This window comes from Tateyamaria pelophila, from assembly GCF_019966495.1.
GTDB classification, from domain to species: Bacteria; Pseudomonadota; Alphaproteobacteria; order Rhodobacterales; family Rhodobacteraceae; genus Tateyamaria; species Tateyamaria pelophila.
Map to the genome: position 1 here is coordinate 1 of NZ_JAIMIA010000013.1, position 56,107 is coordinate 56,107.

Consider the following 56,107-nt stretch of genomic DNA (forward strand, 5'->3'; position numbering starts at 1 on the left):
GCCGCCGAACAAGCAAAGGGGCCTGGGCGCCCAGCTCAAAGAGCGACACCGGCTAACATCCAAGCTGATTGACGCGCCGCGACAATCAAAAACACAAAACCCTTGATCGCGATAGAAAACGACGGCATCGTCTCAAGTGTCGCGACCAAGGATTCTCATCCTGATTGACGCGCTCCTCGCATCCAGATTGTCGCGCTACACGCATCGAACCCTGCAAGACTTTGTAGCGGTATTTTGTTGCCCACACGACGTGGTACCTGTGGTAAAATCGCGTGTGCGCGGATTTGGAATAACGCATGATCTTCTCTCCTGAATTTTGAAACCATACCGCCACAGCGGGTTTCAAAATTCAGGAGAGAAGATCAGAGAAAGATTCGCTGAAGCGGACCGGCTAGAAGCCGGTGGCTTCGATCCATTAGGTGGAAAGTAAATTGACGTGACGTGCACAATAGTCAAGTTTTTGTATACAAAAACTTTGTCTGTGTATTACATCGTGGCCCACAGCAGTGATTGGTCCCAAGCTTGGAGTTGCAAGAGACATGGCCAAGAAGCAAACAGACTCCATCGCCGACGACCTCGAAGCAATGATCCTCGAAGGGGTTTTTGACGACAACCAACGCCTCGACGAAGTTCAACTGGCCAAACGTTTCTCCGTGTCGCGCACACCTGTCCGCGAGGCTTTGCAACGGTTGACCCAGGCGGGCCTGGTGGAACAAAGACCGCGCCGTGGGGTGTTTGTGCGCCAGCCGGGTGCCATTGAACTCCTGGAGATGTTTGAAGTGATGTCGGAGCTTGAGGCCGCATGCGCGCGCTATGCGGCGTCACGCATTTCCGATGAGGCGCTGGAGGAGCTGCGCGAAGCCAACGAGAAATGTGAGCAGGCGGTCCGTGAACAGGACCCTGATCGCTATTACCTTGAAAATGAACGCTTTCACCACATCATCTACGCGCAATCGGGCAACGGTTTTCTGGAAGCCGAGGCGTCCCGTTTGTATCGTCGCCTAAAACCGTTTCGCCGTTTGCAGCTCAGATTGCGCGGGCGCCTGCGACAATCCATGGCTGAACACGAGAGCATTTTGCGCGCACTTACCGACGGAGACGCGGACCGTGCAGCGGGTGTCATGCGTCAGCATATCGCTGTCCAGGGCGATAAATTTCACCATTTGCTTTCGACGCTGAAAACGGCGGCGGAATAGGGTTGGTTTCGGGACTCATAGACTGGTTTTCCATGGGCAGACCCACGTTTCGGCCAAGTTGTCGCGGGATATCGCACGGCCGTCATCCGTTCCTTTGAACTGGTATTGTGCAACATAAATGAAACATAACGGCATGACTAAAACGGACCCCGGCATGCGTGCAGACGCGATAAGCATTGAAAGTCTGCCCAGCGAAAGGTGTGGCATCGGGGATGGACACCCACCATGAGGGACATGACTGACGTAGATGGAAGCGGCGCAGGAGGGATCGGCGCGGCTGGCCCTCAGTGCACAGCCTCACCAGACCAGTCGTGCTTTCAACGTGAAGTATGGCACGGGGTTATGACCGGGTCGCGGACAGCTTGTACATCCCTCGCAAGCGCACCCATGGAGTCTTTCGCTAACGCATCACATGTCTCGGGCGGTTCAAAACGATTCAGGAATCGCAGCTTGTTGGTACCGCTGCATGAATGGGCTTGTCCGATGCGCTCAGCTTCGCGCCGTTGATGGACATCGGCTGAAACGGCGGATCCGTTTGCATGTCCGGAGCGGTCAGATGGATTGTATAGCAACCTGCATAAACCTTTGTGGTGCCATCCGACATGGACGCAGAGATCGCCACCGGTAACGCCCAATAGATCTGTCCGGCGCCCGGGTCCGGCTGCGTTGCACCGAACTGAATTGATATGGCTTCGGTTCCCGCATAGCCCTGCATCCAACTCTCATAGTTGTTGGGTGCGAAACCTTCCGAGAAATATTCAAATGCACGCGCGTATTGCTTTTGGTTGATCGCGTTATAGTAACTCTGAACCAGCTTTTCCGGTGTAGAACGATCATCCATATATTGAAGTTCCGCCACCGCCGCGCCTGTTATCGCGATCAGGCCAATCGAGCATCCGACCATGGTTTTTGACAGCAGTTTCATCATTTCACTCTCCAAAATTCCATGACGTGTTCACACTGTTTGCTCCGCCGCGTTAAGCGGGTGCCTGGGTCACTGTCTTGCACCTCACTTGAAGCCGTATCTGGAATTAGCTCTATTCCTCTTATGGTTGTCAACATTCAGTTGCGTCGACTTTGCGAAAGCTTCAAAACCGGGCGTTGATCGCAAGCGCGGTATCAGTTTGCACGGCACACCGCAGAGCAACGACATGTTGCACGCGACTGGGCGGGTTGGAGAGAATGCGAGCCAAAATGCGAAATACCTGCGGACATCACGGTTATCTGAGTGGTCTGACGGTCTTGGCGACATAATTCAGGGTGAAGCCTAAAGGACAAAATATGCCGAATATGAAACGTCGCTCCTTTCTCGCGGTGACCGCCGCATTTGTCGCCCACCCCGGAGCGGCCCAGACGCAGGGGTGGCAGGGCGTGGCCGCGCAGGCGCGCAGTTCGGAGCAATGCCACGCGATCGTGATCCAGCAGCGCGGCGTTCCTGTCCTGTCCGAGCGGTTTCGCGGCCCTGCCCTTGATCGTGTCGTGCCCATCAAATCTGTGTCCAAGACGATTGTTGCGGCGTTGACCGGGGCGGCTCTTGATCGGGGCGAAATCCCGTCTTTGGATGCCACTCTGGGCGAGGTCGCGCCGGGCCTTATCCCGCCGGGTGCGGACACCGGGGTGGCCGCGATCACGGTTGGTAATCTCGTCACGATGCAAGCCGGGCTCGAGCGGACGTCGGGCGCAAACTATGGCGGCTGGGTCAGCAGCAGCAATTGGGTGGCAAACGCATTGTCGCGGCCAATGGTGGCGGAGCCCGGCGCGCAAATGCTGTACTCCACCGGGACGACCCATGTTTTGGGAGCGGTCTTGTCTCAGGTTTCGGGTGAGAGCTTGCTGTCGCTTGCGCGCGCGCGCCTTGGCCGCCCATTGGGCATCGACATCCCCGCTTGGACGCGCGATCCGCAAGGGCGTTATCTGGGCGGCAATGAGATGGCCCTGTCGCTGTCCGCGATGATCCGCTTTGGCGAGATGTACCGTAATGCAGGGCGTGCAGGCGATACACAGGTCCTGAGCCAAGCCTGGGTGCGCGCGTCGTTTCAACCCGCCACCCGGTCGGTCTTTTCCGGGCTGGAATATGGCTATGGGTGGTTCCTGGGTCGGGCTGGTCGCGTCGAATACGCCTTGGCGCGGGGGTATGGTGGTCAGATCATCTGCGTCATCCCGGACCTGGCACTGACTGTCGCGATCACTTCTGACCCGACGCAACCCGCCCGAAGTGGTGGCTATTTTGGCGCGTTGATCCGCTTGATCGATCAATCGATCATCCCCACGGCGCAAAGGGACGTGACTTAGGTTGTGCCAAAAGGGCGCGCCGCAGGCGTCGCATTCACGACAACCCCGGCCTTGACGACGCCTGAGCGGAGACCTCGAACGGCGCATCGCCCCTTGATGACAGGCTCTGGCGCGCCAATCGAAGTGGTCCACAGTGCGCTTTCAGCATAGATTCTGTCATCGCTGAGGTGAAGCAGGCTCTGGATATTATCATCGGCGCTTTCCCTGTGCGAGTAGAGACCTTTTCTGCCAGAACGTCCGCATCCCCGTCCGCGATCAGGCGATGATCTTGAATGGGCCTCGTTTCCGGATGGAAACAGCAAGCCAGAACAGGCCCAGAGGATCTGACCGATACGAGGTATTGCGCATTGCATTGCCAGACAACCCGTGGACGAATGGGCAGCGTCGGCCGCGCAAACCGGCTAATTCTCCGCGCCTCCGGCATCATCCGCAAGGATCCCCAACGTCTTGCCAAGATCCCAGTAATACACAGATTTCCCCGGACGGCGGAGCCCCTTGTCAATCTCTTCCTGCGCCGCTGATATCTCCCCAGATAAGATCAGAAGTTCCAGCAAGACCTTGCGCGCCGCATGGTTGTCAGGATCTCTCGACAAGATCACCGAAAGAGCCTTGCGAGCGTCCGGTGCGCCCTTTTCCGTTCCTCTGACGATGAAGCCGGAATAAAGCCGACATCCTTCTTCATCGGCCCCGATGCAGGATCCTTCGGCGATCAGCATCGCGATTTCGGTGCCGGAGGGATCAGCCGCATCGGACGACATAATCGTCGTCGCCAAACGGCTACAGCCCTCTGCGGCTCCATTGGCACAGGCATAGATGATCAAGGCCCGTCCGCGTGCCTGATCCTGTTCGACCCCGCGACCGCTCAGATACCATAGCCCCAACTCGCCGCACCCCCCGATGAACCCGAGGTCGCAGGCTTGCTGCATCCGGGCCACCACGACTTCGGGCTGGGTTCCGTCCACCCTGGCCAACCGTAGGCTCAAGTCGAAACATGCTGCCCCAACCCCATCCTCGCAAACCATCTCGAACCGGGAGAGTGTTTGCGCCGTCTCTTCGTCCTTCCCGATCTGCTCGGACATCTGAGGTCGACCTGCCGCATAGCAGGCAGACGATAGGCCCAGACTGCATGCCCGTTCGTGCAAGGCGAACGCCCAATCCGTGTCGCCTGTTGCGAATGCCATTTGCCCCGCGACAACACAGCCGTCCGGCTCTTCCAAATCACAGGCAAGCGACATCAGGCTTAGACTTTCCTCGCTTTGCCCATCAATGATGCTTTCTGCGTCCTCAAGGCATTGCAAACTGAGCGTTCCATCACAGGCCCGGCGGAGCATGGTCAACTTCGACATCTCGTCAGGTGAAAGCCGTGCCGCGTACAGGCACAGCCGCTCGCCGAAGACATCGCAGAGCGCTGCGTCCATACGGGCGACCCCGGTCGCGCCGGGGCTGACGGCAAAAAAGGCGATGAACAGGACGGAAAAGGAAATGCCGATCTGCGACAGGCCGAGGATTCGAAAGGGCGCGTCGCGGCGGGAGATCTTTGGAGTGACGAACCGGCGCGTCATTACGGTCAACCAGCGAGCCAAATAGCTCAGAACCAAGCGGCGCGAAACGATCAGGAGGAAGAAGATCAGCGCCGCGAGGGACGTCACGAAGGTCGAATAGAAATACGCCGAGTAAGGCGAGAAGAGCACCGCCATCTCGAGAACCGACATACCGGGCTCGCCCCGTATGAAACGCACGACCGCGATGCTCGACCAGATGATGAAGGTGGATGACGCAAGATCCGCGACCACGATCGTGGCATGCGCCCAGAACGAGCGGGTCCGCGTCATCTGCCCGACCAGGAAACGCGTCAGACGGAGGGAGAAATAATCCGGGATGACATTGATCGCCGCCCCAATCGCCACGAAACGGATCATGTCAGGGTCAGGATTGGCCCAGAATGTCCGCTCAGGAAGGTATTTCCACAGGACGAACGCGACAACCGAAACGGACGCGAGCGAAATCACGGAGGACAGAAGGAACCCCCGCAGGCTGAAGAAGCCCGTGCCGAACATACTGTCAAAGACGGCCACGAAGCGGGCCTGCCACGAGAGGTCCTCGGTCCGTTCGAAATACGCACTCAGAGGCTGGCGCAGCCCCCGCACGTTATCGAGGAGCGCTATCGCAGTTCCGATTGCGATGGCATAGAGCAGCGCCCGCGAAGCGGGATCGAAAATGATTTCGTCAAACTCCGAGAACGTCACCGCGCGTTGTCCGCGATCAACAAGGCGACCTCTGCCAGACGTTCGGCCGCGACCTCCTCCGCGCCCGGATCGGAGGACATGCGCGTCGACACGCGCACCCATCCCGCAGCGCGGCTGCCGTCGCTACGGTGCGGACAAATCTCGCCGACCCGCGACCCTGCCAGTGAGGCCATTGGCCCGCACGCCCCGTCGAACCAGTAAAACACCAGCTGACGGGCAAACCCGCGAACTACCGTAAGCTCGGCGACCCGCAACGGCTGCGCGGTCTCCGGCCCGGCCGGGATCACCCTGTACCGCAGGCGCTCAACTTCCCAGTCCGGCAAATCCGATAAAAAGGCGCGCGGCAGGGACGGAGCGAAAAATTCGTCCTTCCGCGCCATCCGCGCATAGCTGATGACGCCGTAGGGGGCTTCCCTAACCAGAATAACCGAGAACCCGCTGCTTTGCGCACTGGTTTCGATCGGCAAATGCCGCGAGGTGTCGCGGACCACGAACCACTCGCCGTATCGCACGGCGGTCTGATCTCCTACCCTCGGCGACAAAGGAGCCAGCAAAGGCCCGGCCAGCGAAATGCCGACGGCCACGACCAAGGGGAGAACCGCCCAGCGCGCCAGTCCCGCGGTTTGGATCTCGGACAATCGCCGCGCTCCGGCCCGAACCGGCGCGAAATCCAGATCAAACTGGTCTGCGAGAGGATCCCGGTTTCCGGCGAGGCGGTTCAAAACCTTGACCAGAACAAACAGAAGCACGATTGATGTCAGGAAAATAAGCCACCCTTCGAGGAAATGCGCAAAGCCCGTGACATGGGACGCATCGCCCCGGATCTCCACAATAACGGTAAGGATCGCCACACGGACCGCATTCATCACGATTGCAACTGGCGCTGCAAGGATCACGATTGCCACCCAGACCCAGATCGGCCCCTGCACAAGCGCCGCGACAACGGCGGCAAAACTGAGGATCGGCAAGATGTACCGGAACCCCGAACAGGCCTGCGCCACGCTGAGGTAAATCCCGTCCACATCTATGACGTTGTGTACAAGCTGCGCATTTGTGCCCGCAATCTGCGTCAGGCCGACGGCCCAGATAGCGGTGATGCGCTGCAATCCGTTCTGAACCTGCCAGAACAGGCTTTCCGGGAGCGGCAAAGCGACGAGCAGGACAAGAAGCGCAGGAATGAATCGTACAAACTTGCGCGGCTCCAGCAGGCAGTAGAAGACGGCACAGATAACGAGGAAACCAGTGAAGGCAGACAGCGCGCCGAGCGAGAACAGCGTTGAGAGACCTGCAAGGATCAGGCTCATAACCAGAAAGGCCGTCGATACCCAGTCCGGTCTGGTGCGGAAAACGTCCTCTGGGTCAATTCCCAACTGCCTCAGGACGAGGGCACCAAAAATGATGACACTCAGTGGCCCGTGGGAGTATTCGGGCCGCAGCCAAGCGGACGCTGCATAGGACGCACCCGGCCAGAGCAAGACCGAATAGAGCATGAGGATGGCGGCGGGAACGATGAGGGAAGAGGGTCTGACATTCGTCGGGATCCAATTCACAAACGACATCGGGACGGGCTTTTCCTGTCATCATACAATTTATCAGGCTAGTTTACCCCAAATTCGGCAATTCCGATACCTGTTAAGATCTCCCTCTGCGCACGCAAATTTCTAAAACACGTCACGTCCCGTCCAAACTGCACACCAAGAACCGGGTAAGAAAATGTCTGAAACAAATGACTTGAAGAAAATCCAAACTCAAGGCGTCCATCACATCACGATAATCGGCGCCGACCGCCAGACGTCGATCGATTTCTGGGAGGGCATTCTGGGTATGCCGTTTATCTTCGATCAACCCAATCTCGATGACCCGAACGAGGGCCATCTCTATTTCGACCCCGGCGATGGACGTTTGATCACGATATTCACCAACGAAGATCGCAAGCGCGACGCGACACCCGTACCGGAGGCGACAGGGTCGCTGCATCACCTCGCATTCAACGTGAGCCAGGCCACGTTTGGGCAAGTGGCCGCACGTCTGGATGCGCGAGGTGTCTCGCATTCGGGGCCGGTGGACCGGGGTTTCATGGATTCAATCTATTTCCGTGATCCGCTCGGTCTGCGGATCGAGATTGCCAGTTACAGATTCGAGCCGCCCGAGGGGTGCCGCCATGCGGACGTGATGATCGAAGCCCACAAGATCCGCGTGGCGCAGGGCGATCACCATATCGACCGCGAACATCTGGCGGATGCCATCGCATTGCTGGTGCAACGTCGGCAAAACTCTCTCTCTGAAGACAGATCACCCCGCAAAGCCTATTGAACACGCGGCGTCTGCCTGAACGCGCAAGAGGCTCGCCAGTTTGTTTTTGATTGAGAGGCCGGACGCGATCACCAACAGGCTGCTTCGCACCTTTGATGTCTTGATTGGGCCGGATCTTGTGGTCAAACCCTGCCACAGTGCCCCGGTCAAGCGGCGTTGCCGCGGGTCCGATCACCGGGCTGGTTACCATTCCAAGCGGCTTGCTCGCTGCCGCAATGGGTATTGCGGTCTTTTGCTGTGCGGACGATACCCGCTTCAGACGGCTACCAGTTATCCTGACATTGGTGATGGGCATCGGCTTGTCCGCACACGAACTGGCCTGACGGAACAGGCTTTCGCGCGGGGCAAAGCGACCGGGCAGAGCTTTGCGCGCCAAACAACGCTAGGACACTCTTCCGTTGCCCTTTATTGCTTCGGAGAGACTTTGGGCTAAATTTGATCTGGACGGGCGTGGGCCCGCCTGTTTGGGAGGACAGTATGAAGCATTTAATCAAAACAACTGCACTCGGAATTCTGCTTGCAGGAACCGTTATGGCAGAAGGACATCGCGTTGCCGCGCCAGAGGGCGCACGGGCCTATATCGTTTCGCCGGCAGATGGCGCGACGGTTTCAAATCCGGTGACAATCGTTTTTGGGCTGGAAGGCATGGGCATTGCGCCCGCAGGTACCGAAGTTGAAAACACCGGGCACCATCACCTCTTGATCAACACCGACCCTAGCACCCTGGACCTTGAGTACAGCTTGCCCGCCACCGACCAGATCGTCCACTTCGGCGGCGGCCAAACGCAAGTCACCAAAGAACTGCCTGCCGGGACGCATACGCTTCAACTGCTGTTGGGCGATTGGAGCCACGTGCCGCATGATCCACCTGTCATGAGCGACACCATAACGATCACCGTGAATTAAAGACTGCCAGTGATATCCGGTTTGCCTCGCAGCAGGGGCAACCTGCACCGCACAGCAAACCGGACGATCGCGAACGAAGCGCTTTGTGGCATGCACTTGCGACATCGGCAAATCCGGTGTCGCGGCCGAGGACAGGCCGTGGTTTGGATGATTTAGAGTGTGCGGGTGTGCTTGTTGCAATTGTGATTTCGGGCGTCCGGTTGCGACCCGCATACACCTGCGCAAAGTTCCGCGCGTTTTTTTATTCGAACAGGCATTCACCTTTCGTGTCCGGCGTGCCGAGGGACAAAACCCTATTTTGCGTTTGATACGCCTGTGTCGGCCAAAATGTCCCAATTGCTTGGCGGCCACCCGGTTTGCCAGAAAATCAAGCCCGCCGACAACCTGACCTAGCGCGTCAGATCTGTTATCACAGCCGTGCCGGGGGATGTTGGACCGTGCATCGCGCGCAGCTCGGCGCTGGCGCCGGACAGCGGAATTTCCCGCGCGACCATCGGGCTGATATCGACCGCACCCCGCGCAATCATGTCCAACAGCGACGGGTATTTCCACGCAGGCATCCCACGGGTGCCAAAAAACGCCAGTTGTTTGCTGTATATCGCACGCATGTTGATCTGCATCTGGCCACTGCCTGCGGGCATGCCGACATGCACGTGACGGCCCAATGTCGCGAGGCATTCAACCGATGCATTGGTCGTGGCTTCGATCCCCAGCGCCTCGACGGAGACCTGCGCACCGCCGCCTGTAATCTCTCGGATGGCGGCCGCCGCGTCGGTCTTGGCTGCATTTACCACCGCATCCGCGCCATGATGCTGCGCATGAGCCAGTTTCTCCTCGACAATATCGACAACGACAACCTGTGCCCCGAGCATCTTGGCCAGCAGCAAAGTCGCCAGCCCGACCCCGCCCGTGCCATGCACCGCGACCCACTCTCCGGCCCGGACGTTGGCGCGGTCGGTCAATGCATGCCATGCCGTCGTCACCCGGCATCCCAGTCCAGCCGCCAGCGCGGGCGACATCGTATCCGGCAGGTATACAAGGTTATGATCAAACGGAACCGCCACATATTCGGCATAGGCGCCCGGCGCCCCAAAGCCTGGCACAATCGCATTCTCGCAGGTGTTTGAGACGCCTTTGTGGCAGGCCGGACAGGTGCCGCAGGCCAGAATGAACGGCGCGATCAGGCGATCCCCAATCTTGTACTGGGCCTTTGCGCCCGCCTCCACCACCGTGCCGCAGTACTCGTGCCCAAGAATCGAGCCACTTTCCACGCGCGGATGCTCGCCGGTCCATCCGTGGTAATCGGACCGACAGACTCCGCAGGCCGCAACCTTCAGAACCACCCCGGTGTCCGGGCAGGCCGGATCATCAACGGTCTCGATGGAAAGATCCTTGTTGAAGTCACGGACGACAGCAGCGCGCATCGCATCACCTTTCATTATTGAGCCGCCGGGGCGGCCAGTGTTTCATCGCGCGTTGAAGCGGGCGCATCAAGCAACGTCACCAAAAATCATGGCGCGACGATCGCTTCGGCTTCGATCTCGACCCGGTAGCCACCGATCAGCCCCGCGACGACAACCAATGTGTTGGCGGGCTTGACGTCTCCGAACACTCGCCCGTGCGCCAATGAGATTGCTTCGACGTCGGCTTCGTCCGTGATGTAGATCCGCGTGCGGACCACGTCTTCGGCACGCGCTCCAAAGGCGGCAAGGGCCGCGAGGATCTTGTCGATCACATAAGTGGTCTGAGCGCCTGCATCATCCAAGGCCACAATACGGTCGGCGCCCGCAGTCGCCGTCGTTCCCGACACGAGGATACGATCCCCGATTTTCTGAGCGCGCGCGTATCCCGCGATATCTTCCCATTTCGATCCGCTCAAGACCCGCTGACCGCCCTCTCGCATCGGATTTGCCTCTGCTTCGTGCTGCAACGGCATGGTCTCCAGATGATGGCTCAGGTCTCCAGACGCGGTGAGAAATGGCGGGCGGCGGTATTCGTCGCCGCAATCCCCCGGAACGTCGCGCGTATTCGCAAAGGCTTCGGACAGGCCTGCGTGATCTTCCGGGTCCAGCGTAAAGGAAAAAAGCTGGCGATTGTCGTCGACATGCACCCGTTCACCAAGGCGCGCGCCAACGATGACCCCGGCCACCGCCGGGTGATCCAGAACCCAGCGTGTGGCGACATTGGGAATGGAAACGCTGTATTTTTGAGCAATCGTGTTTGCCGCCGCAAGGACGCCCTGAAACGCATCCCAGCCGCCTGTCGTGTCGATAAAGCGTTTGTACTTCATCTTGGACCAGTCGGGGATATCCTGTGGTTCAGGCTTGCCCAGCCACCGTTCCGACAGGAAACCACCGCACAGCGTACCATACGCCAGAAGCCGCAGATTGGTGCGGCTGGAAAGCTCGGACAGAGGCCCGGCCGCCCGTCGATCCAGCAAGGAAAAAGAGACCTGATTGGTCAGTAACGGCACACCGTCAGACAGGGCGACATCCACATGGGCCGCATCGAAATTGGTCACGCCGATCTCGGCGATCAAACCCTCGTCGCGCAGCTGCGCCAGTTCGTGCAGCGCATCGAGCCACGCGGGGTGATGAAAGCTCCACCAATGGAATTGCAGCAGATCGACGCGGTCAACGCCCAGCCGCCGCAAGCGGTCTTCGACGCCCGCGCGCACTACGTCGCGGGTCATCGGGCCGGGCGCAGGACACCATTTGGTAAAGGCCAAAGGACGCGATGCCTTGCCCCTTGCCAACAGCGTGCCGGTGATAATCTCGGCGCTGCCATAATGGTCGGCCATATCGAAGGTGTTGAACCCCGCGTCTGCATAGGCAGCGAGCCAGTCCGCGCCGGTTTCGGGATCGATCGTGTCGCCGTCTTTTTCGATATCGGCCACCTGCCACAGGCCCGTCAGCACCCGTGATATATTCAACTTTTCCGACAGTTGAAGGCGATCCGGGGGCTGGGCGTCAGGCATGATGGGTTCCGTTTTGTTGTGGCGGTGGGCGAATGGCCCTTGAGCACTGTGTCACTTTCGATAACGTGGCCCAGATAAGATGACGCGCCGGAAACAGTCCAGCGGAAAGGGCGGGGATGAAAGAGGATGCGGAAAGCGGGGCGTTCTGGCTCTATGACCTGAACGTCGAAACCGTACTGGACGGGCGCACCCCTGTCTGCCGCCATATCGAAGGCGAAAGCTTTCGGGTTGAGGGCGAGACGCTTGTGTTCGCGCCCGGCAGCCGAATTTCCATGTACGCTCTGGCCGGCCTCTTGCCGCTATTGCCCGTCAAACAGCGCATGACCGACCCCAACGACTGGATCAGCACCGATGCAGAGGTCGCCTGCCCTGACCCGCATTGCGGCGGGCGGTTTCGGATCACGCGGCTGGATAAACGCCGCTTTACCCATGCCGCGACCACAGGCCAGCCGGACCAGCGCGGCACGCCCTACTGGCAAAAGGATGGTACATGAGTGTAGAAACCACGGACCTGCGCCCGGGCTATGCGATATCGCGGGTGATCAAGGGCGGCTGGCAGCTTGCCGGGGATCACGGGCCCGTTGACCGCGCCGATGCAGTGCGTGACATGGAGGCGTTTCTGGACGCCGGGATCACCACCTTCGACTGTGCCGACATCTATGTCGGCGTCGAAGAAATGATCGGTGATTTCATCTCCGATGTGCGCGCACGTCGCGGGGCCGAGATCGCAGGCCGTGTGCGGGTTCACACCAAGCTGGTGCCGGATCTGGGATTGCTGGAGAATATTCAGCCCGCCGATGTCGAGGCAATCATAGACCGCTCGCTTAAGCGGCTTCAGGTCGAACAGCTTGATCTGGTGCAGTTCTTCTGGTGGGACCTTTCGCTCGGCAATCCGCAGGTCGGGCTTGAAGTGCTCAAGCGTTGTCAGGAAAAGGGCAAGGTCGCACATCTGGGCGTCACCAACTGGGACGTGGCCGAAACGCAGCCGTTTCTGGACGCCGGGTTCGACGTAGTCTCGACCCAAGTGCAATATTCGCTGCTAGACCGGCGGGCCGAAAACGGGCTGACAAACTGGTCGGCGGAAAATGGTCTTCAGTTGCTGTGCTATGGCACACTGGCTGGAGGCTTTCTGACGGAACGGTGGCTCGGTGCGGCGGACCCCGGCTTTGATTTCGAGAACCGCAGCCTGATCAAATACCGGCTGATTATCGACGAATTTGGTCCCTGGGACAGGTTTCAACAGTTGCTCGGCATCTTGCAAGCAATCGGCGACAAGCATGGCGTGTCGCTGTCCAGCGTCGCCACCCGTTGGGTCCTCGACCAACCCCAGGTCGCCGCCGCCATCGTCGGGGCACGCTATGCGCGGCACCTGCCGATGACTCTGGAAGTATTCCGCTTTGCCCTGGACGATGAAGACCGCGCCGCGATCAAAGCCCTGCTCGACATCGCGCCGGGGCCGTCCGGGTCGGTTTTTGCATTGGAGCGGGACCGCAACGGGCGGCATGGGCGGATCATGAAATACAACCTCAACACCCGTCCCGACGACAAGGTGTTCGGGGGGTGAGTGAAACAATCCTCTCGACGCAAGGGCTTTGCCGAAGCTTTGGCATGCTCAGGGCGGTGAACGACGTATCGTTGCAGGTGCGGCGCGGCTCGATGACCGGCCTCATCGGGCCGAATGGGGCGGGAAAATCGACGCTCTTCAACCTGCTCACCGGAGCGCTGAAACCAGACAGCGGCAGCGTGCAACTGGACGGGCGCGACGTCACCGGACTGCCGCCCGATCGATTGTTTTCAAGCGGATTGGGGCGGACCTTTCAAATTCCACGCCCCTTTGCGCGGATGAGCGTGCTGGAAAACGTGATGCTGGCCCCCATGGGCCAGACAGGCGAGACGATTTCGGGGCCGTTCCTGTTTCGCAACAAGATGAAATCCGAAGAGACCCGCATCCGCGCCAAAGCATTGGAGGTGCTGGATTTCGTGACGCTGGCCCCATTGGCGGACCACCCGGCGGGGCAAATCTCGGGTGGGCAGATGAAATTGCTGGAACTCGCGCGCGTGCTGATGGGCGATCCCGCGCTGATCTTGCTGGATGAACCTGCGGCGGGCGTGAACCCGGTGCTGACCGCAACGCTGATCGGCAAGATCGAAGAGCTGAACCGGCAAGGCACCACCTTTGTCATCATCGAGCATGATATGGATTTCGTGATGCGCCATTGCGACCCGGTGATTGCACTCGCCGAAGGCTCGGTCATTTTTGAGGGCACCAGCGCCGAAGCCCTGGCCAACCCCGTTCTGCTGGACGCCTATCTGGGGACGACCGAGGATGCCTGAAGCGGTTCTTGAAGCACGCGGCGTCACGGCGGGCTACGTGCCCGATCTGCCGATCTTGCACGAGGTATCACTGGTCGCGCATCCGGCGCAGATCACGCTGATCATCGGGCCAAACGGGGCGGGCAAATCGACGTTGATCAAGGCCATCGCAGGCCTGCTGCCGGTCAGCGCCGGCCAGATCACCTTTGGCGGCGCGGACATCACACATATCCGTACAGACCAGCTTGCGGCGCGCGGCATCGCCTATGTGCCACAGACCGACAACATCTTTCGCAGCCTCACGATCCGTCAGAACCTTGACCTCGCGCTGCGGCGCGCGGGGGCCGGCGCCCCTGCCCGTCTGGCCCGGTTGCTGGAACAGTTTCCGGCGCTGGCCGACAAACAACGCGACAAGGCCGGCACATTATCGGGCGGCCAGCGCCAGTTTCTGGCCATCGCCATGGCGCTTGCGACAGCGCCGAAACTGATCCTGATGGACGAGCCGTCCGCCGGCTTGTCCCCCAAAGCCGCGCAAGAGGTGCTGGAGCATGCACGCACCCTGACCCGCAGCGGAGTGTCGATCCTGCTGGTGGAACAAAACGTCAATCAGGCCCTTCGCCTGGCCGATCACTGCTTTATCCTGGCCGAAGGACGCAACCAGATCGACGGACCTGCCGACGCTCTGTTGAACAACAAGGTCGTTGGCGAGATTTACCTCGGCGCACGCCGCATGGGGGCCGCATGATCCAGAACCTGATCGACGGAGTGCTCACCGGCTCCTACATCTCGCTGGGCGCGATTGGCCTGACGCTGGTGATGCACATCCTGCGTTTTGCAAACTTTTCGCATGCCGAGCTTTTGTCGCTGGGGGCCTATGCCGCATTGGTCTGCGATGCGCTTGTATCCGCCTTGGTGCCTGTGTTTGCGGTGAAACTGGCACCGCTGTCGCTGACCGGGGCGCTGATTGTCGCGATCTTTGTATCGATGGTGTTCACGGGGCTCTCGGCCTTGGTGATCGACCGACTGGTGTTCAAACGGGTGCGCGAAAAAGGACAGGAATTGTCGATGGTCTTTGCCAGTTTCGGCATGGCGCTGATCATTCGAAACGTGATCGGACTGGTCTTTGGTCTCAGTCCCGAGCTGTATTCCAAAGACATCGCCTTTGCCATGATCCTCAGCCGCGACCCGCTGATCCTGGTCAAACCCGACCAGATTTTCGTGCTGGTCGCGGCGCTGGTCCTGATGTTCCTGCTCCACCTGATCCTGTCACGCACCACGTTCGGTTATTCGCTGCGCGCCGTGGCCGAGAATCCGTCGCTCGCGCAAGTCAATGGCGTGAACCTGCAACGCACCATTATGGCCGTCTGGCTGATCGGGGGCGGATTGGCCGCGGTCGCGGGCATATTTTACGGCCTCAGTCACCAGTTGATCCCGGTGATGGGGCGCGACCTGGTGTTGCCGATCTTTGCCGCCACCATAGTGGGCGGCATCGGCAGTGTTTACGGCGCAGTGCTGGGTGGTTTTATCGTCGGCATCGCGGGCAACCTTGCGCTGGTGGTGCTGCCATCGGGGTACACGCCATCGGTGCCGTTCCTGTTGATCATCGTGGTGCTGATCCTGCGCCCGCACGGGCTTTTCGGTGAGGCGCGCGCATGATTGGTGTCATCTCCTATCTGGTGTTTTTCGCCACCACAGCCTCGATCCTGGCGATTGCCGTGCTCGGGCTGAACCTGCAATGGGGCAACACGGGGCTCTTCAATGGTGGCGTCGTCGCGTTCTTTGGCGCCGGAGCCTACGGCACATTGATCTTGGGCGGGACGCCGCAGGCCGGTCACTTGGGCGGGTATGGTCTGTTTTACCCGCTGGCCTTGCTGGGGGGTATGGCCATTGCCGGACTGGTGGCGTGGATCGTCGGGCTACTAACGCTGAGACTCAGGCATGACTACCTTGCAATCGCGACCTTCGGGGTGGCCGTGGCCTTTGAAAACCTGATGCGCAACGCCGAATGGCTGGCGGGCGGCGCCAAGGGGGTCCGTGGGTTCGAGCGCCCATTGCGCGATGCATTGGGCGATGGCTTTACCTACAACATCTTCTTTTTCTTGGTTGTCCTGGTCATCCTAATCGCAACCTATCTGTTTCTGGAACGCCTTGTCGCTTCCCCCTTTGGCCGCCTGTTGCGCGCCATCCGTGAAGACGAAGAAGCCGCACAGTCGCTGGGCAAGAACCCGGCCCGGGTCCGCCTGATGGCGTTCATCACCGGCTCGGTCATCCTTGGATTGGCCGGCGGGCTTTATGGCACGTTCTATGCTTTCGTCAGTCCGCAAGACGTGCTGCCAACGCTCACATTCCAGATCTGGGCCATGCTCATCGTTGGGGGGGCGGGTAACAATCGTGGCGCGATTTTCGGCGCATTCCTGATCTGGGGCGCCTGGACAGCCTCTGGCTGGGCGTTGTCACGTTTTGCGCCGATCGAGGCACAGCTTTACACTGGCTCAGTTCAATTCATACTGATCGGGTCGGTTATTGTCGGCATGCTGATGTGGCGCCCCCACGGGCTCCTGCCAGAGCGGCTTGTCGTTTCACAAAGGGGGAAAACCCCATCCGCATAACAGGGAGAATACAATTCATGTCTATGACGAAAAAACTAGGGGCCGGTTTTGGACTGGCGCTGAGCGTGACGATGATGTCCGGCGCAGCCTATGCGCAAGACTGCACGACCAAGATCGGGGCCGTTCTGCCCACGTCTGTCGATTGGGGCCGCCCCATCGCCGAGACCGCGCAATTTGCCGTTGATCAGGTCAATGCCGCGGGCGGCGCCGCCGGATGCCAGATTGAAATGGTGCTGCGCGACACCCAGGTGGACCCCAAGGTCGGGGTGGACGCCGCCAAGGCGCTCGTCGATCTGGAGGGCGTGAACGTGTTGCTGGGGGCCGTATCATCGGGCGTGTCGATGCCGATCCTGACATCCGTCACCGTCCCGGGCGGCGTGATGCAGATGTCGTGTTGTTCGTCCTCCACCGCGTTCACCACTCTCGCCGAAGAGGGCAAGACCAACGGGCTGTGGTTCCGCACCTTCGCAACCACGGGTGTTCAATCAGCCGTCGGCGCCAAAGTCGCCCAGGACAAAGGCTATAAAACCATCGCCGTACTTTACAAGAACGACGATTGGGGTCAGGACATGGCCCGCCAGATCGCCGCTGATTTCGCGGCCGTCGGAGTGGAGGTGACCACATCCGTTGCGATCAATGACGGTCAACCAAGCTACCGCGCAGAGGTGACCGAAGCGCTGTCCACCCAGCCCGAAGCACTTTATCTTGCGCTTTATCCGGCTGAAGGCACCGCTGCCGTGCGCGAGTGGATTTCGCTGGGCGGGACGCAGAACATGATCATGGCGAACGCGCTGAAATCCGATGAATTCCGCGACAATGTCGGCCTGCAATATCTCGGCAACGCGCTTGGCACCGACACCGCATCGCCACGGGCCGACAGTGCTGACGCCTTCCGCGCGGCCTATGTCGAACGTTTCGAGTCCGAGCCGAACGGCCCCGGCCTCGCCAACAGCTATGACGCCACGATGATCGCCCTTCTGGCGATGGAAGCGGCGGGCAAGGATGCATCAGGTGCCGAGATTGCCGCAGCCGTCGCACGCGTCACCGACCCGGACGGGACTGCCGTCAGCGCCGATACCGCCGGGTTCACCAGTGCCAAGGAAATCCTTGCCGGTGGCGGCACCGTGATGTTCCAGGGCGCGACAGGAAACGTCCGGTTTGACGGCAATGGTGATGTATCCGCGCCTGCGGTCGTCTGGTCCTTCTCCGAAAGCGGCATTGAGGAGGTCGAGTTTCTGTCGCTGGACGATGTCGACGCCTTCATCGCCTCGCTCCAATAACACCGCTGGCCGTCGAGGCCTGGGTCGAAAATAGTCGGACAGCCGCCCGCGCTTGGGGCGGCTGTCATCATTCAAGGGCTTTAAAGGCAGCGCTTCTTCACTGAACACCCCGATGCAGTCGACTTCTACGTCAATCGGTCCAGGTGCGCTCAGTTCGCCTGATAGACGAACGACATTCTGCGCACGTTGCCGTTGGGGGGGCGCGGAAACGGCACCGCCGCCCGAATTTGCGCGCGGGCCGCGCGTTCGATGTCGATCGGCCCCTGGCCTTCGATGATGCCGATTGAACCCACAGATCCATCCGGGTTGATCTCAAAGAAAACACGGGCGTAACCGCGCCCGGCAACCCGCACGGCAGGCACGCGATTGAGGTGCACCAGAACCCGACCCGCATAGTTGGTCACGTCCGAGTTTCCGGGTCCGCGGGAGTTCTGAAAACCACGCCCCCCCGACCGGGTGCCACCGTCCTCCAGGATCGTCAGGTCCGTTCCGTCACGGCGATAGGCCGTCAGCGGCGATTCAAACAATCGAGAGCGCGGCGTGCCGGTTTCCGCAACGGCGTCACCGTCGGACTGGCCTGCCTGCTCTGCCGGTGGCCTGCGCGTGGGAAGCTGCGGGCGCAACGACGACGCGAGCGACGGATCCGACCCGCTGGTGTCGTCTTCGGCGTCCACGCTTGGCGTTGTCTCGGGGTCCACCGAAATGTCCGGCGTTTCGGGGTCAATCGTTTCCGGCGATACCTCGGTCGGCTCTAGCGTTTCGGGCTCGACCGTTTCCGGGGCCACTGGAATGACCGGAACAGTCGATGGCGTCGGTGTCGGGGCAACCGGGGTCACGGGCACCGCAGGAACAGCGGCAGGCGGCAGGGCTGCAAGCTGTTCTGGCGTCTGGGCAGCCGTTGGCTCAGGTGCGACCGGGGCTGCCAGGGCTTCGGCCGCCGGTGTGGTGGCATCCGGCGTGCCCAGCGGTGTTTGCGCCACGGTGTCTGGCTCCACCGGCTGCGTCGGGGCATCCGAAACTTGCGTGTCGTTCCCGCCTGCCGGCTGTACGGTTTCCGGTTCCGGCACGGTCCCGCTCTCGAAATCGGCAGGTCCTGTCGCGTCAGGTCGGACAACCTGCGCCGAGCCTGTATCAGGCGCCGGGGTATTTTGTGGATTGGACGACGCGACCAACACCTCCGTTGTCGGAACCTCGGCGGCCTCCGGCTCCGGGACTGTTTCTTCTTCTGGTTCCGGCACCGTTTCTTCTTCCGGCTCCGGCACGGTCTCCTCTTCTGGCTGAGGTTCAGGGGCGCGTTCGGGCTCGGACGGCTCGGCATCGTCCAGAGCATCGGCAATGTCCTCGAACGTCTTGTTCAGAGTGATCACATCGGATGTTCCCTCTTCGACGGATGCCCTGGGCCACACGCCGCCGGAAAAGGTCAAGCCGTAGGCATGTAACAACAGTGACAGCAGAATGGCTGCCACCGCGATGATCGCGGATCGTCTTATCATTCCAGCGCTCGCTCGGTCACAAGCCTCACGGACGGCGCCCCAAGTCGCCGCAAGATCCCAGTCACCTCGACCAGACGCGCGCCCGAAACATTTCGATCCGGAACGATCCGCACCGGTCCGGTGTCATGATCCACCATGTAGGTTTGCGGATCGGTGGTCACACCACGAAAACTCAGCGTCCCATCCGCACGGAGCACCAGTGCGTCCGGAGGTTCGCGCCCCTCCAGATCCGATGTCTCCACCAATGCGAGATCCGGATCGAGCGGCGGTGCGACCGTGCCTGCCACCAGAAAAAAGATCAGCATCAGAAAGACGACGTTGATCAGGGCGATGGTGGTGTCGCGCGGACGGCGGGGCGGGGCGGGGCGGATCATGGCGTTACTCCAACACCATGACGGACAGCGCGTCGCGCCCCCGCACGCGCACCAGCAGATCGACCAGCCGTTGCGCCGTGGTATCGTCGTCCAGACTGATGAGCAACTGCCCTGCCTCGACCTGCGTCGCCAGTTCGTCAAGGGTGATTGGCGCACCGTTCAGCACCAGCCGCTCAGCCCCTATCTGCACAAAGAGCCTTTCGGTCGGAACACCCGGCGCGGCAGATCCGGCGGTCGCCTGACTAAGCTCGATCTCGCCATAAGTCGAAAAGGTCGAGGTCAGCATGAAGAACAGCAACAGCAGAAAAATCACATCGATCAGCGATGTGAGCGCCAAGCGGCGGCGCACGAATGGCGATGCCTTAAGCATGTGTCGGCGCGACCGCGCGTTGCTCTGCCTCCGCCGGTACGGCAACAGCGTGGCCGGGCACGAGTATGGTCCGCAAAGCCTTGTCCGCAAAAACCCGTTCACGTGCGGTGCGGCTTTCAAGCCAGGCGAGGACCATGGACGTTGGCATGGCCACGGCCAGACCGACAGCCGTCGTCAGGAGCGCCACCCAGATGCCGCCCGCCAACAGCGAGGGATCAACCGAAGACCCGGCTGATTGCAGGCTTTGAAAGGCCTTGATCATGCCCAGCACGGTTCCGAAAAGGCCCAGCAACGGCGCAAGCTGCGCAACCGTGTCCAGCAGGCGGAAGCCCCGTTCCAAACCCGCAAGCGCCAGCCCGGCTTCGGCGTCCAGCCGCGCATCAAGCCCCGGCGCATCCGGTGCATCCATCGCCGAATGAACCAGCGGCGCAAGATAGCTGCGACTGGCCGTAAGGCGCGCCCGTGCTGTGCGCTGATCGCCCTTGTCCCAAGCGTCCAGTGCCTCGGACAACACTTTGTGCCGCCCAACGCCAGAGGCCGCGAATTGCCAGAATTTGTACAGAGCCACAGCGAAAGCCAGAACCGACATCACCAGCAAGACCGCAACCACAGGCCCGCCAAGTGCGAGAATGCCGCGCAGTGCCTCGAGCGGGCTCATCCGATCAACTCCACGGAAACGCGGCTGCCCAGCGAAAGCGCCTTGTCACAGACATCGCTGTCGGCCCCTGCGACGACACAGGTGTTCGCCCCGTTGATCAGGACCTGACCGACCGTGCTGCACGCCCTGCCCGGCAGATCAAACTGGCGCACTCGTGGCCGATCCGTCGGCAGAGTGCGGAAATCAAACAGCGACAGGCTGACGACCCCGCCCGATGTGTCGAAAATCACCGTCTCGAACACCGCTTCATCGATTGCGCCCGCGGTCTGGTTCTGGACCAGAAATGAAAGCCGACAGGCATCCGCGACGTCCTGAACCGCATTCAGTTCAAGCGAAAGCTGCGGTGCAGTGGTTTCGGCGGATTGCGCATATACCCCGACGGGCACTGCAACAGCCAGCAACGCGGCCAAAGCTAAGCGACGAAACGACATGGTCAAGCTCCTTAAAATCTACGCAGGTCACATAATGCCAGCGGCAAACCGCACGCCCTGAACCCAACTTGGACTGTCTTTACAGCGGACAGTGATCACGCGGAAGGGCCGCCCGCATCATTGTGATCAATTGGCTCGTCAGGCTTTGAGGTCAGCAAGTCGTGTTTGCCAACAAGGCACACACTGCAATCAGGCCGGTGCGTGCCCGGTTTTTCGGCCCTGAACGCCTTGGGCAGATCCGCCTGTGACCCTGCGTTCACTGTGCAAGGTCTCAGGCGATCCGACTAGTTTCTGAAGATCCGGATCGGGGCCGCGCCCAGTACTTCTTCCAAAGTGAAGTTGCGGCCTTCGGCGCCAAAGCTGCGGTCCGCATTGAGACCGGCACCGATGAGTTGGACCACTTCGGGCGACCCCGCAAATTTCGAGTGACTTCCAGAATTGGAATCGCTGACCTTACCAAGATCAATGACCGTCGCACCGAACCTTTCAAGCTGCGCCACATCCGCCGCACCGACACGCGGAACACCACCGGCAATCCGGCGCGACAAGCGAAGCGCTGCGTCATCCTCTGAGATCAGAAGAAACATCTTTTCGACAAGTGGCCGCGGTAGAGCTGCAACCTGGGTTTCGAACAGATCAATGTCGATGTCGGGCGAGGCAAGCACGATAATGTCGATCTTGTCCGAGTTGGCGAGACGCCCGGATTGTTTCTCATTGACCAGCCCTTCCATGACAAGAAGCGTGCCCATCGAATGCGCAAACACATCAATGTTCTGCGCGTTCGTTTTGCCCAGTATCTGGGTCATGTTGTACAATTGCGAGCGTGCGACAAGCACACTGTTCAGATCATAGACATAGGCGCTTCCTGCCGCGGCGGAGGCCCAGCTGAACAGGATTGGGACCCCCTGAAACCCGGTGTCTTCCACGAATTGAGACAGACGCAGCACCGCCTCGCTTGTCGAGTTGTTGAAGCCGTGGACAAAGAAAAGCACCTTGCGCTGTGCGGGGGGGCGTTTGGCGAGCTCGCGATTGACCGAAGCGATGAAAGCGCCTTCCTGCTCATAGACGATCGGGTTGACCACAGTGAATTCAGTCCGCGGGTCTGGCGGCAATCTTCTGGGCCGTTCCAGCACGCCGGTTACATGGGTCGGCGGGACAGTCGCGTCGACCGACGCCAGCCCAAGGCTTGGTGCTCTGGACGAAGAAAACAACGAACCGGGGGCCTCAGTGGACTCGCGGGTGGTCATGATGAAGATGCGATGCTTGGACAACATCTCCACGCTCGAGACCGGTACGTTGGGGTTGACGACGCCGATCACGTCCGGCGGACGCGAACACCCGATCAAAGCCAGCACCATAAGTGCGGCGATCAAGGATCTGGCGTGACCGTATACTCTCATGGCGTACCCCCAAGACACTTCGTCGGCATTGCTGCTGCGACAGGCTTTGTACGACAGTTACAGGTGAACCGCTCGCTTCTGCAACCTGCTTTGAACCAACATCGAAGCATTGGCCCCAAAGAAGCTGCCAAGTGCGAGACAGAGCATATTTTATGACCCTGCGTCGGATACGTCATTCGTTTGGCGCGCAGCAATCAGACCGTGACTGCATAACCGCAGTCGATAGGATGACGCACCCACTGTCGCCCTTGGTCAGACCTTCCGAACGTTTTATCCTGGCCGCCGCAAAATCTCGCATGATTGGTGTGTCACCTACGGTTGTCGATATTGAACCTTGCGTAGAATATGATATGCGAACTGGACAATTTCATTTGCAATTATGCGCCATCGAACACGTGTGCGGCGCTTAATGCACTCCCAAATTGGCAAACTTTAACCGGAGTCTTCGACTATGCTGAAAACAAATCTCGCAACCGCTGCTGCTGTCCTCACCGTCGCCCTGTCCTCAGCGGCCGCTGCTGACACATATGCAAAATATGGTGAAGTCGACGGCTGGAAAGTCTATATCGACGCAGAGAAAAAATCCTGCCTGATCGAAGCTGTCGACAGCGCGGAAAATGTTGTTCAGATGGGCCTGACCGAAGACCGCAGCGTCGGCTACCTCGGCGTTTTCACCAAGGCGGACACTTCGATCATGAAAGGCAGCAAAGAAGGCGTTGCCATCCTGATCGGCGAAAACCTCTATGTCGGCGAAGCGACCGGCATGCGGGGCAACATCACCAAGGGTTACTCGGGTGGGTACGTCACCAGCGACAACCCGATGTTCGTCAAGGATATCGAACAGCAATACGAGATGATCGTTTTCCCCGAAAGCGACTACTCCTTTGTCGTCGATCTGGCAGGTACCAAAAAAGCGATCGCCATGGCGCGCGAGTGCAATGCCGCACAAATGAACTAAGTCAAATCCCGGTTTTTCCGGATTGATCACATGAAAAGGCTCCGCAAACGGCGGAGCCTTTTTTATGCAGGGCTTGCCGCGAATGCTATCGCTTTGCCGGTATACCTGCCACGCGGGACATGATTGCGTTTGGGGCATATCCGGTCACCCTGCAAACCACTCACGCGTGTGAGTTCAATCCAGTTCCGTCCATGGCCATGGCTTGACTTCGCTTGCCGCCGTCTGAAACCGGGCCGCCTTAGCGATCCAGATGCCCAGGTCAGTCCCGAAGTCGGCGAGTCGCTCGTTCGGTTGCTTGTTATTGACCAGCATGATCACGAACTGAACGACTGTCGCCACACCAAGCACCGTTTGTGCAATGGACGTCATGAAGGCAATCAACAGCATATAGACCAGCCGGAGAAACAGATTGTCCGGTTGCTCAGGCTCTGTTTGCTCTCCATGCAGACGGCCCTCAATCTTCGCTTCGTCGTCTTGCATTATCCTGTCCCTCATTCCTGAAACCATGGTCATCGTCGCGGGGTCAACGGCACGCATATGTGCCGCGCCACCATCAGCACCATCCAAGGGCATTTAGCCCTGTCTCACCACTGGCATTGCGGTTTAGATTGGCACGCAGGGACGACCCTTTGCAACATGTGAGGTCCATCATGAATCGACGCCAAATTCGCCAGGACGGAAAGACCGTTTCGGAGGTGGGACTGGGATGCTGGAGTTTTGGCGGGTCATACGGCCCGACCACCGAGGCGGAATCGCACAACACACTGGCTGCGGCGCGCGACCTCGGCGTGGACTTTCTCGATACGGCAAATGTCTACGGCATGGGTGTTTCAGAAGCTGCCATCGGGTCGTTTCTGAAGGGCAATGCAGGCGGCTTCACCATCGCGACAAAGGCCGGCATCCAGCCCGCTTCGGCGACCAATCCGCGCGGCTTCAACAACAAGCCCGACTATTTGCGTGGCGAGCTTGAAGCATCGCTGAGCCTTTTGGGGCTGGATCATGTCGACCTGTATTACATGCACCGCCGGGACCCGGACCTTGAGATCGAGGACGTGATGGAAACACTTCTGGCCTTCAAGGCGGAAGGCAAGATCGGCGGTATCGGCTTTTCCGAAATCTCACCCGCCAGCTTGCGCCGCGCCGCCGCCGTGGGACCCGTGGATGCGGTTCAAAGCGAATACTCGCTCTGGTCCCGCCAGCCGGACTTGGGGCTGATCCAATCCTGCAAGGCTTTGGGCGTGGCCTTTGTCCCCTTCAGCCCCTTGGCGCGGGGCATGTTCGCGCCGACCCCGCCGGACCCCACGACCTTCAAGAAAGGGCATTTCCGGACCGGGACACCCCGGTTTTCAGAACCAAATTTCAGCCACAACGTGAACCAGATCGAAGCATTCAAGGCATTTGCCAACGATCTGGACACATCGATGATCGTGCTGGCCATCGCATGGTGTCTGGCGCGCGGCGACCACCTGATCCCGATTCCCGGCACCCGTTCCGCCTCCCATCTTGAGGAATGCGTGATGGGCAGTCGCTTTGCCATGACCGATGACATCATGGCCCGGATCGAGGAAATCCTGCCCGTTGGCTGGGCCCATGGGGACAGGTATGACCGCGATCAGTGGCCCGGTGTCGAAGGCTACTGCTGATCAGGCTAGTTGATCTCTGGCTCAGGCACAGGGGCACCGAATTCGGTGCGCAGGAAATCGAAATCGCATCCCTTGTCGGCCTGCTCGATATGCTTGGAAAAAACCCAGCCGTAACCACGCTGGTATCGCGGTTCAGGTGGCACCCAGGCGGTCCGGCGCTCCTCCAGTTCGGCCTCCCACTGCTCTACATTCAGGCTACGGTTCGGCACGTCGAGGGCAATCATGTCGCCTGTTTTGATCAGGGCCAACGGCCCGCCAACGAACGCCTCAGGCGCCACATGCAAAATGCAAGCGCCATAACTGGTCCCGCTCATCCGTGCATCGGACAGCCGCACCATATCGCGGTGCCCTTCGTTCAAAAGCTTTTGCGGCATCGGGATCATGCCCCATTCCGGCATGCCCGGCCCCCCTTGCGGACCTGCATTGCGCAGGATCAGCACGTGGTCGGCGGTAATCGGAGCCTCTGGATCGTTGATGATGTCCTTGAGGTCGGCGTAGCTGTCCGCGACCAGTGCAGGACCACGGTGGGTCATGAACCTAGGGTCCATTGCCGCGGGTTTGATGACAGCGCCATCCGGCGCAAGATTACCCTTCAGAACTGCCAGCGATCCTTCGTGATACACAGGGTTTGACAGCGGGCGAATGACGTCCGCATTGTAATTCGGCGCGTCCTTGATGCCCTCACCGAGAGGACGACCCGTGACCGTCAGCGCCGATACATCCAGCTTGTCGCCCAACGCGTTCATCAGCGCAGGCAACCCGCCTGCGTAAAAGAAATCTTCCATCAGGTAGTCCTGCCCCGAGGGTCGGATATTGGCAATCACCGGCGTGGTGCGCCCGATCGCGTCCAGATCGTCCAGTTCCAACGGCACGCCCGCCCGCCGCGCCATGGCGATCAGATGGATGATCGCGTTGGTCGAACAGCCCGTCGCCATGGCAACGGTGACGGCGTTGCGGGTGCTGGCGGGCGTGATGATCTTGTCAGGTGTCAGATCCTCCCACACCATATCGACAATGCGTCGCCCGCAGGCGGCACTCATGCGCTGATGGCCCACATCCGGGGCCGGGATGGATGACGCCCCCGGCAGACACAGGCCAAACCCTTCGGCAATGGCCGTCATCGTGCTGGCCGTGCCCATGGTCATGCAATGCCCGTAAGATCGCGCGATCCCGCTTTCGATCCCTTCCCATTCACGTTCCGAAATGTTGCCGGACCGACGCTCATCCCAGAATTTCCAGGCGTCCGACCCCGAACCAAGGGACTTGCCCGCATAGTTGCCGCGCAGCATCGGACCGGCAGGCAGAAAGATGAACGGTATCCCCATCGACACGGCCCCCATGACCAGTGCCGGGGTCGACTTGTCACAGCCGCCCATCAACACCGCCCCATCCACCGGGTTGGAGCGCAAGACCTCTTCAACCTCCATCGCAACCATATTCCGGTAGAGCATGGCCGAGGGTTTCAACAGCTGTTCCCCCAGCGAGTGGACCGGAATTTCGACAGGCATGCCGCCTGCTTGAAGAACGCCTTTCTTGACGAATTCCACCCGATCCTTGAAATGCATATGGCAAGGTTGCAGTTCAGACCACGTGTTCAGGACTGCAATGACCGGCTTGCCTTGCCAATCTTCGTGCGACAGACCCATTTGCAATGCGCGGGAACGGTGGCCGAAGGACCGCAAATCATCTGGTGCGAACCACCGGGCCGATCTGAAATCCTTGTACTCTTTTTTGGTCATTGGTCCCCCCCAATCGCGTAGGCCCGTCACTGCACTGTGCACGCGGGTCGCGCATCGCTCAAGCGCAGTTCTACACGGACACTGCAACCTGAACGAACACAGCCGGGCTCAATTCACCTCGACGGGCCGCGATCGCATCCGTTTCGCCGTTTCTCGCTCGGCACGTTTGCAGCGCATCGGCGGCAGGTCGCGGTCCATCAGGTCCATGTCCTCAAGCACCATGTCGCCCATCTGTTTGAACGCCACATCCAACGCCCCGGCCCGATGTGCAGACCGAATAAAGCCGGACAGCTGCCGCACCGGATGGTCCTGCGGCATCGGTTCTTGCGGAAACACATCGCTGGCGGCGACGATCTGCCCGCTTTGCACGGCCGCGATCAACGCGTCGAAATCCACGACCTCTGCGCGGCTGAGCAGAATGAACGCAGCACCCGGGCGCATGCGGGCAAAACTCTCGGACCCCAGAAAGTTCTGATTTTCAGATGTGACCGACGCCACGACAAAGACAAAATCCGACTGCGCCAGAACCTCATTCAGACCTGCCGGGGTGACCTCCTGATCGATCAGCATCGATGGCGGCACCCATGGATCGTGCACTTTGATATGGCAGCGAAACCCGGCAAGAAGCCGCCGCAAGGCTTTGCCCAGATCCCCAAACCCGATGATCCCCACATCCGCACCGGACAAGAGGCGCGCCGCGTGATTGCCATCGCCACCCCATTTTTCGCGACCTTCCCGAAAGTCCATATCGGACTGGGTCACGCCCCGCGCCAGATCAAGGGCCAAAGCCACGCCCAGTTCCGCCACCGGAAGGGCAAAAACAGCACCCGTTGTCAGCACATGAATGCCGCGCCGGAAGAGGTCGTTATAGGGCATGTTGTCGATCAGGTTCGATTCAACGTTCAGCACCGCGCGCAATGCGGTCATTTTCGCGAGGGTCTCGGATGAGAGTGGCGGTTGCCCGAGAACATACCGCGCAGAAGCAAGCGTTTCGTCATCCAGTTCCGCCACCTTGTCAGCTGTTGTTTCGATCAGGTCGTAGCGCGCGTGCAACTCTTGCAACCGCTCAGTCGTAAAAATCAGGTCGAGCGTGCGCGGCTCGGGCGCGCAAATGACCAGTGGTTTGGCCGTGGACGTCATGAAACTCCTCCCGATTTCGCAAACACGCGATCCAGGTTGACCTAACACTGAAAGCTGCGCGCTCTCTAGGGCGAAATCGAAACCGACGGCGCAGTTCTCTGCCGTGCATGATCTGAAAATTGCGGCAAGCTGGGAGGGGATTTTTCCGTCGAACCAGCAAGACACGCATCTCCGTGGCATCTATTTCTTGATACGCGATGCCGAAATCCTGAAAGTGTTCAGGTTCGGCAAACAGCATGGCGCACTCATCTGTGTGCATGCAGCCGACGATGCCATCATGCTCCAGCCAACGCGGCCCTGATTGAAGCGGGCCACTATGAAAACCCTTTCCGCTTTGTATCCCTGTGCCGCGGGTGGACGATTGGCCTGCCCATGGGCAGGCCCAAAAACCAGACAATCTAGAAGACCACTTCGTGAACGAAGCCCTCAGCATAAGCGCGATTGTGTTCAGTACCCCCGAAAGCTACCAAATCGAAATTCAGTCCACGACCGGGGCTGGCGCTTGAATGGTCTGGTCGTCGTCAATCCGCATTCAACGCATTGGGCGCCCGGGTGCCACCTCACCCGCCCGCCTTCCTTAGGGCACTGGGGGCGTGGCCAAACAGAACGCGAAAGGCGCGGGTCATGGCGCTGGCGTTCTCATAGCCACAGCGTTGCGAAATCTCGGTAATCGGCAGGTCGGTATTCATGACCAGTTGTCGAGCGCGTGTCAGTCGTAAATGACGGTAGACCGCTTGCGGCGTGGCCTGAAGCGCCGCGTGCATCCTGAGTTCCAGCGTTTTTTGTGTACAGCCGACCGCGCGTGCCAAAGCTGGAATGGTCAATGGCGCCTCGACACTATCCTGCATGATGGCAAGCGCGCGATTGACGGTTTTGCCGCCGCCCGCTTTGTAGGGCAATCGTTGATCCACAGCATCGCGCGACATGAAAAGCTGTGTCACATCCATCGCCAGCAAGGGGCCATGATCGGAGGCAATCAGGTGAATGATCAGATCAAAGGCGGCCATCGCGCCGGAACATGTGATCCGGTCCCGGTCGATGACAAAACGCTCGCGCACGGCCTCCACATCGGGAAAGCGTTCGGAAAAAGCTGTCAGTTCGTCCCAATGGATCGTGGCGCGGTACCCGTCGAGCAAGCCCGCCTGCGCCAGCAACCAACTGCCCGTGTCAAAACCCGCCAAACGGCCATAATGCGGCGCCACCTTGAACAAAGCACGCCCCACATCACGCGGCGCGATCCGGCGGACGCCGTAGGATGGCATGACGATCAGAGTGTGACCGGACGCCTCCGCCAAACCGCCGTGGGGAGCCACTTGCAATCCGCTTGAGCTTTGGACCGAACCACCATCAAGCGTGCAAAACCGCCATTCGTACAAAGGCCGATCCGAGAGCATGTTGGCCGCCCGGAGCGGCTCGACCGTATTGGCGAGACAATGATTGGAAAAGGCATCGAACAGGAAAATGTCGAAGCGGTGCGCAGAGGATGCTGTTTTTTGCGAATACTGCATGGTCTTTCACTAACTGTGCATACCATTTTTCTGCAAGTTCGAATTTTATTGCGACGCAGAGTTGAGGAGTCCCGTCATGCATTTTGGTTTGTCCGAAGAACAAGAGATGATTGTCTCGACCGTCCGCAGCTTTGTGGAAAAGGAAATCTATCCCTTTGAGGCCGAAGTCGAGCGGACCGGCGAGGTGCCGGTCGAACTGGCCGAAGCGATCAAGCAAAAATGCAAGGATCTCGGGTTTTACGCCTGCAATTTTCCCGAAGACGTGGGGGGGGCGGGCCTGAGCCATGTGGACTTTACTCTGGTCGAGCGCGAATTGGGCCGCGGGTCGATGGCGCTGACGCATTTTTTCGGACGTCCGCAAAACATCCTGATGGCCTGCGAAGGAGAACAGCGCGAACGCTATCTTCTGCCCGCGGTGCGGGGCGAGCGGATGGATGCGCTGGCCATGACCGAACCGGGGGCGGGCTCTGACGTACGGGGCATGAAATGCAGTGCGGTGCGCGACGGCGGCGATTGGGTCATCAACGGCTCAAAACATTTTATTTCGGGCGCGGATCATGCGGATTTCTTTATCGTATTCATTGCCACGGGCGAAGACGACACGCCAAAGGGGCCCAAGAAGCGGATCACCACATTTCTGGTCGATCGTGGCACACCGGGGTTCGAGGTGCGAGATGGCTATAACTCGGTCAGTCACAAGGGCTACAAGAACTGCATCCTTGATTTTGACGATTGCCGCCTGCCCGATGTGCAGGTTCTGGGAGACGTCGATGGCGGTTTCGCGGTCATGAACGAATGGCTTTACGCCACGCGGATCACGGTTGCCGCCTTTAGCGTGGGCCGCGCGCGGCGGTGTTTTGACTATGCGCTGAGCTATGCTGCCGAGCGCAAGCAGTTCGGTCAGGCCATCGGCAAATTTCAGGGCGTGGGATTTCAGATCGCCGACATGATCACCGAAATTGATGCGGCCGACTGGCTGACGCTGGCTGCCGCCTGGCGGCTGGACGAGGGGTTGCCTGCCAACCGCGAGATCGCCTCGGCCAAGCTTTATGCCAGCGAGGCATTGGCCCGGGTCACCGATGCGACTCTGCAAATCTACGGCGGGATGGGGCTGATGGATGATTTTCCGATCGAGCGGTTTTGGCGCGATGCGCGGGTCGAGCGGATCTGGGACGGCACTTCGGAAATACAGCGTCATATCATTTCGCGCGACCTGTTGCGGCCGTTGGGAGCATAGCTGTGTCGGGGGCGTTTGCGGGGTCTGACGGGCGCGAGGGGCCAGCCCCTCGCACTCCCCGGGATTTTTGGGAACAGAGAAAGGGACGTCTCGGTCGAGGTCAGGAAAGGCTTGCCTCATGCGCGATCTGAGCCGTCTCATCCGGCCCAAGTCCATTGCCGTGGTGGGCGGCGGTGCGTGGTGCACCGAAGTGATCCGTCAAACCGAGCGCATGGGATTTGACGGACCGATCTGGCCAGTCCATCCACGGGCGGTCAACGTGGCAGGCCATGGTGCATTTCCCGGCGTTGGCGATCTGCCTTCCTCGCCTGATGCGGTTTTTGTCGGCGTAAATCGCCATGCGACGGTTGACGTGGTTGGTCAGCTGGCTGCGATCGGAGCCGGAGGGGCGGTGTGTTTCGCCTCCGGGTTTAGTGAGGCGGTGGCCGAGGATGCGTCCGGGGCCGACTTGCAGGCCCAATTGGTGGCAGCGGCGGGTGACATGCCGATCCTTGGTCCAAATTGCTATGGGTTTATCAATGCGCTGGACGGGGCGCTTCTGTGGCCCGACCAGCACGGATGTCAGCCGGTCCAGCGGGGCGTGGCAATCCTGACCCAAAGCTCCAACATCGCCATAAACCTCACCATGCAGAAGCGCGGATTGCCCATTGCCTATACGGTCACCTGTGGCAACATGGCGCAAACGTCGCAAGCCGAGATCGCGAGCGCGTTGATCGACGATCCGCGGGTGACTGCCGTCGGCCTGCATATTGAGGGGTTCGGGGACATTCGTGTCTGGGAAGCGTTGGCGCACAAGGCCCACGCCAAGGGCGTGCCGCTTGTCGCGCTGAAGGTCGGAGCATCGGACCAGGCACAAAGCGCCACAATTTCGCACACCGCTTCGCTGGCGGGCAGTGATGCGGGTGCACAGGCTTTGCTTGACCGGCTGAGGATCGCGCGGGTGGCAGGTCTGCCTGACCTGTTGGAAACGCTGAAGCTGTTGCATTGTCAGGGTCCGTTGAGGGGAGCGAACATCGCTTCGATCAGTTGTTCAGGGGGCGAGGCCAGTTTGATTGCGGATATGGCGGAGGGCTCGGATCTGCGGTTTCCGCCCCTGACGGGTCCCCAGAAGTCCACCCTGCGCGCTGCCCTTGGCCCGATGGTCGCCCTGAGCAATCCATTGGATTACCACACATATATTTGGCGTGATGCCGACAGGATGGCCCACGCGTGGTCGGGGATGACTGGGCCGGACATCGACATGACGTTTTCGATTGTCGACTACCCGACCACTGACCCCACCGATTGGGCCTGCGCCACCGAGGCCGCCCTGAAAGTCCGCGCCGAGACAGGCGCGCCCTTTGCCGTGGTGGCCTCTTTGCCGGAGCTTATGCCGGAAGAGATTGCGCACCGGCTGATGCAGGGCGGTGTCGTGCCCTTCAACGGATTGCGTGAGGCCTTGGCGGCGGTCAGTGCCGCCGGTCAGGTGGGCGCCCCGTCCCCGCTGCCTGTTTATTTGCCTGGAACAGCCTCCGCAACTGTTACGTTGACCGAAGCCGAGGCCAAGACCGCTCTGGCGGCTCATGGCATCGTGGTTGCCGGGCACAGGACGGCAACGCGGGACACCATTGTCGCGGTCGCCTCCGGCCTTTGCCCACCCTTTGCGGTGAAGGGCCTCGGCCTTGCGCACAAATCGGAACATGGGGCGGTGCGCCTGTCCGTTCGCACAGAGGATCTGGCCCGCGTCGCGGCTGATATCGGGACCGAAAACCTTTTGGTCGAAGAGATGGTATCTGACGCCGTTGCAGAACTGTTGGTCGGCGTGACCCGCGATCCCGCTCATGGTTTTGTCCTGACCCTTGGGGCCGGCGGCGTTTTGACCGAGCTGTTGCGGGACACGACTTCGCTTTTGTTGCCTGTGACCAGAAATGATGTTGAAGCCGCCTTGTCACGGCTGGCTTGCGCGCCGTTATTGTGCGGCTACCGTGGCAAACCGCCTGCTCACGCCCCCGGTATCATCGACGCAGTGCTCGCGCTTCAATCCTATGTCCTTGCGCATGCTGACAGCGTCAGCGAAGTTGAGATCAACCCACTGATGTGCACGCCCGACCGGGCGGTCGCCGTCGATGCCCTTATCAGAAAGGCCTGAAAGATGAGTCCGATCAAGACCCGGCGCGAAGGCGCCATCCTGCAAGTCACCCTGGACCGGCCCAAAGCCAATGCCATCGACCTTGTGACCAGCAAGATCATGGGCGATGTCTTTCAGGATTTCCGCGACGATCCGGAGTTGCGGGTGGCGATTGTCACCGGCGGAGGAGAGAAGTTCTTTTGCCCCGGTTGGGACCTGAAAGCCGCCGCCGATGGCGACGCCGTCGACGGGGATTATGGCGTTGGGGGTTTCGGTGGCTTGCAAGAGATGCGCGCCATGAACAAGCCGGTCATTGCCGCCGTGAACGGCATTGCCTGCGGTGGCGGGTTGGAGCTTGCCCTGTCGGCGGACATCATTCTGGCAGCGGATCATGCCAGCTTTGCCCTGCCGGAAATCCGATCCGGGACGGTGGCGGATGCCGCATCGGTGAAACTGCCCAAACGTATCCCCTATCACATCGCGATGGAGCTGCTGTTGACGGGCCGCTGGTTTGACGTGAACGAGGCGCATCGTTGGGGGTTGGTGAACGAGATCGTGCCGTCAGACCAGTTGATGGACCGGGCATGGGAACTGGGCCGCCTGCTCGCGTCGGGGCCGCCGCTGGTCTATGCCGCGATCAAGGAAATCGTGCGCGACGCCGAAGACGCGAAGTTTCAGGATGCGATGAACCGGATCACAAAAAGCCAACTGCCTGCCGTCGAGCGGCTCTACCGTTCGGACGATCAGCGAGAGGGCGCACGCGCCTTTGCGGAAAAGCGCGATCCGGTGTGGAAAGGGCGCTGACTGCCCGAACACTTAGCGCAGCAGCCCCTGATCGACAGGCAGTCCGCTCGGGACCTGACTGGGCACGCCCAACACACCTTCCGTCGATGCACCCCCGGTCAACGCTCCGAGAAAGGCGACAAGCGCGCTCACGTCTTCATCGGACAGGGCGGTTGGGGCCAAGGTAACGGCCGCTCTTTGGCGAGCCAGTTCGCGCGGGTCTTGCCAGACCATGAAATCGATATGTTCCAGCCAAGGTACATCGGGCAGCGCGGCGGTGTCCGGTGTCCAGCTTTCCAGACCTGCGACGGGATCCAGATGGTGGCGCACGATCCCTTCCAGCGTGGGATAGGCACCGTTGTGACCATAGGGGGTCGTCAAGTCTACGTTGCGCAGCATCGGCGTGCGAAAGGCATAGGCATCGGCCAAATCGTCGCTTTCGCCCATATGCCCCACATCCCGGACCATCGGATCAAAACGACGGGTGCGACCCGGCCCAAAGGGCGGCAGGCCAATGGCGTGAAAGTTCTGATCCGACAACAGCGGGCCGGAGTGACATGCAACACAGCCGCCCACACCGAAAAACACCTCCATCCCGTTTTGTTCCCTGGCGGATAACGCGGCCCTGTCCCCGGCCAGATAGGCATCAAACGGGCTGTCATAACTGGTCCACTCAAAGATCATGAAAGCGCTGAGGGCATTGGCGATATCAGCGATTGCGATATCATCGGCGCCCGAGATATGCGGGTATGCTGCGGCAAAGGCCTCGGCATAGGCCGGAATATGACGCACACGATCGGTCAGGATCGGCCATGCGTAATCGATACGATTGTGAACGGCACCCGCGACTTCGTTTTCCTTCGGGTTCCCGGCCATCTCGAACTGCGCCACCAGTGGAAAGATGGCCTGCACGGCCAGCAGATTGTCCAGGCCGTCGGGCAGCCATTCCTCGGCCGGGGAATTGAATCCATTTTCGTAGGTGTCCGCGACGCTGAGGCGGCCGTCATGGAACATCACGCTCAGGTCCTTGGCGCCAAGGTTCCAAAGGCCCGGCGCATTGCGCGGAATGCGCTTGTGGATACGATCATCTCCAGTGCCCGCCGTCCGTTCAGGCCCGAGGCCCACACCGCCTTCTCCGATCCCGAGGCTCAGCCCGTCGCCCGTGCCCAGATCGGGATGGTGGCAGGTGCTGCAGGCGATATTGCGGTTGCCCGACAGGATGGGATCGTAAAACAGCAACTGGCCCAGTTTAGCTTGCGCAGGGTCCGCGGCAATGAAATCATTCGCCCCCAGAGGGCGTGGCAGGTCATCGGCCAACGCCGGAGCCGCCAGCAGGAGAATGAGATGCGCCAGATATTGTTTGCCTTTGTTTTTATGGCCACGCCTGCACTGGCCGAAATTGAAGAGGCGCGCGATCTGCTGGAAGCCGGAGCGTTCGAAGCGGCCTATGACGCGCTCTGGCCTGCGGCCCGGTCCGGCAACGCGGACGCCGAAGAGTTGATCGGCGTCATGTACGCCATGGGCCTTGGGGTCGAGCGCGACGACGAGCGCGCGTTCGAATGGTATCTGCGGTCCTCGATGAAGGGGCATCCCGGCGCGCAATCCGGGGTCGGATGGTACTATGAGATCGGGCGCGGCATGCCAGCCCCGGATCTTGTGCGCGCCTATATGTGGTACACCCTCAGCGCGATCGGCGGCGACCCGGATGCGGCAATCTCGCTCGAAGAGGTGGTCAAGAAGATGACGCAGGAAGAGATTGATCGGGCGCATGTTCTGGTCGCTGACTACAAGGTATGGATGTATCCGTTCCGCTGAGTTTGGCAGGTGTGATCCGCGTTGGGAAGGGTATCGTGACGCATACGGTCACGTCCCTGCACGCCTTAGCAATGCTTTCTAAATTGTAACCTTGACGTTACTATTTTAACGCAGTATGTAACCTCAAGGTAACAAGGAAATTCCTCATGCTTGACTCAGAAATCATCTCAAGGATTCGTATGTTTGTCTTTGGCATCACGGGAGCGCTTTGTTTGCTCTATGCGGTGATGTCATTTGTAACGGGACATCCTGAGCCGTTCCCGTTTTGGATACCCGGTGTAAGTGGCATCATCGCATTTCTGGTTCTATGGGGAACAAGTTTCGCGGCGGGCACAAAGCATGCGGATATGGCCTGGGACGAAGGCTATGCCGCAGATGCCCGGCGTGCGGCAGGCCTCGCATTTTGGGTGGGCATTTTTCTGTATCCACTCTTTGGGCTGTTGTTGTCGCAAGGCGTTGTGGACTGGCCCGTCGCCTTTGCCGTAATGGGTACTTTGACACCCGCGGCGTATCTCCTGCTGCTGGTCAGTTTTGACAGGCAGGGGCGCACCTGATGCTGATCACACATCTTGCCGAACACAGAAAGGCCGCCGGATTGACCCAAGCGGCCCTCGCAGAGGCAGTGGGTGTGTCACGCAAAACCATCAACACCGTCGAAAACCGTGTGTTCATACCTTCGACAGTTCTGGCTTTGAAGCTGGCCCGCGTTCTGGGGCGCTCTGTCGAAGACCTGTTTTGTCTGGAAGACGAATAACGCATCCGCTTTGGTAAATCGCGAAAAAAGACCGCCTCACGCATGCGAGGCGGCCCCATTGGTAGATGGATTGTAATGCGTCTCAGTTTACATCAGCATCACGAGCGGCATTCACTTCTGCCTCTGCCTCAGCAACGGCTGTGGTCAGGGCATCAAAGATTTCCGGGCCACGGGCCACGTTGCCTTTGAACCAGTCATAAACCGGTGTCGCCGCTTCGGCGAATGCAGCCTTTTCTTCGGGCGTTGGCGAATAAAGATCACCACCGCCCGCCACGAATTCTTCGTAGGCCGCGATCGATTTACGCTTGGGCGACGCAAAGGTCGCTTGCTGCAGCGCATAGAAGCCATCTACAACCACGCGGCGCATGGGTTCTGGTAGGGCGAGGAACTTCTCGTTGCTCATCCACCACAGCGCGCCCATATAGGCGTGGCCGTCCAGTGTCAGATATTGCAGGCCAGCATCGGGGAATTTCATGCCCATGATGTCGGTGATGCCGTTCTTGGAGCCTTCGACAACGCCGGTCTGGAAGGACGTGAACAGTTCGGGCCACGGGATCGGGGTCGGGGAGGCACCGAGGGCTTTGACCAGTTCCTGCGGCAGGTCCGCCACAACAGTCCGGATCTTCAACCCTTCCATGTCAGCGGGCATGGCCACGCGGCGTTCGGTGTTGGCAAAGTTGCGCCAGCCGCCTGTGTTGCCGACGGTCATGAGACGGATCATGTCGCCGGAGTCCTCAAGCGCCATACCGCGCAAGACCCGGGTGAAGTCGCCCGACAGCACATGTTCCGCGATCCGGTCATCGGCCATCAGATAGGGCAGATCGAGCACTTGCACGTAGGGAAAGATGCCCGATGCGCCGCCCGACGTTGAGATATAGATGTCGATCGAACCATCCGCGACACCTTGCAGGCATTCGGCACCGTTCGAACAGAGTTGTGTCCCGATGAACAACTCAACTTCGATCGCCCCGTTCGACGCCGCCTCGACGTAGTTCTTGAAGACGACAAGGCCGTCATAATCTTCGTCATTGGTGTTGGAGTTGGCGGTGGCGCGGAGTGTGAATTCCTGCGCCGAGGCCATCATGGCTGACCCGGCAAGCAGCGCCGCCGCCGTGAGCGTTTTGATCGTTATATTGAACATTTTGGTTTCTTCTCCCTGTTATTGATCATTCAAAGTCTAGTTCGCAAACCCAGTCAAGCGGGGAATGGTCATGGAAATTGCGGGGATGTAGGTGATCAAAAAGATCACTGCGACTTCGACCGCAAGGAAGGGCAAGATGGCCTTCGCGATGGTTTCGACCTTTTCGTGACTGACCGCAGCGGCCACGAACAAGACAAGTCCCATGGGCGGCGTTGCCAACCCCACGGTCAGGTTCACGCTCATGATGATCGCGAAGTGGATCGAGTCGACCCCCAGATCGGTAAAGATCGGTGCGAGGATCGGACCCAGGATGATGATGGCAGGCCCTGCATCCAGAAACATGCCCACGATGAACAAGAGCAGGTTGATCAAGAACAGCAAGATCAGCGGATTTTCCGACATCGTCAGAATGTAGTCCGCCAAAATCTGCGGCGCATAGGACAGCGACACAACCGTCTTGAACGCCATCGCGGCCCCCACCAGAAGCAGAACCACGGCAGAGGTCAGGCCCGCGCGGCTCAGGATGTCCGGCAGGTCCTTGAGCGACATCGTGCGCAGCACGAAGAATGCGACAAAGAGCGCATAGGCAACCGCGACCGCGGCCGCCTCGGTTGGTGTGAAAACGCCCGCCAGGATGCCCCCCAGGATCAGAACCGGCGTTTGCAGAGGGACGATGGCCCGTTTGCAGATCGTCCGGAACTGGCTGCTCACTTGCGTCCGCAAAGCCAGCAACAAGGCATGCGTGATTGCGACAGCCGCAAAGAACGTCACCCACCCCATCAGCGCGCCCGTTTCGGGAAGCGGTGCAATCACCCACAGCAGCAGACCAAGGTTCAGCCGGATCAGCAGGAAGGATACCCACTGCTCAAGGCGGCCCAGTTCGACACCGTCAAATTCGACCTTTTTGGCCGCGGGCAGGTCGTAGTGATCCGCAGTCATACGGATCATCACCATCAAGCCGACACCGACAAGAATGCCAGGAACGATACCTGCAAGAAACAGCGCCGCTACGCTTTCGCCCATGACGTAAGCGTAGATAATCATGATGCCGGAGGGCGGGATGATCGGCCCGATGACGGAACTCGCAGCCGTGATGGCGGCGGCATATCGACGGGTATATCCCTCTTTCTCCATGGCCGGAACAAGCATGGACCCCAGCGCGGACGTGTCCGCCACCGCAGAGCCGGAAAGACCGGCAAAGAGGATCGAGGACAGCACGTTCACCTGTGCCAGGCCACCACGCAGGTGGCCCATCAAGGCTTGGGAGAACTGAACCAAACGGATGGTAATGCCGCCCTTGTTCATCAACTCACCGGCCAGCATGAAGAACGGAATGGCCATCAGCGGAAAGCTGTCCATCCCGTTATAGACGTTTCGGTAGAGCAGCGTGATGTCTTTTTCCTGCCCGTTCATCCACAACAGCAGACCCGGCGCCGCCAACAGGCCGAAGAACACCGGCAAGCCGATCAGAAGGAACAGAAGGAAAAGCGGCAGGAACCATATAAGCATCATTCCGCTCCTTGCGTGTCGGGAATATCAAGATCGGGCAAATCATCGCCGCCCCCCATCAGGGTCACGATGTTGCGCAGGATCAGCTCAACGTTGACGCTGATCAACAGAACGATGCCGACCAGAAGCGACAGCATCATCCAGCTGCGCGGGATCCGAAACCAGCCATCGAAGGTTGGCAGGTACAGCGACGCCGTGGCAAATCGGCCTCCAAATCCGGTGACTTCCTTCCACCCGATTTGAACGGCGATGATCAGGATCAGGATCGAAATCAGCAGCAGCAGCAAGCTGAGCATCGCCGCGACCCGCTTGGCCATGAACCCCGAGATCATGTCGAGGGCCACGAAACTGCCGCGCCGAAACGCGGTGGGCGCCATCAGGCCCGTCATCCACAGCATGCAAAAGCGTGCCGCCTCATCGGGCCAGGGCAAAGCATTGTTGAAGAGATATCGCGCAACCACCTGTATCAGGATGGCTGCGACCATGAACGCAATGGCCATGATGCCTATGCCGCGTCCGATTTTCAGCAACAGTCCATTCACTGCGCTGAGCGGTGTCAACACCGTCAGTAGTGCGCCCATCTGGGCCCTCCCTTTTGTAGCTGCCCGGCGGTTATCTCCGCCGTGACGCTGATCGCGCTTTAACCCTGCGCCAAGGTCTTGCGGGTCACGCCATCAGGGCGTGACCGTTCCAAATTCGCCTTCAAAAAATGTCAAAGGTGCGCCGTCACGCATTTCTGTCCGCTGGACCTGACCCACGATAATCACGTGATCCCCGGCATCATGTGCCGCCACCCTGCGGCATTCGAACCGCGCCAGACAATGATCTATCAACGGGACGCCATCTGCGTTCAGGTGATACGGTTGATCGTCCAGCGCATGCGCGTTGCGCGCCACCTGCATACACAGATCGCGTTGTTCCGCGGCCAGTACGTGAATGGCGTAGTGATCCGCGGCCTCGAAATACGGAAAGCGACGTGCCGCGCGGTCCACCGACCACAGCACCAGTGCCGGATCCAGCGACACCGACGAAAAGCTGTTGGCGACGATACTGATCGGCCCATCTGCGCTCGGGACCGTGATGACGGTCACGCCAGTGGCGAAACGACCAAACGCATCCCGCAACTGGCGGCTGCTGTTTGCATCGGGGGAGAAGACGGTCGGTTGATTTGGGCTCTGCATTGTCATTATGCCACCTCATGTCCTAAAGCTGCTTCATAGAGACGGAACCATGTAGGGCGATCGAGGGAAACGCGCATAGCATCGCCGATCTTTTTGATCCGGTCCAAATTGTTTGTTCCCATAACGGGCAGAATGCCCGCAGGATGGGCTATCAGAAACGCGACGGCGACGGCTGCACGATCGACGCCTTGCGCGCTGGCAATTTCGTCCATCACGACATGCAGCTTGTCATTGCCTGACATCAGACCACCGCCCCCCAGAGGCGACCAGGCCATTGGCCGCTGTCCGTGTTGCTGGTGGAAGGCCAGATCGCCGTTGGTGAACGGGGTAATTTCGCCCAGACTGATCTCGATCTGATTGGTCAGCAGGGGTGTCTTCATCGCCGATTGCAGCAATTTCCAATCCCAGGGCCGGAAGTTGGACACGCCGACGCCGCGCACCTTGCCGGAGGCGACCAGATCATCCAATGCCGCTCCGGTCTCATGGTGGTCCATGAACGGGTCCGGGCGGTGGATCAGCAGCAAGTCGATGTGATCGATTGCCATGTCGCGCAGCGAGTGTTCCACGGACTGTTCGATATGGGCGCGGCTGGTGTCGTAATACTTTACCGGCGCATCGGCGTAGCGTCCCGCAGGGGCCACGATATCGCATTTGGTCACGATTTCCATTTTCGCGCGCAGGCCGGTATCGGCCTTCATCGCCTCGCCCAGGATCGCCTCGGCGACATAGCCACCGTAAATGTCTGCCTGATCGAACGTGGTGATACCCTGATCAAGACAGCCGTGGATCTTGGCCTGGACATGGGCCACGGAGGTATCGGTGTCATCGCCGATCCGCCACATGCCATAGACGATCCGCGAAAAGTCGAGGGCATCGGAAAGTTGAACGCGGTCCATTAGCGGCGCACTCCTGCGGCAAGAGGGGTTTCGGGCGCTTGCGACGGCACCCGACCATAGGCCTGTGGCAACGAGCACGTTTTCAGGTGCGGCATCACGCGGCTGCCAAAATGCCGAGCTTCGTCAATGTGAGGATAGCCCGAAAAGATGAAGGCGCGAATGCCCATCTTCTGGTATTCTTCCAGCTTGGACAGCACCTGATCGGTGGAGCCGACCAGTGCCGCGCCACACCCCGACCGTGCCCGGCCGACGCCCGTCCACAGGTTCGGCTCGACATAGCCGAATTTGTCGGCCAGCTCCCGCGCCTTGGCCTGATGCGCCACACCCAGAGAGATGGAGTCATGCGCCCTGTCGCGGATCATCTTGCCATATTCGTCATCCAGCTTGGACACGATATAATCTGCATACTCACGCGCCTCAGCTTCGGTATCGCGCACGATCATGTGCACGCGCAGACCGTAATCGAGGGTTCGGTCATATTTCTCCGCCACCGCATTCACGGCCTGCATCCGGCCCTTGAGGTTTTCCACCGGCTCGGGCCACATGAGGTAGACATCGCAATGCTGACCGCACAGGTCGAGTGCGGCGGGCGAATACCCTCCGAAATAGAGCAGCGGGCCGCCCGTCTGGTAGGGTCGTGCCGGGTCTGTCGGAACCCCTTCAAAGTTGTAAACCTCGCCCTTGTAAGTGATCTCGTCCTGCGTCCAGGCCTGTTTCAGGATCTCGACCACTTCGCGGGACCGTTGATAGCGCAGTGCGCTGTCGGCCACTTCGCCGGGGAAATCGGAGGAGATGATGTTGACCGTCAAACGGCCCTGCAACATGTGATCAAGCGTCGCGATGGTGCGCGCCAGCATGATGGGCTGCATTTCTCCGCAGCGCACGGCAGCCAGCATGTTGATCTTGTCGGTGATCGGCGCGCAGCCTGCAACAAACGACAGCGTATCCTGACCCACCTGGTAGGACGAGGGGCACAGAATGTTGCGAAATCCCTGCGCCTCTGCCTCCCTGACGATGGCCGAGCAATGCGCCCAGCTTGACCGCAAGTCGCCATCCGGCACGCCCAGGAACTGGTAATCGTCCGAACACAATGCGGAAAACCATGACACCTCGGCAGCATCGAGATCAGGAGAGGTGATGGGGACGATTGTCATGCTTCAGGCCTTTTGGATTTGCTCAACTTGCCTCTTGCGTATCACTGTCATTGATGTAGATCAATAGTGTATCAATTTTATTCCTGACGCGTCGATTCATCACATGACCCCACCCCGCCAATCCCCGCAGTCCCTGCCGATCTACGTGCAGATCGCCGAGCTTTTGACCCGTGATATCGTGGCGGGTCGGTTGATCGACGGAGAACGTTTGCCACCGGAACGGGACATGGCGACGGAGTTGGGCGTGTCCGTGGGCACGTTGCGCAAAGCGCTGCGGGATATGGGGCAAAAGGGTCTGGTCGAAAGCGTTCAGGGCTCCGGAAACTACATCCGTGCCAGCGGGGACACGGGCACCGTCTATGCCATGTTCCGGCTCGAATTGCTGGAGGGCGGCGGCTTGCCGCGTGCCAAGGCGCTGAGTATAGACCTGATGACCAAGCCCGATACGCTGCCGTCTTTTGGAACCTCGGACAAGGGCACGCGCGTGCGCCGGATGCGCTGGTTGAATGACACAATCATCGCGGTAGAGGAAATCTGGCTGGATGCGGATGTGGGAATCGTCTCCGAAAGCACGCTGTCGGAGTCGCTCTACGCCACCTATCGCAAGAATTTCGGCATCTGGATCCAGCGCGCCGAAGACCGCGTGAGCCTCGGGACCCTCCCCGACTGGACGCCGCCGGACTTTTCCGCCGCGCCCGGCGTGATGGCGGGCTATATTGAACGGCTGAGCTGGAGCGACCGCCCTGCCCCCATTGAATTTTCGCGCACGTGGTTTGACCCCACGCGTGCGGTTTATGTGCAACGACTAAAGTAAGGAACGCCAAGGATGGCAAAACACGTTCGCTATGGCCTCATTGGATGCGGCATGATGGGACAGGAGCACATGCGCAATATCGCGCTGTTGCCCGACACCAGTGTCGCCGCATTCTTCGAGCCTGACGCAGAGATGGCCGCCCGTGCGCTTGCCATTGCGCCGTCTGCAAAATCGGTTCCGAGCCTTGAGGCTCTGCTGGCCGAGCCGGATCTGGACTGTTTGCTGATCGTCAGCCCCAATTTCCGGCATGTCGAGCAGATGATGGCGATCCATGCCGCCCGGCCCCTGCCCCTCTTGGTGGAAAAACCGCTTTATACCGATCAGAACGACGCGGCCAAGCTGGCCGCCTTTCGCGACACATATCCCGCGCCCGTCTGGGTCGCGATGGAATACCGTTATATGCCCGTGATCGCCGATTTCCTGAGCCGCGCCAACAGCGTGACCGGCGGCATCAAGATGCTGTCGATCCGCGAACATCGCTTTCCGTTTCTGGAAAAGGTAGGCGACTGGAACCGCTTCAACCGCTTTACCGGGGGCACCTTTGTCGAGAAATGCTGCCATTTCTTTGACCTGATGCGCCAGACACTGGGCGCGGAACCGGTGCGCGTGATGGCCAGCGCCGCGCAATCGGTCAACCACCTCGAGGAAACCTATTCAGGTGAATCGCCCGACATTCTGGACAGCGGCTATGTCATCGTCGACTTCGACAATGGTGCGCGGGCATTGCTGGAATTGTGCATGTTTGCCGAGGGCAGCGCCTATCAGGAAGAGCTGTCGGCGGTGGGACCCACGGGCAAGATCGAAGCGTTCGTCCCCGGCCCCGGCCGCTTCTGGCCCGAGCACCTTGGCCCCGCGCCGGTTGCCAAACTGGTGACAAGTCCGCGCCAGCCGCAGGGGCCGCAGGTGCACGAGATACCGGTTGATCCAATGCTTCTTGATGCCGGCGATCATAACGGCTCCACCTTTTATCAACATCAGCGTTTCGTTGCACTGGTGCGCGGCGAAACGGACACGCCGGAGGTGAGTTTGAACGACGGCTGGGCGGCCGTGGCCATGGGACTGGCCGCACAGGAAAGCGCGCGCACCGGTCAGGCGGTCGATCCGCGACGCTGGATGTAGCAGGCGTCCGACATTTGGGTGCGTGTGACCACCCCCGGCAAAAGTTCCGTCGACCTGAGTGCACGTTTGAGGTGCGATGCGCCGGGCGACTGGGACGCCAACTGCGGCATGACCAAGCCCGTCAGGGAAGACTTTGAACAGAACGTCGTTTCAATCCCCTACCCCCATTCGGTCACAATCCAGAAATCGCCGTAGCGCCCGAACATGGCGTTTTGTGCCGCGTGCAAAACGCCATGCATCGCACGGAATTGCGACGCCCAAGGGCATTGCTTTGGGTTGGCAAACCGGCTTTAGTCGGCGGACTTTGGAGTGTTTCAATGACGGATATCGAGATCATCCTCTGCCAGATTTTACCGCCCAAAGACGCGCTCAACGGCATTCTGTCTCAATACTATGATCTCATTGTCCTGCGGATGCGGGATATGGGCGTCGATCTCGATCCTGCCGCGCCGCAGAGTGCGCTTGCAGAGTTCTGGGCACAATCGGACGACTATTTGCCGCCCAAGGGCTGTCTTGTCATTGCGCAGACAAAAACAGGCGAAATTGTCGGGTGCGGAATGATGAAGCGCTTGGATGACGACACCGGCGAACTGAAACGGGTCTTCGTGACCGAAGCTGCGCGCGGCACCGGAACCGTTCGGGCGCTGATCGAGACGCGCGAACGCGTGGCCCGCGAGATGGGGTTGAAACGGCTGATCGCCGATACGCTTACGCCAAATGTCGAGATGCGCGACCTTTATCCAAAGCTCGGGTTTGTGGAGCTACGTGAGCCGATTGAGACAACCACCTACAAGGATCAACCCTCGATACGCCCGTATCTGCACTATTTTTCCAAGGACCTCTGACGCCTTGGCTGCGCGGTGACGGCCTGAACGCCTACCGCGCCAGCGCGTCCCTGAACGCATGCCACGACGCCTTGGGCGTCCGTTTCAGCGTTTCGAAATCCACGTGCACCATGCCAAACCGTTTTTCATAACCCAGCGCCCATTCGTAATTGTCCATGAGCGACCAGGCCATGTAGCCCTGCACGGGCACGCCCTTCGCGATGGCCGCGCGTACGGCGGCCAGATGTTGGTTGAAATAGTCGATCCGAACGGCATCATCAACGCGCCCGTCCCGCAGCACATCCGCGTTCGACATCCCGTTTTCCGTGACAAAAAGCGGCAGGTCACCCGTGTAGTCACGCGCCGTGCGGACCAGAAAATCATGCAGCCCCTGCGGATAGATTTCCCAGCCCATCTGGGTTTTCGGCAACGGCCCTTCGACCGCGTGATGATGCGGCCATGCACCGTCATTTGGGGCCAGCAGGGATCGCGTGTAATAGTTGATACCCGCCCAGTCCAGGGGGGCCGTGATAGTGGCGAAATCATCTTGCCACCCTATCGGGAAATGGTCGCCCAGAGCCGTCACCAGACGATCAGGATAGCGGCCCTTGAACACGCCCGAGACGTAGAAGTGGTTGTAGTAGTCGTCATAAAGGGCGGCGGCTTCGGCGGCTTCGGGCGTATCATCCGCCGGGGCCGCCCATTCCATGTTGAACACGGCGCCCAGATTGCCGACGCCCATGCCCCGCATCCGTTCGATTGCCGTGCCATGAGCCAGAAGGACGTGGTGCATGGCCCGCGCCGTGGCGCGGATGTCGCGCAGGCCTGGCGCATGCGCCCCGACAAAATGTGACAGCCACGCGACGCACCACGGCTCGTTGATGGTGGCCACGGAAAACATCCGATCCCCCAGACGGCCCATCACGGCCTCGGCAAAATCGCCGAACCATCCCGCAATGTCGCGGTTGCGCCATCCGCCCTGATCGGCCAGCGCGGAGGGCAGTTCCCAGTGGTAGAGCGTGGCGCAGGGTTTGAGGCCCCGTTCCAGCATCGCATCCGTCAGTCGGTCATAGAAATCGAGCCCGTCCGGGTTGACCGTCCGCCCGTCAGGCATGACCCGGGCCCAGCTTGTCGAAAACCGATAGCAGTCAAAACCGCCATCCTTCAGAAGATCGAAATCATCCGCAAAACGGTGATAGTGGTCGCAGGCCCGCGCGCCGTCTTCGGCCCGCACGACATTCCCGGGCGTGGCCGCAAAATCATCCCACATCGCGCGCCCGGCACCGCCGAACGCATGCCCTTCGATCTGATAGGCAGAGGTGGCGGCACCGAACAGGAAGCCTTCCGGGAAATCAGAACGTTTGTGCTCAAGCATGACCTAATCCTTCAGAGGGCCAGTGGAGGATCCCACGACAAATTCCGTTTCCCACAGGCACGTATCGGGCGCGCCAGTGGGGTCTTCGATCCGGGCGATCAACATCTCTGCCAAAGCGGCGCCCGCGTCCCGGACCGAGGACTGCACCGCCGTGAAAATCGGAGTGTCCGTCCCGTTCCGCAAATAGCTGAGGCAATCATCGAACGTTGCGATACTGACGTCCTTGCCAAGGCGCAATCCGCGTTCTTCGACCGCGCGGCGCACACCGAGCGCACAGATTATGGACGACACGACAAAGGCCGTCGGCGCGCCATCGGCATCCAGCATGACGCTGGCATTGGCATATCCATTGCCTTCGGTCATATCGTTGCTGCCCATGAGGGACGCATCGACGTCCAGACCCGCAGCCTGCAACGCGGCTTCGAAGCCCATGCGGCGGCGCATCGCGAAATCGAGGCCCTCCGTCCCGTTGATCAGCGCGATGCGTCTGTGACCCAGATCGATGAGGTACTTTGTGATCTGCTCAAAGGCACGGCGATTGTTCACATCAAGCCAAGCATACCCGTCCTCGGACCCGCTGGCACGGCCATGCACGACGAAGGGCAGGCCGATTTCCCTGAGCAGGGGCAAACGTGGATCGTTCATCCTCGGCGCATGCAAGACCACCCCATCGACAGAGCCCCGCGCTTTGAGTGACCGGTATGTTTCAGCCTCCGACTGCGCCTCCACACGGGTCAACATCATCTCGTAGCCGTGTTTGGCATAGGTATCCGCCGCTCCAGCCATGAAATCCCCAAAAATCGGATTCACCATTTCACCCGAATCACGCACGGAAATGACGTGGCCGATACAGCGCGAATGTCCCTTGGCGAGACCCTGCGCACGGGTGTTGGGGCTGTAATTCTTTGCCTTGGCCGCTGCAATGACGCGTTTGCGCGTCGCCTCGGAGACTTCGGGGTACCCGTTCAATGCGCGGCTGACAGTGGTCTGACTGAGCCCAAGGCAATGTGACAGTTCTTTGAGGTTCACGAGTATGTTCCAAAGCGCTTCGGGTTTTCGCGCGACGCTATCGAAAGCGAGGGGTAACGTCAAAACGTTCGAGCCCAACCGCCAGATGGGATCAAAAAAATCTGTCGGCACACTGTCTATGTTTGACAGAGTTGTTTTTTTCAGCGACGGTCCGCAAATTCCAAAGCGCTTTGAAAACTTGCAAGGCGCGCTTGACCAGTTCAGCTTACCGGTCATCAAGGACACCAATGGGAGGACGACCAAAATGACGAAATCACTTCTCGCCAGTGCTGCGGCACTCGCGATTACAGCCGTGACGGCATCCGCCGATAACCACCTGACCTTCGCTCCCGGCGAAGGCGCTTTCAGCTGGGACAGCTATAACGAGTGGGCCGCAGCCGCCCCGGACCTGAGCGGACAGACCGTGACGGTTTATGGCCCCTGGCTCACCCCCGAAGACGGATTCTTCAACAACGCGATGGCGTATTTCGAAGAGGCCACCGGCGCCGATGTGATCTACACGGGTTCGGATTCTTTCGAACAGCAGATCCTGATTGACGCCGAAGCGGGGTCCGCCCCCAACATCGCCGTGTTCCCACAGCCCGGTCTTGCCGCCGTGATGGCAGGCAACGGCCAGCTTTACCCGATGCCCGACGGCATGAGCGACTGGGTTGCCGAAAACTATGCGGCTGGTCCGTCCTGGGTCGATCTGGGCACCTATGCGGATGCCGATGGCAACGACCAGATGTACGGCTTTTTCTACAATGTGAACGTCAAGTCGCTGGTCTGGTACAACCCGGAGAACTTCGAGGATGCGGGCTATGAAATCCCCACAACCATGGAAGAACTCAAGGCGCTGACAGACCAGATCGTTGCCGATGGCGAAACGCCTTGGTGTATTGGTCTGGGATCGGGTGCGGCCACGGGCTGGCCTGCGACCGACTGGGTCGAGGACATGATGCTGCGCACGGTCGAGCCATCAGTCTATGACCAGTGGACCACAAACGAGATCCCGTTCAACGACGAACGCGTCGTGGCCGCGATCGAGGAATTCGGCTGGTTCGCCCGAGACGATGCCAAAGTGTCCGGCGGTGCCGGTGCAGTGGCCTCCACGGACTTCCGCGACAGCCCCAAAGGCCTCTTCTCCTCGCCTCCGCAGTGCTACATGCACCGTCAGGCGTCCTTCGTGCCCGCCTTCTTCCCCGAAAACGTTGAATTCGGCGTGGACACAGGGTTCTTCTACTTCCCCTCCTATGCCTCCAAGGACCTGGGCAATCCGGTTTTGGGCGGTGGCACGCTGATGGCGATCACCGATCCGTCCGATGCGGCCTCTGCGCTGATGGAATTTTTCCAGCTGCCGCTGAGCCATGAAGTGATGATGGCCCAGACCGGCTTCCTCACCCCCCACAAGGGCGTGAACACCGATGCCTACAAGGACGACACGCTGCGCGCCCTGGGTGACGTTCTGCTGAATGCGACCACGTTCCGCTTCGACGGTTCCGATCTGATGCCCGGTGGCGTCGGAGCAGGCACGTTCTGGACCGGTATGGTCGACTACACAGGTGGCAAGGACGCCGCTGCCGTGGCCTCCGACATTCAGGACAGCTGGGACTCGCTGAAGTAATCAGCCCCACACGACAAGACTGACCTGTCCGCCCCGAAGGGGGCGGGCCGGTTCTGGACCACACGGCCCGACAGGGCATTTCGGTCAATGGTGGCTAGGGAGGCGACCCATGAACCCCGCATTTCAAGGTTTGATCACGATCATCATCGGCGTCGGTGGCTGTATCGGATATTTCTATTTCTCCAATCAGTTCCTGGACAAGGTGCTGTTTCCGGCCAAGGGCCCGCATGCCGGTCGAAACATCAACCGCGCCAACATGATCCGGCCCTGGTTGTTCCTGTTTCCCGCGATGTTCGCCCTTGGCCTCTACCTTGGGTATCCGGTGATCGAGACGCTGCGGCTGTCTCTTACGGATCGCGATCAGGGGGGCGCCTTTGTCGGGCTCGCCAACTACAACCAGATGTTCTCCGAACCCAAGTTCTGGGAGGCATTGAGCAACAATATGCTCTGGCTGATCGTCGTGCCTGCCGCGTCAACGGCGTTCGGTCTGCTCGCTGCCCAATTGACCGACCGGATCAAGTGGGGGTCGGCGGCCAAGTCGCTCATCTTCATGCCCATGGCGATCTCCTTCGTGGGTGCGGCGGTCATCTTCAAATTGGTCTACGACACCCGCCCTGCGGACCAGAATCAGATCGGCATCCTGAACGCCGTCTGGCTGCGTTTCGAGGGCGGTCCGGGCTCCTTTCTCTTCCTCCAGATTCTGCCCGCTTTGTTGCTGCTGAGCTTTGCGGGCATCGTGGCTTATGTCGGATGGATCTTCGTGCAACCGATTGCCAAAAGCCGCGAAAAGGGCGGCGGCGCTGGGTTCGTGCCATTGCGCCTGCTCGTCGGTGCAGGATCGCTTTATCTGGTGTTCTTGTCGCTGCGCTCCGTGATCAGCGTGTTCACTTTCGACTTTCCCCATGGCGAGCCGCAAACGTGGCTGACCCTTCCCTTCTGGAACAGTTTCTTCCTGATGATCGTTCTGATCTGGATCCAGACTGGCTTTGCCATGGTGATCCTGTCAGCGGCGCTGCGCGGCATCCCCGAAGAAACCATCGAGGCGGCCATCGTGGATGGGGCCAACCCGCTGCAGGTCTTCTTCAAGATCAAGGTGCCTCAGATCATCGGCACCATCGTGGTGGTCTGGACCACCATCACCATCACCGTGCTCAAGGTCTTTGACATCGTGTTCGCGATGACCAACGGGCAATGGGAAACGCAGGTTCTGGCCAATTACATGTTCGACAAAATGTTCCGCGCCAATGACTGGGGCGTCGGATCCGCGTCGGCGATCATCATCATGCTGCTGGTCTCGCCCATCCTGATCTGGAACGTCTACAACGCGCGTAAGGAGATGAAATAATGGCCCGCGATCATAAGGACGTACATCATGGATAATATCGCCGGTTCCAAATCATCCCTGACCTGGGTCGTGCACATCTCGGTCGTGCTGCTGGTCGCCTTGTGGGTGTTCCCGACCGTGGGCTTGCTGGTGTCGTCGTTCCGCACAACGGATCAGATTTCATCGTCGGGCTGGTGGGCGGCCTTGTTCCGCTCCGAACAGTCGCAACGCCTGAGGGTCGCAGACCCCGGCGACAACCGGATCGAACGCGATGGCGTTTACCTGGTCGAAGGCAATTTCTTTACGGAAAGCGGCGGCGGAGGCGAAATCACCAGCTGGGGCACCTCGTCTCGCGAGATTGACGCCTATGCACCGGGCGATGTAGCCGATCTGGGCGATGGCGAAACAATCACCGTGGACGCGGCCGCCAACTATGTCTGGTCAGGCAACGATGAACAGATCAGCGGACGGGGCCAGCGGGTCTTTGTCACGGCGATCTCGCCGCCGGAATTCACCTTGGCCAACTACGACAATATCCTGTTCAGCGGCGGCCCCGGCGACAACATGGCCAAGGCCTTTTTCAACACGCTCACCGTGACCATACCCGCCACCGTGATCCCCATCGTGATTGCCGCCTTTGCCGCCTATGCGCTGGCTTGGATGGATTTTCCGGGGCGTGCGCTGCTGATCGCGGCCGTGGTCGGGCTTTTGGTGGTGCCGCTGCAACTGGCGCTCATCCCGCTGCTCAAGCTGCATGTGGATATCGGGATCGGCAAAGGCTATCTGGGGGCATGGCTGGCCCATACGGGCTTTGGGCTACCGCTCGCCATATATCTCTTGCGAAATTACATGGTGGGTTTGCCCCGCGACATCATCGAAAACGCCAAGGTTGATGGCGCGACGGACTTCCAGATCTTTACCAAGATCATCCTCCCCCTGTCGTTCCCGGCCCTGGCGTCCTTTGCCATCTTCCAGTTCCTGTGGACATGGAATGACCTGCTGGTGGCCAAGGTGTTCCTGATCGACAGTACCGGTCAGACCACCGTGATGACCGACCAGATCGTGAACCTTCTGGGCACGCGGGGCGGCAACTGGGAAATTCTGGCGACAGCGGCCTTTGTATCGATTGCAGTGCCGCTTTGCGTCTTCTTTGCAATGCAGAAATATCTCGTGCGCGGCCTGTTGGCCGGCTCGGTCAAATAAGAGACAAGACATCATGAACCAGATCCTCTCCAGGTCAGAACCGGACACGGGCGTCGATGTTGACTGGTGGCGCGGGGCCGTCATCTATCAAATCTATCCGCGCAGCTTTCAGGACAGCAACGGCAACGGCGTAGGCGACCTTTTGGGGATCGTCGGGCGGATGCCCCATATCGCATCACTGGGTGTCGACGCGATATGGATTTCACCCTTCTTCACCTCCCCGATGAAAGACTTCGGATACGATGTCAGCAATTATTGTGACGTCGATCCGATGTTCGGTTCCTTGTCGGACTTCGACGCCCTGGTCGAAACGGCGCACAGCTATGGGATCAAGGTGATGATCGACCTGGTGCTGAGCCACACCAGCGACCAGCACCCCTGGTATCTGCAATCCATGCAGGACCGCGACAATGAAAAAGTGGATTGGTATGTCTGGTCAGACCCCAAGCCCGACGGCACGCCGCCCAACAACTGGCTGTCGATCTTTGGTGGGTCCGCCTGGACATGGGAACCCGCGCGGGAACAGTATTACCTGCACAATTTTCTGGCCAGCCAACCGGACCTGAACTTTCACAACCCCGATGTGCAGGATGCCTTGCTGGACGTCACCCGGTTCTGGCTTGACCGGGGTGTAGATGGGTTCCGGCTGGACACGATCAACTTCTACTTCGCTGATAAGGAACTGCGCAACAATCCGGCCCTGCCCAAGGAAAAGCGCAATGCCAGCATCGCGCCCTCGGTGAACCCGTACAATCACCAGGAACACATTTATTCCAAGAACCAGCCAGAGAACCTCGCATTCCTGGCCCGTTTTCGCGCCTTGCTGGACGAGTATCCAGGCACGACAGCGGTGGGCGAAGTGGGCGATGCCCAACGCGGGCTGGAACTTCTGGGGCAATACACCTCGGGCAATACGGGCGTGCAAATGTGCTATGCCTTCGAATTTCTCAGTAATGAAACCCCGACGGCTGCCCGATTTGCCGAAGTTTTCGCCGACCTCGATAGGGTGGCGGCGCATGGGTGGGCCTGTTGGGCCTTTTCCAACCACGACGTGGTCCGCCATGTCAGCCGGTGGAACCTCAATCCGGCCGCCGCGCGTATCTATGCCACGCTGATCATGTGCCTACGCGGATCGGTCTGCCTGTACCAAGGCGAAGAACTGGGACTGTCCGAGGCCGATGTTGCCTTTGAAGACCTGCAAGACCCCTACGGCATCCAGTTCTGGCCCGAATTCAAGGGACGCGATGGTTGTCGCACGCCGATGGTCTGGGAAAATTCGAACCGGAATGCCGGTTTTACCACCGGCGATCCGTGGTTGCCCGTCAGTCCCGAGCACCTGCACCGGTCGGTGGCGGATCAGGAAGGCGAACCAGGCGCATTGTTGCACCACTACCGGCGCATTATCGCCCTCCGCCACAGCCACAAGGCCATCCGCAAGGGCGACCATGACGGTCTATATGCCTATGGCAACGTGCTGCACTTTACGCGCCGCTACGAAGACCAGACGATCTTTTGTGCCTTCAATCTAAGCAACATACCGGTGACCCATGCGTTGCCTGCCGGCGATTGGGTGACCATCGGGGCTGAAGTGGGCAGCACCGCGCCCGGCCCGGACGGGAACCTGCATCTTGGGCCCTGGCAGGTCGCATTGGCGCTGAAACTTTAAACACCAAGCGCCCGATCCGAACGGGCGCGCCCAAGGGAGGGGACGACCATGGCTGACTTGAAACTCACGAATGTCGCCAAGACATATGGCGGCACGGTGAATGTGCTCAACAACATCAATCTCGACATCGAAAAGGGCGAGTTGATTGTGTTCGTCGGACCGTCGGGCTGCGGCAAGTCCACGCTGCTGCGGATGATTGCAGGGCTCGAAAAAATCTCGGACGGCACGCTCGAGATTGACGGGACAGTGGTGAATGACGTGCCCCCGGCGCAACGTGGCATCGCGATGGTGTTCCAGTCCTACGCGCTATATCCGCACATGACCGTGCGCGACAACATGACGTTTGCGCTGAAACTGGCCAAGAAGAGTACCGACGAAATCAACGCCGCCGTGGACAAGGCCGCCCGTATCCTGCAACTGGAGCCATATCTGGATCGCCTGCCCAAGGCCCTGTCCGGCGGTCAACGCCAGCGTGTCGCCATCGGTCGGTCGATCGTGCGCGATCCCAAGGTCTACCTCTTCGACGAGCCGCTTTCGAACCTTGACGCGGCCTTGCGGGTGGCCACGCGGATCGAGATTGCACAGCTCAAGGAATCGATGCCGGACAGCACGATGATTTACGTCACCCACGATCAGGTCGAAGCGATGACCCTGGCCACGCGCATCGTCGTTCTGGCCAACAAGGGGATTGCGCAGGTGGGCTCTCCACTCCAGCTCTATGAGCGGCCCGAGAATGAGTTCGTGGCGCAATTCATCGGGTCTCCGTCGATGAACCTGCTGCCCGGCGAGATCGTCGAGACGGGGACGCAGACACGGGTCAGGATGGACAGTGGCCTGATGGTCACGTCCGCCGTGCCCACGACCGAAACTGACATGGGCATGAAGGTCAATGTCGGCGTCCGGCCCGAAGACATGACCGTCACCACCGGCGACGGTGTCTATGAGGGTATCGTCGATTTCACCGAAGCCTTGGGCGAGGTCACAATCCTTTACTTCAAGGCAGAAGGCGATGCGGACCCGGTACTGGCCAAGATGCCGGGCATCCACAAGGATTTGCGCGGCACAACGGTGCGAGTCACCGCGGATCCGGCAAAGGTGCAGCTTTTCGCCAACGGCACATCGCTGTATTATCGCTGAACGCAAGCGCAGGGCGGGTTAAAACCCGCCTTACGGGGCCCGCCTCAGGCGTGATCGAACAGCGCCGCGGATCGGTCCAGCAGCAATTGGCTGATGATGGGTCCGGCAGCTGCCCCTATCCCGCGTGCATTATCGCCCACCAGACCTTCGACAATTGTTGGCACGATCAGTCCACGCAGGTCCTGCTTGTCCATCCGTGTATGCACCATTTCGACCAGCCGTTCCCGAACGGAAAACGGCATCGCACCATCGATCACCACTGCTTCGAAATCGATGATGGCGCAGGATGTCACGCTGGCCCGCGCCAGAGCATCTGCTGCCTGCTGCAGCCAAGGCTCTACATAGGCGTCCAGATGCGACCAGTCCTGTGGGAGCTGCCACAGTTGCCTCGGGTCCAGCCCATCCGATTCAAGCCGCAATTCAAGGCCCCGGATTGAGGCCAGATCGATCAATAGCCCCGGTTGGCCGTCCAGATCGGTGACGGGCAGCGGGCCAAAGGCCCCGGCATTACGCTGATTGCCCTCGAAGACCGCATGATCAAGCACAATCCCTCCGCCGATAAAGGCCCCGACAAAAAAGTAGACGTAATCGCGAAATTCGCGTCCAATTCCAAAGACATGCTCGGCCCTGCAGGCCGCCGTGGCGTCATTGACCATATGCACAGGAAGGTCAGTGATCCGCGTCGCCTCTTCTTTGAAGTCAACTTCGCGCCAAGCCGCAAAGTCCACAGCGGGCGCGCCCGCCAATTCGTGCCAGTTCCACAACTCGAAGGGTGCTGCGATCCCAAGGCCGCAAAGCCGGGCTCGCATTTCATCTGGCATGTCTGCCATCAACGTCGCAAACCCATCTGTCAGAAACCCGAACACCGTGTCCGGCATGGGATAATCGTAGGTCTGGCGCACCTGTTTGCGCACCCGGCCCTTCAGGTCCAGCACCAGCAGATCGGCACTGCGCCGCCCGATCTTGAGACCCATGGAAAAGATACCGTCCGGGTGGATGTCGAACGGCACCGAAGGTTTGCCGACCTTGCCCTGCCCCTTGACGGTATCGCCCCGTTGCAAAAACCCGTCCTGCTCGAGCTTGCGCAAAATCACAGATGTGGTCTGGGGTGACAATCCGGTGCGGCGTGCCAGGTCTCCGCCCGGCAACGCGCCGTTGCGCTGCAAGACAGACAACAAAAGCCGTTCATTGTAAGCGCGCACACCTGTCTGGTTTATGCCGCCCGACAGGCTGCGCACATGTTCCAGTGACATTTTTTTCGTCTCCCTGACGATCAAGCATGCCCTGCGCAATTAATAAGTCAAGTTTATTTATTAATTGACTTCTATCGAGAATCGCGTTTCCTTCGATTCAGTTGAACCGCGGGCTTTTGTCCGGGGCAACCGAATGTCTTTGGGAGGACACTATGAAGAAATTGCTTTTGAGCTCGGCTGTCGCCATCACGTCCATGGCGGGTGCCGCGTTTGCCGACAGTCATTCCATCTCGGCCTGTTTGATCACGAAAACGGACACCAACCCCTTCTTCGTGAAGATGCGCGAAGGTGCGACCGCCAAGGCCGAAGAACTGGGTATCTCGCTCAATTCATATGC

The 56,107-nt window shown here is 59.8% G+C and carries 55 protein-coding genes and 1 pseudogene (1 of these 56 cut by a window edge); 30 read left to right on the plus strand and 26 right to left on the minus strand.

Annotation, left to right across the window (positions count from 1 at the left end):
- Positions 1-199: 199 nt before the first annotated feature.
- A pseudogene (locus tag LC354_RS06425) lies at positions 200-298 on the minus strand (IS200/IS605 family transposase); the annotation flags it as partial.
- Between the two features lie 241 nt (positions 299-539).
- Between LC354_RS06425 and LC354_RS06430 the strand changes: the two are divergent.
- Positions 540-1,196, plus strand: a complete 657-nt coding sequence (locus LC354_RS06430) for a GntR family transcriptional regulator (RefSeq protein WP_223422163.1) — start codon at positions 540-542, stop codon at positions 1,194-1,196.
- A 436-nt stretch (positions 1,197-1,632) separates the two neighbouring features.
- Here the strand turns inward: LC354_RS06430 and LC354_RS06435 are convergent, their stop codons facing one another.
- Entirely contained in the window at positions 1,633-2,124 is a 492-nt protein-coding gene (locus LC354_RS06435; protein WP_223422165.1) for a hypothetical protein, read from the minus strand.
- A gap of 353 nt (positions 2,125-2,477) precedes the next feature.
- Between LC354_RS06435 and LC354_RS06440 the strand changes: the two genes are divergently transcribed.
- On the plus strand, positions 2,478-3,488 hold the full coding sequence (locus LC354_RS06440) for a serine hydrolase domain-containing protein (RefSeq protein WP_223422166.1): 1,011 nt from the start codon (positions 2,478-2,480) through the stop codon (positions 3,486-3,488).
- 401 nt (positions 3,489-3,889) lie between these two features.
- On the opposite strand, the gene LC354_RS06445 is transcribed toward LC354_RS06440, so the two are convergent.
- Complete coding sequence (locus LC354_RS06445; protein WP_223422168.1) at positions 3,890-5,734, minus strand: hypothetical protein; 1,845 nt, start codon at positions 5,732-5,734, stop codon at positions 3,890-3,892.
- A complete protein-coding gene (locus LC354_RS06450; RefSeq protein ID WP_223422170.1) occupies positions 5,731-7,293 on the minus strand; it encodes an exosortase/archaeosortase family protein in 1,563 nt (520 codons plus the stop codon). The genes LC354_RS06445 and LC354_RS06450 overlap by 4 nt, the downstream gene beginning before the upstream one ends.
- A 172-nt stretch (positions 7,294-7,465) precedes the next feature.
- Between LC354_RS06450 and LC354_RS06455 the strand changes: the two genes are divergently transcribed.
- From LC354_RS06455 to LC354_RS06465, 3 genes are all read left to right on the plus strand, one after another.
- On the plus strand, positions 7,466-8,047 hold the full coding sequence (locus LC354_RS06455) for a VOC family protein (RefSeq protein ID WP_223422291.1): 582 nt from the start codon (positions 7,466-7,468) through the stop codon (positions 8,045-8,047).
- 104 nt (positions 8,048-8,151) lie between these two features.
- Positions 8,152-8,370 carry a hypothetical protein gene (locus LC354_RS06460; protein WP_223422172.1) on the plus strand — a complete coding sequence of 73 codons (219 nt, stop codon included), beginning with the start codon at positions 8,152-8,154 and terminating at the stop codon, positions 8,368-8,370.
- A 208-nt stretch (positions 8,371-8,578) separates the two neighbouring features.
- Positions 8,579-8,953, plus strand: coding sequence for a DUF4399 domain-containing protein (locus LC354_RS06465; protein WP_223422174.1), 375 nt, complete (start codon positions 8,579-8,581; stop codon positions 8,951-8,953).
- A 389-nt stretch (positions 8,954-9,342) separates the two neighbouring features.
- Here the strand turns inward: LC354_RS06465 and LC354_RS06470 are convergent, their stop codons facing one another.
- Both LC354_RS06470 and LC354_RS06475 read right to left on the minus strand, forming a co-directional pair.
- A complete protein-coding gene (locus LC354_RS06470) occupies positions 9,343-10,377 on the minus strand; it encodes a zinc-binding dehydrogenase (RefSeq protein WP_223422176.1) in 1,035 nt (344 codons plus the stop codon).
- An 86-nt stretch (positions 10,378-10,463) separates the two neighbouring features.
- Positions 10,464-11,930, minus strand: coding sequence for an aldo/keto reductase (locus LC354_RS06475; RefSeq protein ID WP_223422178.1), 1,467 nt, complete (start codon positions 11,928-11,930; stop codon positions 10,464-10,466).
- Positions 11,931-12,046: 116 nt separating this feature from the next.
- Between LC354_RS06475 and LC354_RS06480 the strand changes: the two genes are divergently transcribed.
- From LC354_RS06480 to LC354_RS06510, 7 genes are read left to right on the plus strand one after another with little or no spacing between them, the layout of a single operon-like run.
- Positions 12,047-12,424, plus strand: a complete 378-nt coding sequence (locus LC354_RS06480; RefSeq protein ID WP_223422180.1) for a TIGR04076 family protein — start codon at positions 12,047-12,049, stop codon at positions 12,422-12,424.
- A complete protein-coding gene (locus LC354_RS06485; protein ID WP_223422182.1) occupies positions 12,421-13,494 on the plus strand; it encodes an aldo/keto reductase in 1,074 nt (357 codons plus the stop codon). The genes LC354_RS06480 and LC354_RS06485 overlap by 4 nt, the downstream gene beginning before the upstream one ends.
- Positions 13,495-13,502: 8 nt before the next feature.
- The gene (locus LC354_RS06490) at positions 13,503-14,264 is read left to right on the plus strand and encodes an ABC transporter ATP-binding protein (RefSeq protein WP_399203108.1); all 762 of its coding nucleotides are present in this window, start codon (positions 13,503-13,505) and stop codon (positions 14,262-14,264) included.
- Positions 14,257-14,988, plus strand: a complete 732-nt coding sequence (locus tag LC354_RS06495; RefSeq protein WP_223422184.1) for an ABC transporter ATP-binding protein — start codon at positions 14,257-14,259, stop codon at positions 14,986-14,988. The genes LC354_RS06490 and LC354_RS06495 overlap by 8 nt, the downstream gene beginning before the upstream one ends.
- Positions 14,985-15,899 (plus strand): branched-chain amino acid ABC transporter permease, encoded by a 915-nt coding sequence (locus tag LC354_RS06500; RefSeq protein ID WP_223422185.1) that lies wholly within the window; start codon positions 14,985-14,987, stop codon positions 15,897-15,899. Before LC354_RS06495 ends, LC354_RS06500 begins: the two co-directional genes overlap by 4 nt.
- Entirely contained in the window at positions 15,896-16,852 is a 957-nt protein-coding gene (locus LC354_RS06505; RefSeq protein ID WP_223422187.1) for a branched-chain amino acid ABC transporter permease, read from the plus strand. Before LC354_RS06500 ends, LC354_RS06505 begins: the two co-directional genes overlap by 4 nt.
- Before the next feature lie 17 nt (positions 16,853-16,869).
- Complete coding sequence (locus tag LC354_RS06510) at positions 16,870-18,132, plus strand: ABC transporter substrate-binding protein (protein WP_223422189.1); 1,263 nt, start codon at positions 16,870-16,872, stop codon at positions 18,130-18,132.
- 149 nt (positions 18,133-18,281) lie between these two features.
- Here LC354_RS06510 and LC354_RS06515 read toward each other — a convergent pair whose 3' ends face one another.
- The 6 genes from LC354_RS06515 to LC354_RS06540 form a co-directional block, all read right to left on the minus strand.
- The gene (locus LC354_RS06515) at positions 18,282-19,625 is read right to left on the minus strand and encodes an energy transducer TonB (RefSeq protein ID WP_223422191.1); all 1,344 of its coding nucleotides are present in this window, start codon (positions 19,623-19,625) and stop codon (positions 18,282-18,284) included.
- A complete protein-coding gene (locus tag LC354_RS06520; protein WP_223422193.1) occupies positions 19,622-19,999 on the minus strand; it encodes an ExbD/TolR family protein in 378 nt (125 codons plus the stop codon). Before LC354_RS06520 ends, LC354_RS06515 begins: the two co-directional genes overlap by 4 nt.
- 4 nt (positions 20,000-20,003) lie before the next feature.
- Entirely contained in the window at positions 20,004-20,348 is a 345-nt protein-coding gene (locus tag LC354_RS06525) for an ExbD/TolR family protein (protein ID WP_223422194.1), read from the minus strand.
- Between the two features lie 13 nt (positions 20,349-20,361).
- A complete protein-coding gene (locus LC354_RS06530; protein WP_223422196.1) occupies positions 20,362-21,027 on the minus strand; it encodes a MotA/TolQ/ExbB proton channel family protein in 666 nt (221 codons plus the stop codon).
- Positions 21,024-21,458, minus strand: coding sequence for a hypothetical protein (locus tag LC354_RS06535; RefSeq protein ID WP_223422197.1), 435 nt, complete (start codon positions 21,456-21,458; stop codon positions 21,024-21,026). The genes LC354_RS06530 and LC354_RS06535 overlap by 4 nt, the downstream gene beginning before the upstream one ends.
- A gap of 284 nt (positions 21,459-21,742) precedes the next feature.
- Complete coding sequence (locus LC354_RS06540) at positions 21,743-22,858, minus strand: alpha/beta hydrolase (protein WP_223422199.1); 1,116 nt, start codon at positions 22,856-22,858, stop codon at positions 21,743-21,745.
- A gap of 451 nt (positions 22,859-23,309) precedes the next feature.
- Here LC354_RS06540 and LC354_RS06545 point away from each other — a divergent pair, with 451 nt between their 5' ends.
- On the plus strand, positions 23,310-23,816 hold the full coding sequence (locus LC354_RS06545) for a hypothetical protein (RefSeq protein ID WP_223422200.1): 507 nt from the start codon (positions 23,310-23,312) through the stop codon (positions 23,814-23,816).
- Between the two features lie 174 nt (positions 23,817-23,990).
- Here the strand turns inward: LC354_RS06545 and LC354_RS06550 are convergent, their stop codons facing one another.
- Entirely contained in the window at positions 23,991-24,296 is a 306-nt protein-coding gene (locus tag LC354_RS06550; RefSeq protein WP_223422202.1) for a DUF4389 domain-containing protein, read from the minus strand.
- Between the two features lie 170 nt (positions 24,297-24,466).
- Between LC354_RS06550 and LC354_RS06555 the strand changes: the two genes are divergently transcribed.
- A complete protein-coding gene (locus LC354_RS06555) occupies positions 24,467-25,459 on the plus strand; it encodes an aldo/keto reductase (RefSeq protein WP_223422204.1) in 993 nt (330 codons plus the stop codon).
- A gap of 5 nt (positions 25,460-25,464) precedes the next feature.
- On the opposite strand, the gene araD is transcribed toward LC354_RS06555, so the two are convergent.
- Both araD and LC354_RS06565 read right to left on the minus strand, forming a co-directional pair.
- Complete coding sequence (gene araD / locus LC354_RS06560; protein WP_223422206.1) at positions 25,465-27,198, minus strand: L-arabinonate dehydratase; 1,734 nt, start codon at positions 27,196-27,198, stop codon at positions 25,465-25,467.
- A gap of 108 nt (positions 27,199-27,306) precedes the next feature.
- Complete coding sequence (locus LC354_RS06565; protein ID WP_223422208.1) at positions 27,307-28,338, minus strand: hydroxyacid dehydrogenase; 1,032 nt, start codon at positions 28,336-28,338, stop codon at positions 27,307-27,309.
- Positions 28,339-28,441: 103 nt separating this feature from the next.
- Between LC354_RS06565 and LC354_RS06570 the strand changes: the two genes are divergently transcribed.
- On the plus strand, positions 28,442-28,639 hold the full coding sequence (locus LC354_RS06570; RefSeq protein ID WP_223422209.1) for a hypothetical protein: 198 nt from the start codon (positions 28,442-28,444) through the stop codon (positions 28,637-28,639).
- Between the two features lie 259 nt (positions 28,640-28,898).
- Here the strand turns inward: LC354_RS06570 and LC354_RS06575 are convergent, their stop codons facing one another.
- Positions 28,899-29,846 carry a GlxA family transcriptional regulator gene (locus tag LC354_RS06575; protein WP_223422211.1) on the minus strand — a complete coding sequence of 316 codons (948 nt, stop codon included), beginning with the start codon at positions 29,844-29,846 and terminating at the stop codon, positions 28,899-28,901.
- A gap of 76 nt (positions 29,847-29,922) precedes the next feature.
- Between LC354_RS06575 and LC354_RS06580 the strand changes: the two genes are divergently transcribed.
- The 3 genes from LC354_RS06580 (at position 29,923) to LC354_RS06590 (ending at position 33,994) form a co-directional block, all read left to right on the plus strand.
- Positions 29,923-31,083 (plus strand): acyl-CoA dehydrogenase family protein, encoded by a 1,161-nt coding sequence (locus LC354_RS06580; RefSeq protein ID WP_223422213.1) that lies wholly within the window; start codon positions 29,923-29,925, stop codon positions 31,081-31,083.
- Positions 31,084-31,201: 118 nt separating this feature from the next.
- Positions 31,202-33,211, plus strand: coding sequence for an acetate--CoA ligase family protein (locus tag LC354_RS06585; RefSeq protein WP_223422215.1), 2,010 nt, complete (start codon positions 31,202-31,204; stop codon positions 33,209-33,211).
- Between the two features lie 3 nt (positions 33,212-33,214).
- Positions 33,215-33,994 carry a carnitinyl-CoA dehydratase gene (locus LC354_RS06590; protein ID WP_223422217.1) on the plus strand — a complete coding sequence of 260 codons (780 nt, stop codon included), beginning with the start codon at positions 33,215-33,217 and terminating at the stop codon, positions 33,992-33,994.
- Positions 33,995-34,006: 12 nt separating this feature from the next.
- On the opposite strand, the gene LC354_RS06595 is transcribed toward LC354_RS06590, so the two are convergent.
- Positions 34,007-35,290, minus strand: coding sequence for a cytochrome-c peroxidase (locus tag LC354_RS06595; protein ID WP_223422218.1), 1,284 nt, complete (start codon positions 35,288-35,290; stop codon positions 34,007-34,009).
- Between the two features lie 27 nt (positions 35,291-35,317).
- Between LC354_RS06595 and LC354_RS06600 the strand changes: the two genes are divergently transcribed.
- The 3 genes from LC354_RS06600 to LC354_RS06610 all read left to right on the plus strand — a co-directional run bounded on the left by LC354_RS06600 (position 35,318) and on the right by LC354_RS06610 (position 36,542).
- Complete coding sequence (locus tag LC354_RS06600) at positions 35,318-35,788, plus strand: tetratricopeptide repeat protein (protein ID WP_223422220.1); 471 nt, start codon at positions 35,318-35,320, stop codon at positions 35,786-35,788.
- Between the two features lie 146 nt (positions 35,789-35,934).
- Positions 35,935-36,342: a hypothetical protein gene (locus tag LC354_RS06605; protein ID WP_223422222.1), complete on the plus strand. Its 408-nt coding sequence runs from the start codon at positions 35,935-35,937 to the stop codon at positions 36,340-36,342.
- Positions 36,342-36,542: a helix-turn-helix transcriptional regulator gene (locus tag LC354_RS06610; protein WP_223422224.1), complete on the plus strand. Its 201-nt coding sequence runs from the start codon at positions 36,342-36,344 to the stop codon at positions 36,540-36,542. Before LC354_RS06605 ends, LC354_RS06610 begins: the two co-directional genes overlap by 1 nt.
- Before the next feature lie 82 nt (positions 36,543-36,624).
- On the opposite strand, the gene LC354_RS06615 is transcribed toward LC354_RS06610, so the two are convergent.
- The 6 genes from LC354_RS06615 to LC354_RS06640 form a co-directional block, all read right to left on the minus strand.
- Positions 36,625-37,683 carry a TRAP transporter substrate-binding protein gene (locus tag LC354_RS06615; protein WP_223422226.1) on the minus strand — a complete coding sequence of 353 codons (1,059 nt, stop codon included), beginning with the start codon at positions 37,681-37,683 and terminating at the stop codon, positions 36,625-36,627.
- A gap of 36 nt (positions 37,684-37,719) precedes the next feature.
- Positions 37,720-39,192, minus strand: a complete 1,473-nt coding sequence (locus LC354_RS06620; protein ID WP_223422294.1) for a TRAP transporter large permease — start codon at positions 39,190-39,192, stop codon at positions 37,720-37,722.
- Entirely contained in the window at positions 39,192-39,773 is a 582-nt protein-coding gene (locus LC354_RS06625; protein WP_223422228.1) for a TRAP transporter small permease, read from the minus strand. Before LC354_RS06625 ends, LC354_RS06620 begins: the two co-directional genes overlap by 1 nt.
- A 93-nt stretch (positions 39,774-39,866) precedes the next feature.
- The gene (locus tag LC354_RS06630) at positions 39,867-40,379 is read right to left on the minus strand and encodes a flavin reductase family protein (RefSeq protein WP_317849274.1); all 513 of its coding nucleotides are present in this window, start codon (positions 40,377-40,379) and stop codon (positions 39,867-39,869) included.
- Positions 40,379-41,269: an aldo/keto reductase gene (locus LC354_RS06635; RefSeq protein WP_223422229.1), complete on the minus strand. Its 891-nt coding sequence runs from the start codon at positions 41,267-41,269 to the stop codon at positions 40,379-40,381. The genes LC354_RS06630 and LC354_RS06635 overlap by 1 nt, the downstream gene beginning before the upstream one ends.
- Positions 41,269-42,423 carry an LLM class flavin-dependent oxidoreductase gene (locus tag LC354_RS06640; RefSeq protein WP_223422231.1) on the minus strand — a complete coding sequence of 385 codons (1,155 nt, stop codon included), beginning with the start codon at positions 42,421-42,423 and terminating at the stop codon, positions 41,269-41,271. Before LC354_RS06640 ends, LC354_RS06635 begins: the two co-directional genes overlap by 1 nt.
- A 103-nt stretch (positions 42,424-42,526) precedes the next feature.
- On the opposite strand from LC354_RS06640, the gene LC354_RS06645 reads away from it, so the two are divergent.
- From LC354_RS06645 to LC354_RS06655, 3 genes are all read left to right on the plus strand, one after another.
- Positions 42,527-43,237 (plus strand): GntR family transcriptional regulator, encoded by a 711-nt coding sequence (locus tag LC354_RS06645; protein WP_223422233.1) that lies wholly within the window; start codon positions 42,527-42,529, stop codon positions 43,235-43,237.
- A gap of 12 nt (positions 43,238-43,249) precedes the next feature.
- Positions 43,250-44,356, plus strand: a complete 1,107-nt coding sequence (locus LC354_RS06650) for a Gfo/Idh/MocA family protein (protein ID WP_223422235.1) — start codon at positions 43,250-43,252, stop codon at positions 44,354-44,356.
- A 317-nt stretch (positions 44,357-44,673) separates the two neighbouring features.
- Positions 44,674-45,201, plus strand: a complete 528-nt coding sequence (locus tag LC354_RS06655; protein WP_223422236.1) for a GNAT family N-acetyltransferase — start codon at positions 44,674-44,676, stop codon at positions 45,199-45,201.
- Positions 45,202-45,232: 31 nt separating this feature from the next.
- Here LC354_RS06655 and LC354_RS06660 read toward each other — a convergent pair whose 3' ends face one another.
- The gene (locus LC354_RS06660) at positions 45,233-46,555 is read right to left on the minus strand and encodes a GH1 family beta-glucosidase (protein WP_223422238.1); all 1,323 of its coding nucleotides are present in this window, start codon (positions 46,553-46,555) and stop codon (positions 45,233-45,235) included.
- A gap of 3 nt (positions 46,556-46,558) precedes the next feature.
- The gene (locus tag LC354_RS06665) at positions 46,559-47,584 is read right to left on the minus strand and encodes a LacI family DNA-binding transcriptional regulator (protein ID WP_223422240.1); all 1,026 of its coding nucleotides are present in this window, start codon (positions 47,582-47,584) and stop codon (positions 46,559-46,561) included.
- 244 nt (positions 47,585-47,828) lie between these two features.
- On the opposite strand from LC354_RS06665, the gene LC354_RS06670 reads away from it, so the two are divergent.
- From LC354_RS06670 to LC354_RS06690, 5 genes are all read left to right on the plus strand, one after another.
- Entirely contained in the window at positions 47,829-49,187 is a 1,359-nt protein-coding gene (locus LC354_RS06670) for an ABC transporter substrate-binding protein (protein WP_223422242.1), read from the plus strand.
- A gap of 109 nt (positions 49,188-49,296) precedes the next feature.
- Positions 49,297-50,532 carry a carbohydrate ABC transporter permease gene (locus LC354_RS06675; protein ID WP_223422244.1) on the plus strand — a complete coding sequence of 412 codons (1,236 nt, stop codon included), beginning with the start codon at positions 49,297-49,299 and terminating at the stop codon, positions 50,530-50,532.
- A 27-nt stretch (positions 50,533-50,559) separates the two neighbouring features.
- The gene (locus LC354_RS06680; RefSeq protein ID WP_223422246.1) at positions 50,560-51,714 is read left to right on the plus strand and encodes a carbohydrate ABC transporter permease; all 1,155 of its coding nucleotides are present in this window, start codon (positions 50,560-50,562) and stop codon (positions 51,712-51,714) included.
- A gap of 13 nt (positions 51,715-51,727) precedes the next feature.
- Entirely contained in the window at positions 51,728-53,380 is a 1,653-nt protein-coding gene (locus tag LC354_RS06685; RefSeq protein ID WP_223422248.1) for an alpha-glucosidase, read from the plus strand.
- Positions 53,381-53,428: 48 nt separating this feature from the next.
- On the plus strand, positions 53,429-54,517 hold the full coding sequence (locus LC354_RS06690; RefSeq protein WP_223422249.1) for an ABC transporter ATP-binding protein: 1,089 nt from the start codon (positions 53,429-53,431) through the stop codon (positions 54,515-54,517).
- 44 nt (positions 54,518-54,561) lie between these two features.
- Here the strand turns inward: LC354_RS06690 and LC354_RS06695 are convergent, their stop codons facing one another.
- Entirely contained in the window at positions 54,562-55,770 is a 1,209-nt protein-coding gene (locus LC354_RS06695) for an ROK family transcriptional regulator (RefSeq protein ID WP_223422251.1), read from the minus strand.
- A 152-nt stretch (positions 55,771-55,922) separates the two neighbouring features.
- Here LC354_RS06695 and LC354_RS06700 point away from each other — a divergent pair, with 152 nt between their 5' ends.
- On the plus strand, positions 55,923-56,107 hold the 5' portion of the coding sequence (locus LC354_RS06700) for a sugar ABC transporter substrate-binding protein (protein ID WP_223422253.1). It continues 835 nt past the right edge of the window; only the first 185 of its 1,020 coding nucleotides appear in the window; it begins with the start codon at positions 55,923-55,925; its stop codon lies off the right edge, out of view.

What these genes read in the sequence shown, in the direction of transcription:
- LC354_RS06485 (WP_223422182.1), top strand. Translation starts at nt 12,421, where the DNA reads ATGAGTGTAGAAACCACGGACCTGCGCCCGGGCTATGCGATATCGCGG.
- LC354_RS06555 (WP_223422204.1), top strand. Translation starts at nt 24,467, where the DNA reads ATGAATCGACGCCAAATTCGCCAGGACGGAAAGACCGTTTCGGAGGTG.
- LC354_RS06575 (WP_223422211.1), bottom strand. Translation starts at nt 29,846, where the DNA reads ATGCAGTATTCGCAAAAAACAGCATCCTCTGCGCACCGCTTCGACATT.
- LC354_RS06610 (WP_223422224.1), top strand. Translation starts at nt 36,342, where the DNA reads ATGCTGATCACACATCTTGCCGAACACAGAAAGGCCGCCGGATTGACC.
- LC354_RS06580 (WP_223422213.1), top strand. Translation starts at nt 29,923, where the DNA reads ATGCATTTTGGTTTGTCCGAAGAACAAGAGATGATTGTCTCGACCGTC.
- LC354_RS06430 (WP_223422163.1), top strand. Translation starts at nt 540, where the DNA reads ATGGCCAAGAAGCAAACAGACTCCATCGCCGACGACCTCGAAGCAATG.
- LC354_RS06600 (WP_223422220.1), top strand. Translation starts at nt 35,318, where the DNA reads ATGCGCCAGATATTGTTTGCCTTTGTTTTTATGGCCACGCCTGCACTG.
- LC354_RS06470 (WP_223422176.1), bottom strand. Translation starts at nt 10,377, where the DNA reads ATGCGCGCTGCTGTCGTCCGTGACTTCAACAAGGATCTTTCCATCGAG.
- LC354_RS06690 (WP_223422249.1), top strand. Translation starts at nt 53,429, where the DNA reads ATGGCTGACTTGAAACTCACGAATGTCGCCAAGACATATGGCGGCACG.
- LC354_RS06440 (WP_223422166.1), top strand. Translation starts at nt 2,478, where the DNA reads ATGCCGAATATGAAACGTCGCTCCTTTCTCGCGGTGACCGCCGCATTT.
- LC354_RS06590 (WP_223422217.1), top strand. Translation starts at nt 33,215, where the DNA reads ATGAGTCCGATCAAGACCCGGCGCGAAGGCGCCATCCTGCAAGTCACC.
- LC354_RS06615 (WP_223422226.1), bottom strand. Translation starts at nt 37,683, where the DNA reads ATGTTCAATATAACGATCAAAACGCTCACGGCGGCGGCGCTGCTTGCC.
- LC354_RS06655 (WP_223422236.1), top strand. Translation starts at nt 44,674, where the DNA reads ATGACGGATATCGAGATCATCCTCTGCCAGATTTTACCGCCCAAAGAC.
- LC354_RS06670 (WP_223422242.1), top strand. Translation starts at nt 47,829, where the DNA reads ATGACGAAATCACTTCTCGCCAGTGCTGCGGCACTCGCGATTACAGCC.
- LC354_RS06650 (WP_223422235.1), top strand. Translation starts at nt 43,250, where the DNA reads ATGGCAAAACACGTTCGCTATGGCCTCATTGGATGCGGCATGATGGGA.
- LC354_RS06530 (WP_223422196.1), bottom strand. Translation starts at nt 21,027, where the DNA reads ATGAGCCCGCTCGAGGCACTGCGCGGCATTCTCGCACTTGGCGGGCCT.
- LC354_RS06500 (WP_223422185.1), top strand. Translation starts at nt 14,985, where the DNA reads ATGATCCAGAACCTGATCGACGGAGTGCTCACCGGCTCCTACATCTCG.
- LC354_RS06475 (WP_223422178.1), bottom strand. Translation starts at nt 11,930, where the DNA reads ATGCCTGACGCCCAGCCCCCGGATCGCCTTCAACTGTCGGAAAAGTTG.
- LC354_RS06630 (WP_317849274.1), bottom strand. Translation starts at nt 40,379, where the DNA reads ATGACAATGCAGAGCCCAAATCAACCGACCGTCTTCTCCCCCGATGCA.
- LC354_RS06435 (WP_223422165.1), bottom strand. Translation starts at nt 2,124, where the DNA reads ATGATGAAACTGCTGTCAAAAACCATGGTCGGATGCTCGATTGGCCTG.
- LC354_RS06620 (WP_223422294.1), bottom strand. Translation starts at nt 39,192, where the DNA reads ATGCTTATATGGTTCCTGCCGCTTTTCCTTCTGTTCCTTCTGATCGGC.
- LC354_RS06535 (WP_223422197.1), bottom strand. Translation starts at nt 21,458, where the DNA reads ATGTCGTTTCGTCGCTTAGCTTTGGCCGCGTTGCTGGCTGTTGCAGTG.
- LC354_RS06520 (WP_223422193.1), bottom strand. Translation starts at nt 19,999, where the DNA reads ATGATCCGCCCCGCCCCGCCCCGCCGTCCGCGCGACACCACCATCGCC.
- LC354_RS06515 (WP_223422191.1), bottom strand. Translation starts at nt 19,625, where the DNA reads ATGATAAGACGATCCGCGATCATCGCGGTGGCAGCCATTCTGCTGTCA.
- LC354_RS06480 (WP_223422180.1), top strand. Translation starts at nt 12,047, where the DNA reads ATGAAAGAGGATGCGGAAAGCGGGGCGTTCTGGCTCTATGACCTGAAC.
- LC354_RS06685 (WP_223422248.1), top strand. Translation starts at nt 51,728, where the DNA reads ATGAACCAGATCCTCTCCAGGTCAGAACCGGACACGGGCGTCGATGTT.
- LC354_RS06540 (WP_223422199.1), bottom strand. Translation starts at nt 22,858, where the DNA reads ATGAGAGTATACGGTCACGCCAGATCCTTGATCGCCGCACTTATGGTG.
- LC354_RS06645 (WP_223422233.1), top strand. Translation starts at nt 42,527, where the DNA reads ATGACCCCACCCCGCCAATCCCCGCAGTCCCTGCCGATCTACGTGCAG.
- araD (WP_223422206.1), bottom strand. Translation starts at nt 27,198, where the DNA reads ATGACCAAAAAAGAGTACAAGGATTTCAGATCGGCCCGGTGGTTCGCA.
- LC354_RS06635 (WP_223422229.1), bottom strand. Translation starts at nt 41,269, where the DNA reads ATGGACCGCGTTCAACTTTCCGATGCCCTCGACTTTTCGCGGATCGTC.
- LC354_RS06465 (WP_223422174.1), top strand. Translation starts at nt 8,579, where the DNA reads ATGGCAGAAGGACATCGCGTTGCCGCGCCAGAGGGCGCACGGGCCTAT.
- LC354_RS06450 (WP_223422170.1), bottom strand. Translation starts at nt 7,293, where the DNA reads ATGTCGTTTGTGAATTGGATCCCGACGAATGTCAGACCCTCTTCCCTC.
- LC354_RS06695 (WP_223422251.1), bottom strand. Translation starts at nt 55,770, where the DNA reads ATGTCACTGGAACATGTGCGCAGCCTGTCGGGCGGCATAAACCAGACA.
- LC354_RS06505 (WP_223422187.1), top strand. Translation starts at nt 15,896, where the DNA reads ATGATTGGTGTCATCTCCTATCTGGTGTTTTTCGCCACCACAGCCTCG.
- LC354_RS06585 (WP_223422215.1), top strand. Translation starts at nt 31,202, where the DNA reads ATGCGCGATCTGAGCCGTCTCATCCGGCCCAAGTCCATTGCCGTGGTG.
- LC354_RS06640 (WP_223422231.1), bottom strand. Translation starts at nt 42,423, where the DNA reads ATGACAATCGTCCCCATCACCTCTCCTGATCTCGATGCTGCCGAGGTG.
- LC354_RS06545 (WP_223422200.1), top strand. Translation starts at nt 23,310, where the DNA reads ATGCTGAAAACAAATCTCGCAACCGCTGCTGCTGTCCTCACCGTCGCC.
- LC354_RS06495 (WP_223422184.1), top strand. Translation starts at nt 14,257, where the DNA reads ATGCCTGAAGCGGTTCTTGAAGCACGCGGCGTCACGGCGGGCTACGTG.
- LC354_RS06660 (WP_223422238.1), bottom strand. Translation starts at nt 46,555, where the DNA reads ATGCTTGAGCACAAACGTTCTGATTTCCCGGAAGGCTTCCTGTTCGGT.
- LC354_RS06625 (WP_223422228.1), bottom strand. Translation starts at nt 39,773, where the DNA reads ATGGGCGCACTACTGACGGTGTTGACACCGCTCAGCGCAGTGAATGGA.
- LC354_RS06550 (WP_223422202.1), bottom strand. Translation starts at nt 24,296, where the DNA reads ATGCAAGACGACGAAGCGAAGATTGAGGGCCGTCTGCATGGAGAGCAA.
- LC354_RS06675 (WP_223422244.1), top strand. Translation starts at nt 49,297, where the DNA reads ATGAACCCCGCATTTCAAGGTTTGATCACGATCATCATCGGCGTCGGT.
- LC354_RS06680 (WP_223422246.1), top strand. Translation starts at nt 50,560, where the DNA reads ATGGATAATATCGCCGGTTCCAAATCATCCCTGACCTGGGTCGTGCAC.
- LC354_RS06510 (WP_223422189.1), top strand. Translation starts at nt 16,870, where the DNA reads ATGTCTATGACGAAAAAACTAGGGGCCGGTTTTGGACTGGCGCTGAGC.
- LC354_RS06605 (WP_223422222.1), top strand. Translation starts at nt 35,935, where the DNA reads ATGCTTGACTCAGAAATCATCTCAAGGATTCGTATGTTTGTCTTTGGC.
- LC354_RS06565 (WP_223422208.1), bottom strand. Translation starts at nt 28,338, where the DNA reads ATGACGTCCACGGCCAAACCACTGGTCATTTGCGCGCCCGAGCCGCGC.